This is a genomic window from Acinetobacter gyllenbergii CIP 110306 = MTCC 11365, from assembly GCF_000413855.1.
Lineage (GTDB): Bacteria > Pseudomonadota > Gammaproteobacteria > Pseudomonadales > Moraxellaceae > Acinetobacter > Acinetobacter gyllenbergii.
Genome location: NZ_ATGG01000017.1, coordinates 115,343 through 173,013, shown reverse-complemented (window position 1 = coordinate 173,013; position 57,671 = coordinate 115,343). Strand labels below are relative to the sequence as shown.

The following is a 57,671-nucleotide window of genomic DNA, read 5'->3' as shown; positions in this document are numbered from 1 at the left end:
AACAGGAATTCCATTTGTCGATAAAATGGCAATTATGGAAATCATCTGGTATGCGGCACAGTTCAAAGCCATTGGACAGGGTAAAAAGCCAAATCCAAAATTATCGCCGTTGTTGGTATTTTTGAATTATGCGAAGGGGAATATCAAGGCGGTTGTGAAAGGTCGAGTCAATTCAAGGAAGTCTGCATAAGATATATTAGGACTCTTCGGAGTCCTTTTTATTATTCAAAGCAAATAAAAAAGCCACTGTCTTAGAATGCAGTGGCTTTTTCAAATTTGGCGTCCCTACGGGGATTCGAACCCCGGTTACCGCCGTGAAAGGGCGATGTCCTAGGCCTCTAGACGATAGGGACTTCTTGAGGTGGGTGTATATTAGGGTTCTGTCACCAAACTGTCAAGAAGGTGAGGAGACAGTTTGTTCAAAATATAGCAAAACAGTTCGGCCGTCTTCTGCGTATCGTACAACGCAGAATGGGCTTCTTTGCCATCAAACTCAATACCAGCCTGAATACAGGCACGTGCCAATACCGTTTGTCCAAACATGACGGCACTTAAAGTCACGGTATCAAAGACAGAGAAACTGTGAAACGGGTTTTGATTTTTGGTACCCGAACGTGCAATCGCTGCTTGCAGGAAACCTAAGTCAAAGTGCGCGTTATGACCCACTAAGACAGCATGGGTACAATGCTGGGCTTTACGCACTTCATTCAATGATTTGAAAATACGACGCAAAGCGCTGCGCTCATCTTCTGCCATTGCAACACGCATTGGATTGAATGGATCAATACCAATGAAGTCTAATGAGCGGCGGTCAAGATTTGCACCTTCAAAAGGATTGATATGTGCTTGAAAAGATGGGCCTGGGACAAATTGCCCATTTTCATCATAGACAATTGGGATACAGGCGATTTCAAGTAGTGCATCGGTTTGAGAATTAAAGCCTGCTGTTTCCACATCGACAACAACAGGTAAAAATCCACGAAAACGCTGACCAATGACAGGCGCTTTGTTTTCTTCTTGGGTCACACTTTTCTCCATTGCAGGGTTTTACCAGCATGAAGTGGAATAATTTTCTGATCTTCAAGATAATCAAAAGATTCAGCGACGGTAATGTCTTCTTTCACTAAGGTAATGGTTGAGGTATTGCGTGGTAGGCCATAGAAATCAGCACCAAACATACTCGCAAAGCCTTCTAGACGCTCTAACTTACCAACCTGATCAAAGGCTTGTGCATAAAGTTCAATTGCATTTGGTGCACTATAGCAACCAGCACAACCACAGGCATTCTCTTTGGCATTTTGTGCATGTGGTGCACTGTCAGTACCTAAGAAAAATTTAGGATTACCACTGGTTGCGACTTCTAATAAGGTCGTTTGATGAGTCTGACGTTTTAAAATCGGTAAGCAATAGAAATGTGGTTTGACACCACCGACTAACATATCATTCCGGTTGAATAATAAATGTTGTGGGGTAATGGTTGCTGCCACATTACGATCTTGTTCCAACACAAAATTCGCCGCATCACTTGTTGTAATGTGTTCTAACACGACTTTTAATTTTGGGAACTGTTTCAATAAAGGCGACAGCACTTCATCTAAGAATTTTTTTTCACGATCAAAAATATCAACGTGATTATGCGTCACTTCTCCATGTAGTAACAATGGAACCTGATGTTCTTCCAGTTGTTCAATCACGGCATACACTTTGCGAATATCACTAACACCATTATCTGAGTTAGTGGTCGCACCCGCTGGATAAAGTTTGATGGCATTAACGAATTCAGATTCTTTAATTTTACGAACTTCGTCTGGAGACGTATGATCGGTAAAATAAAGCACCATGCGTGGGTCAAAATTCAACCCTTCAGGCACATGGGCAAGGATACGCTCGCGATAGGCTAAAGCTTCTTCTACCGTTTTAACAGGTGGAACAAGATTGGGCATACAAATTGCGCGTGCAAATTGCTTGGCTAAATCAGGGACAGTACGTTTTAAAGCTAAACCATCACGCAGGTGTGCGTGCCAATCATCGGGTTGCAAAAGTGTAAGAGTATTCAAGGTCTACTTCAAACTTAAAAATAATACAAATAATAATGCATAAAGTGTGAAAATGGTAACTACAATTACGGATAAGTGGTTAAGCAAAGCACATGACAAAATGAGAAATTATGTTATTTTTTATGCGGCACAATAATAGTGCAGTATAAAAAGAGTAGATGGGATGGACAACAGCTATGATCTTGATCAATTAAGGAGGTCAAAAGAAGACCTAGAGCAGCTTGTTGCCCAACATTCTAAATCTAAAAAGACCCATCAGACTTTACCGCAAAAATTAGAAAATGAATTCTGGAGATTTAATGTTGATCGAACTCGTCTCAATGCGATTCAGTTTTTCGGTCAGGGCGTCATTACCTATACCATATTTGTACTGTTGATCTTGCCCTCTAATTTTCTCGTCATTCGTGGAAGTGCATATTTTGTTCTCGATTTTATCTATAGTATTCTCAGTCTGATTGTTGTTGGTATCGCGCTGTTCTTTTTCTGGGCTTTTTCTCGGTTTAAACAACTCAATACATTGTTTTATCCTGCTGCTTGTCTGATCGTGTTCCTGACCATTGTATTAACCTCAGTCTTGATGATGAGTGTTTCAAATCTGGTACTGCAAAATCAAGCCATGGTGCTCATTGCATTCCTGTATATGTTGGGATTTATTCTCAGTGGTATTCGTCCTGTACATATGTTGTGGATTGGTTCGCTTGCTGCAATCACGATCTTGTTTGTTTCGTATTGGTTGGATAACTCAAGTGATTTTCTCATGGTTGGGCGGACATTGATTGGAAGCTTACTGCTTGGTTTTTCGATCAGTGTTATGCTGACTTCCAAAGAAAGAAAAATATTTATAAAGTCCAAAATTTCAGAAATTGATGAGCAGATTTTACGTATCCAAGCCTCTGAGTTATTACACTTGAGTCAGCATGATGAACTGACTGATGTGTCAAATCGGCGTACATTTGAAGAGATGTGCACTTATTATTATGAATTAGCTTGTAAAGAACGGAAATCGCTGTCGGTACTGTTTATCGATATTGATTATTTTAAAAACTACAATGATTTTTATGGGCATCAAATGGGGGATCAAGTGATCTCGTCCATTGCAAAAACCATTAAAAGCTCGATTCGGCATATGGATTTTATTGCACGTTATGGTGGGGAGGAGTTTGTGGTGTTATTACCTGAAACCTCTGCACAAGGCGCATATGCAGTCGCAACCAATATTTATCGTGCGATTGACCGCTTAATGATTCCGCATGATAAATCTTTGGTGTCTAACCATGTCACCATTAGTTTGGGGATCACAGTCTTTAATGGTAACCCTAAAATTAGCCAAGAGATGTTGATACACACTGCGGATAAGGCGCTATATCGGGCCAAGCAACTTGGACGTAATCAAATTTATTATCAGCCTTTACCCAATTTAGAGCAGCATATTTGAAATTAAAAAAACCGAATATCAACATGGATATTCGGTTTTTTTATCGAAAATACTCAGATTATTCCAAGAATTTTACCGTTACACCTGAACGTACTTTAGCACCCAAGTCATTGGCATCCCAGTTGGTTAAACGAATACAACCATGCGATGCAGTCTTAGAAATTAAAGATGGGTTTGGCGTACCATGAATACCAAATGATTTTTTACTTAAACCGATCCAGATATTACCGACGGGTGCATTTGGACCTGGTGGTAAAGAAAGAGGTTTAAGGTTTTTACCTTGGACAAAGTTAGAAGGTGAATAGCTATACCAAGGATTTTTTGCCACACCCACTACTTTATAAGTACCTGTTGGAGAAGGTGTATCAGTACTGCCAATTGTTGCAGGAAATGAGGCAATCATTTGATTACGGCTGTTGAATAAATACAACTGTCTTGCGCCTTTGTGTGCAACAATCAAATGAATATCTTCAGGTAAGTCATTGCGGACATTGGCCACAATAATTTTTTCACCTGCTTTTTTGAACGTCGCTGTTGGATTTAATTTCTTTAAGAAATTTTCATCCATATGGAATTTTTCACCCAACATTTCAGTTACACGGGTGTAATACAAACCTTTCATTTTGGCTTGTAAAGCATAGTCAGAAGGGATTGAATCCGCATATGGGCCTTTGAGGTCAGCATCAGTAATGGTGTATTCGACATAGGCTGGTTTGGTTTGTTTTGCAACCAAAGCATCCCAAGTTTCTTTGCTTAACTGACCTGTAGGCGTTAAACCATTCATTTGCTGGAATGATGCGATCGCTTTTAAAGTGTTTTTACCGTTTGAGCCATCAATCGCTCCTGGTGATGCATGGGCATTGTTCAACATGACATGCGCACGTGCGTAGGCAGGAAGCTGTCCTTTTGGTAAAGCTTCAGGATATTCAGCATTATTCATGCTATCGAGTGTCCACGAAATTTTAGTCGTTGGAGCAGCTGTCGTCGTTGTGGTATCAGGTGTGCTTTCTAATTTTTGCGATACAACTGATGCAGCACCAGTATTAATTTGTGGCTCAGATGCGGCTGGTGCGGCAACACTTGAAGCTGGATTAGCAACAACACTTGAAGCTGTACGTTCAATCGCTAATGGGTCAATAGGATCTTGTACTGAACCCGAAATTTGTTTTGGATTTAATGGTTGCTCAGTTGTTGGAGCAGCAAAAGCAACATTAGCAAGAATACAACTTAAACTCATAGCGAGTAATGAGCGAACAAACATGTAATTCAACCTTAAGAATTATTCATATTGGGATATAAGATGTTGCAAGTATTACAGAAAATAATGTCACTTGCAGTAGCAGTTTTGTGTAAAAGCGAAATTTATTTGAGTGCATAAATTTGAATACGATTGAAATTATAAATTCCAAGCTAACTTTGTTATGATGCGCGCTACATGAAAAAATTTAGAGATTGGTAATGACAACGTTGAAAAATGATCGTTTTTTACGAGCTTTATTACGTGAACCTGTAGACACCACACCTGTATGGATGATGCGTCAAGCAGGACGTTATTTACCAGAATATCGTGAAACTCGTGCGCAGGCAGGGGACTTCTTATCTCTATGTAAAAATACTGACTTTGCTTGCGAAGTGACGTTACAGCCATTACGCCGTTATGAGCTCGATGCGGCAATTTTATTTTCAGATATTTTAACGGTTCCTGATGCTCTAGGTTTGGGGTTGTATTTTGAGACAGGTGAAGGGCCAAAGTTTCATAAAACAGTTCGTACTGCACAAGATGTGGCGAATTTACCTAAATTAAATGCCAAGTCTGATCTGGCCTATGTCATGAATGCCGTTTCGACCATCCGTTCTGCTTTAAATGGACAGGTTCCGTTGATTGGTTTCTCTGGAAGTCCGTGGACTTTAGCAACGTATATGGTTGAAGGTGGTTCAAGTAAAGAGTTTCGCTTCATTAAAAATATGATGTACGCGCAGCCAGAAGTGTTACATGCTTTGCTCGATCATTTAGCTGATTCAGTGATTGATTATCTCAATGCGCAAATTGATGCAGGCGCACAAGCGATCCAGATTTTTGATAGCTGGGGTGGTGCGCTTGCGCATAGGGAATATGTTGAATTCTCATTGAACTATATGACCAAGATTATTGCAGGGCTTCAACGTGAAAAAGATGGTCAACGTATTCCGATCATTCTGTTTACCAAAGGTGGCGGGCAATGGTTGGAAACCATGCTAACGACAGGAGCAGATGCATTTGGTCTAGATTGGACTACACCGCTTTATACTGCACGTGATGTGGTTGCGGGACGAGCTGCGTTACAAGGTAATTTAGATCCTGCTGTGCTTTATGGTTCAGCTGCTTCAATTGAAAAATCAGTGAAAGCCATGTTGGATGATGCTTATGCTAGTGGTGAAAAAACAGGCTATATCGCGAATTTAGGTCACGGTATCACGCAATGGGTGGATCCAGCACAACCGAAGATTTTTGTTGATACTGTGCATGAGTACAGTGCTAAGTATTTAGGTTGATATTTTTTAAGTCTTTTAAAATAAACACGCTAGGATTCGTTTTGTGCAGTTGATTGTATTACCGCTCAACTTTATCACTAAGGCAGCTTCGGCTGCCTTATTTGGATTGTTGCTTTTGATTGCATTTGCAGTCACCGCCCCGATGGGGAGTCATGAGTATTATGGTTTCTTTCGTTATGACTATTTATTGTTTTACGCACTGATTATTCAAGTTTGCCTGATCTATTTAAAGCTCGAGTCATGGGCAGAAGCGAAAGTGATTGCCTTATTTCATATTATGGCCATGGGGATGGAGATTTTTCTCACTCATCCTGCCATTGCATCATGGCAATATCCGCAGCCTGCGGTTTTAAAACTGTTCACTGTGCCGTTGTTTGCTGGTTTTATGTATTCAGCCGTAGGCAGTTTTTTTGCTCGTTCTCTGAGGCTTTATCAGGTTTCTTTCGAAAACTTACCCAATTTTGGCAATATGCTGTGCTTGGCGGTATTGTCTTATCTCAACTTTATGACTAAGTTTTTTATTCCAGATATTCGGATTGCATTATTTATCTGGAGCGGTTTGATTTTCTGGAAAACAAAACTGTATTTTCAATTGCAACAACATCGTTTTAGTGTACCGATGTTACCGATTTTATTGTTACTTGCATTTTTGATTTGGATTGCGGAAAACATCAGTACCTTTTATAAAATATGGCTTTATCCAAGCCAAGTCGATGCTTGGCATATGGTGGGTTGGGGGAAGCTTGGGTCATGGTATCTTTTATTATTACTGAGCTTGGTGTTGGTATTAAAAATCTTGGGAACCAGAGATAAAAATGGGGCGTGGCAGTTAAATTAGATGGCCTAAAGTTCTTTTAACAGACTTTTCTAATTCCCCTTTGTTATGAGTATTTCAGATATATTTCAAAATTTATTTGCTAAAACACGCTAAGCTGGTTATTTTAACTTCTGTGTAAGATTGATTACACACACAATAGTGATAACAAATATTGAAGAATAATTGATACTGGAGTTCGTTCCTATGTTAAAAAAAATTGCATTAGCCGCTCTATTAGCCGCTGGTTCAACTGTTGCAATGGCTGACAATGATGTTGGTTGTGGTGTGGGTACACAAGTATGGGCAGGTAAAAAAGGTGTTGCACCTAAAATTCTTGCTGCAACAACCAATGGTATTTTTACTAACCAATTATTAGGTATTACTTTTGGTACTCTAGGATGCCGTCAAGGTGGTACGGTAACAGCTCAAGTGGTGACCTTCACCAATGAAAATGCTGAATCTTTGGCACGTGATATGGCTGTTGGCCAAGGTGAAAGCTTAAATGTGCTTGCTGAATTAATGCAAATTAAAGCCAATGACAAAGCACGTTTCTTTGCTGTGTCTAAAGCAAATTTTGCTGAAATTTATTCAAGCAAAAATACCAACTCACTTCAAGTTCTCGATGCATTACAAGGCGTGATGGCAAAAGATGCGGTGCTTAAAGCATACGTTTAATTGCTGCATGCAAAAACCCTGTCTTGATGGCAGGGTTTTCTTATACCGATTCCTATTATTTTAAAAATTGCGATTGAATGAAATTAGCTACTTTTGCGCTGGCGTTTTTAACGTGCCACTTTGCACATGCTGCGGTTGAATCAGATATTCAGACTTATTTGGATCTAGCCAACAAGAAAAAATTAGATCAGCACGTCACGTGGCAACGCTTGATGTATGCTGACCATAAACAAAATAGCGAAGTCAGTTATGCGGGTTATTTTTACGCAAAAGATGGTCAAACCAATTTAAATAATGAGCTACAGGCGGATATTAAAGCCTTATTTGTTGAAGCTTCAGATAATCAATCCTTCCGTTGTAAATTTCCTGCACGTAGCCGTTGGCTGATGCAACAGCTCAATATCAATGATCAACAGCTTCCAAAAGTAACTTGTAATGAGTTTGAGGACTGGATTAATCAAATCAAGCCGTATAAGGTCACCTTGATTTATGCAACCGATTTTATGGGTAATCCAAGTTCAATGTTTGGACATACTTTGCTACGTCTAGACCCTAAAGATCAGAAGCAACTCAATTTAGTGTCCTATGCGGTGAACTATGCCGCAACGGTAAGAGGTGAGGACAATTGGTCTTATGCATGGAAGGGCTTAACAGGGCAGTATCCTGGCGAATATTCTTTAATGCCCTATTATCGTAAAGTCAAAGAATATGGTGATTTTGAAAGTCGTGATTTATGGGAATATGAACTCAATCTCACACCAGAGGAAACCCGATTTCTGGTTGAGCATATTTGGGAAATGCAGCATGTGAGTTTCCCTTATTATTTTGTTAGTGATAATTGTGCTTATCGTTTATTGGGTCTAATTGACTTGGTTCGTCCTAATTTAAAACTAAAACAGCAGTTCAATTATGCCGCCATTCCAATTGAAACCCTGAAGGCGGTCGATCAGCAAGATCTGGTTAAAGAAGTGATCTATCGTCCTGCCTTGGAAACGCAGTTACTCGCACAAGCCAAACAACATGGTACTGCTTTAGCCAAAGTTGCCCATCAAGTCGCTTTTACCGAAATGGATAAAGCTCAATCCATTTTAAACACCTATCAGCAACAGGATCAGGCCAAAATTCTAGAAATGGCCTATGATGATTTATATCTGCAATATATTAGCCATAAAGTGGATGCCGATTTTGCCCAACCTCAATTACGTCAGTTACTTGCACAGCGCAGTCAAATTGAAGTTGATAAACAACGGCAAGAGCCTATACGCCCGAAAAAACAGCCTGTAGAAGGACATCATGCGCGAAATCTTTCTATGAATATTGGAGAGGTGCAAGGACAAAAGTTTGTTGAACTTGGGCATCGTCAGGCTTATCACGATTTGATTGATCCACAAGCGGGTTATCGTACAGGTACGCAACTCTTGTTTTTAGATGGTAGTCTGCAATACCGTGACGACAAGCTTAAGTTAGAACATTTAGATCTACTGTCGGTGAATTCCTACAACCCCATTCAACCATTTAAATCACCACTCAGTTGGGGTTTTAATTTGGGTTGGAAACAGGAGTCTGTCGAGAAAGGGCAGTTTAGTGAAGATCGGCAACATGGTGTCATGAATCTAAATATGCAAGTTGGGTATAGCGTGGCAGATTATGATCGTCGAAATTTGTGTTATGCCCAGTTGCAAAGTCATATTCAAGGTGGCAAAAATTTAGATAAAGGCTGGCGTGTTGGAGTAGGGCCAACGGTAGGTTGTATGAATCTGTGGACAGACAATATTAACAGCGTGGTACAGATTGAGTTACCGTATTGGCAAGATCAGAGTCAGTGGAATTTAAGAGTTGGTACGCAATTGCAATATAGTTTGAACTCAAATCACGCTGTAAGAGTAAACTGGGATTATGAACAGCAGGATCATAAAGACTGGAATAAAATTGGCGTGGGCTATGTACGGTTTTTTTAATAATGAATAATATTGATCAAGCACAAGAGTTTGAAAAATTACTACAACAATTGGATGAGGTCCAAGCAAGTATCTCTGACCCAACAAAATGGAGAATTTCTCAACCGGGATCTTTAAGCCATTGGAATGATATTAAAGCGCAAGTCTCGGAGTATAGAGAAAATGAAAGTTTATACTTTGATCCTTATGCAGTTGATGATCTGGATGTCTATCAGTTATTAGAGCAGGAAATATATTTTAAAAATTTCTGTTTGGAGCTGACCTATCTGATTCGTCTTGCTTATGATCTGGGTTTGGTTTCAACACAAATCCGAGAAATTTATTTGTCTGTTTATCAGTTCTGGTTGGCCTATGCTGACTTACTGTCACTCATTCAGTCGCATGGACAACAGCTTGGTGTTGCTGCAATAGAACTCACGACAGATTATAGCCATGCATTGTTATTGCTTTGCTGCGCAATATGTTATGGCGATGAGGCTGATATTATAAAAACAATCGATGGATTATTGCTTTACCCTTCGGATCGGCTCATTGATTTGATTAGCTATCCCTATCTTGAGGTTGAAACGATTAGTGAAAGCTATGCTGTTGATTATCCATTTAGACAGTTAGATGGCTTGTTGAATACAACAGTCGATGCGTCTACGATGAGTTTGTATTTACAACAGCTTGAACATGATCAGCAGCAAGGTAAATATTGGGAAAAGAAATTTTTCCACAAAATTGCGTTGTTGGGGAAGTGGCGTTTTGAAGCGTTGATTATCTGTAAATTATATGCAATTGAACTGAATGAAATGAAAAATTTCGAGAGTTTTCCAGATGAGTTTGAAATTTAAAGAGGATTGATTAAACCTCAACAATCACATAGTATTTTTTTACTGCTTCTATCACTTCAAAAGTACCGACAAATGCAGCTGGGATAATGCCTGCATTTCCCGCTGTGACTTCAATAAAAGTATTGGTCTTTGCATCATGAATGCGAACAATACCTTCAATGATTTGAAAGAACTCTTGTTTATTGTCAGCAAATACAATATTCCATGCACCGACTTCACACTGCCAGATGCCACAGTCCATATGTGGATGTTCATATAGACTATACGTGAGCCGCTCAGGATTACCCTGAACCAGACGATCTGGTCGAGGGTAATCAACGCTGGCTTCATTTTTTAAATGACCGAAACCTGCTAACTGAATGGATGACATATGCAGTACTCGTATTAATAGCTTTCAGGCACAGCACTCAAGAACTCGCGACGCGTATCTTTATCTGTTTTAAAGTCACCGATAAAAGAAACCGTACGAGTGGTTGATTCTTGCTTACCCACACCACGCATCATCATGCACATATGTGCAGAGTCAATTACAACTGCAACACCACGTGCCTGAGTTACCTGTGCAACTGCTTCCGCAATCTGCTGGGTTAAATTTTCCTGAACCTGTAAGCGACGCGCAAACATTTCAGTAATACGAGCAAATTTTGATAGGCCTAGTACCTGACCCTCAGGTAAATAAGCGATATGCACGCGGCCATAAAATGGCAATAAATGGTGTTCGCAAAGCGAATAAAATTCGATGTTTTTAACCAATACCATTTCATGGTTATCGGAAGGGAAGAGTGCGCTATTCGTAACTTCTTCAAGCGTTTTGCTATAACCAGAAGTTAAAAAAGAAAAAGCTTTAGCCGCACGCATTGGCGTATCTTTTAAGCCTGGGCGATTAAGGTCTTCACCAACGGCAGTTAAGATATTTGCGTACGATTGCTGCATAGACATAACAATGTTCACTTAGGTGGGTTGAACAAAAACGGCAATTGTACCAGAAAACGATTAGAAATCTTAGTTTTGATAAAAATGCCGATTACTGTTTGTACTTAGGGTTCTTTTCGGCACGTTTGAGTAAGACTAAAACAGCACCTGTACCGCCTTGATTTTCAGGGGCACTGACGAAAGCAAGTACATCACGATGCTGTCTGAGCCAACCATTGACATAGGTTTTCAAGATTGCTTCAGGGCCTTTGCCATGCACAATTTTAACGACATTTTGATTTTCATCTTTTGCCATTTGAATCACTTGTAAAACAGCAGCCCTTGCTTGTTCAACGGTACAGCCATGTAGATCGACCGCTTCAAACCAGCGAATTTTGCCTGCTTTTAAATCTTCAAATACTTTGTGCTGCAAGGTTGCAATGCGATAGCTTAAAGCCGCTTGGCTGGCAACAGGGTTTAAGATCGCTTGGGTATCTGAAATTTCTGTAAGCTCTTGCTCTGCACCACCTTCTGCTGCAGCACGTTTTGCCAAAGTTTGGGCATCGACTTTTTTGCTACGCGCAACTTTAGTATCGGCAATATTCTGATTGTCGATGGGTTTTACCCCAAGTAGGGCTTTTTTAAAAAGTTCAGTATCTTCCAACTCTTCAGCAGCGGCTGGAGTCTTTTGTGACTCTGCTTGTTTGGCAATCGCACTCGCTTGCGGATTGGAAATTTGCTTTTTAAAGGCTTTCAGTAAGTTAAACTGATCTTTAGAAAGCGATGAATCGTGTTTACTCATAAGTTTAGAAAAATAGGCAGATACCAGAGATGTAAAATTATAGTCCGAAACCGTGATGATTTGAACTGAATTGCATTTATAGAGTATGTATGGGGGTGATCAAGCCTTATCTAATTAATAAAATTGACATTCTTATGCAAGACAATCTATATATTTTATTAATTCTTGTAAGGCAGATTCTACAGAAGTAATTGGTACATATTCAGCATATACAGTATTTTCTTTCAAATTTTGATAAGTGAAAAAAGGATTTGTATTTAAAAGAAATATGAAAAAAACAGATTTCTTGTTCCTTACCGCAAGTTTTGTAAAATCATCAAATGTTTCTTCTAATGTTAAATGATAATAGTTTATAAATTGATTATTGGGGTACAAGTTTTCAAAAAAGTTTTCGCTTGTTAGATTATTATTAAAATATGAAGGGCTTGTGAGTAGATATTTGAACGCTGCAATGAAGCTAGGCATATATGTTGGGGAGTCTAGAGTTCCAAAGGAAACGCCATTGATGTTGACGGTAAGATTGAGTAAATCTTTATGACCACTCATATTAAGGATAGAAAATGAAAAATCGTCCTTACCGATATGAATCAAATGAACTCCTAAGCTTTGAATTTGAAACGTCTAATTACTTTGAAAGGCTTATTAAACTTTTTATGTCTTAAAGAAAAAGCCCAATGACAAAGAATTGGGCTTTCATGTTATTTAAAATTAAACTTGCTCAGGCTGCCCAAACAATGCATTAAATGCTTGATCAGGGCGAGGTTGTTTCATAAAGCTTTCACCTACAAGGAAAGTATGAATATCATTGGCTTGCATCATGTCTACATCAGCAGGCGTAGCGATACCACTTTCTGTGACCAAAATACGAGATGCAGGCAATAATTTCTTTAAACGCAATGAGGTATTTAAATCGACATCAAAGGTTTTAAGGTTGCGATTGTTCACACCCAAAATGCATTGTTCAGAAAGTTTTAACGCACGCTCTAATTCATATTCATCATGCACTTCAACTAATACATCCAATTGCTGTTCAAATGCCGTTTTCGACATTTCTTCGAGTTGTTGGTCAGATAAACATGCCACGATCAATAAAATACAATCGGCATGCAGCGCACGTGCTTCAACCACATTATAAGGATCAATCAAGAAGTCTTTACGCAAAGCAGGTAGGGCACAATGCTGACGTGCAATCGCGATATTTTCGTCTGCACCTTGGAAGAAATCCACATCGGTTAATACCGATAAGCAAGCAGCACCTGCCTGTTCATATTGTTGAGCAATCTCTGCAGGATTAAAGTCTGCACGGATTACACCTTTAGAAGGTGATGCTTTTTTAATTTCAGCAATCACAGCAGGACGCTTGTGCTGTAAAGCATTAGCAAAACCACGCACAGGCGTTGCTGCATTTGCCCACTGCTCAACATCATGCAAGCTACGTTGTTTTAAACGTGCTGCAAGTTCCTCATGTTTGCGGTCAACAATTTTACCTAAAATGGTATTTTGAATATCGATCATGAGAAGTCCTTAATCTGCCTGATATTGTTTCAATGTCTTGGTAAATTCAGCCAAGATACTCATTTTTTCTAAGGCCTGTCCGCCGTAGAGAATATCTTGAGCCAGCTCAACGGCTTGTTTATAGGTTTTGGTAATGCCAGCGACGTAAATGCCAGCACCTGCATTCAATGCAATCATATTTGCGGCTTTTTCGCCAACGTCTGATTTGTCACGACTTAAAGCATCTTTGATCAGTTTTAAGCTTTCTTCTGAACTATTCACCACTAAACCAGTGAGGGTTTGAGAGGCGATACCAACGTCTTCTGGGTTCAGCGTCCATTCGGTCACTTCGCCATCTTTAAGCTCAGCCACAGCGGTTGGTGCAGCTAGGCTAATTTCATCTAGGCCATCTTTAGAATGTACAACCAGTACATGCACTGCACCGAGCTGTTTTAATACTTCGGCAATGGGACGACACAATTCATCTGAGAATACGCCAATCACAAAACGATTTACGCCAGCAGGGTTGGTGAGTGGGCCAAGTAAGTTGAAAATGCTGCGAATGCCCAATTCACGCCGTGGCGCCACGGCATATTTCATAGCTTTATGATGATTTGGCGCAAACAGAAAACCTACGCCCATTTCACGGATACAACGTTCCGTTTGCTGCATGTCTAAATCAAGTTGAATGCCAATCTGTTCAAGCACGTCAGAAGAACCCGATTTGCTGGATACACCGCGGTTACCATGTTTGGCAATCGTTGCTCCCGCAGCAGCGATCACAAAACTTGAAGCGGTTGAAACATTAAATAAGTTTTGACCATCACCACCTGTACCCACGATATCGACCAGATGAGGAATATCACTGACATCAATTTTAATCGCAAACTCACGCATGATCCGTGCAGCTGCTGTAATTTCATCAATACTTTCACCCTTCATGCGTAAACCCATCATTAGCGCACCGATTTGAGCATCAGTGGCTTCACCTTGCATGATACTGCGCATGACATCTTCCATTTGTGGCTGGGTCAGATGGATGTTCTTGGTAATGTTATTGAGTGCCTGTTGGATATTCATAGTCATGAGTTACAGCATTTAATGATTAAAAAATTAGGATAAAAGTGATTGATGATGAAGGATAGCTCAGCTTTTTGTGGGATGTACGCCATCCGCTAAAGGGCTATGTTAGCAGAAAATAACGCAAGATTTAGGTTGTGGCTAGAGAGTTTTTAAAATTTAACCCGTTTAAGTGGGTTGATAAATTTGTGGTTGGGAGTGATTGAATGAAAAAGGTATTATTTTATGAAAGGTTTATCTGAGTTTTTGTGATAAATAATTAACCATTTGGTATATCTTATTCACGCATATTCCTATAAAAAATGTGTATAAATCAAATAAATAAAAGTGGATATATTAGGTCGGTCATAATTTTATTCATTCATAAATATGTACCTAAATTACTTGAAATATCTTGGGGCTGTTAAAAACAAAGGTTGTTTTGTTTTTGTGTTTATTGCATGTCTTCACCCATTAGAGAGCTATGCTGAGACAAGTATAGAAAAGCCACAAATCGATGCGACATCGGATAAAGTGGTGCGTGTTGCTGTCACAGGCTCACGTATCTCCAAAGCGCAAAAAGATGGCCCAACCAGTGTAACGGTCATTAGCGCAGCCGATATCGAAAAACATGGTTTTAGTAATGCCTTTGATGCTTTGAATAACCTGACCCAAAACACAGGTTTTGTACAAGGAGCTGATTATGGCAATACCTTTACGCCAGCGGCCAACGCGATTAGTTTACGAGGTTTGGGGCCGAACCATACCTTAACCTTAATTAACGGTCATCGAGTTGCAGATTATCCTGTGCCGTATGATGGTGCTGTGAATTTTGTCAATTTAGCCAACATTCCGACTGCGATTATTGACCGCATTGAAATCTTAAACGGGGGAGCTTCCGCGATCTATGGTTCAGATGCGATTGCAGGTGTGGTGAATATCATATTGAAAAAGAAAACCGATGGCACTCAATTCAATATCAAGGCAGGTGGTACTAAAGAAGGTGGTGAAAATTTACGCCTACAATTGAGTGGCAGTAAAACACTGGACAAGCTCAATCTGGTTTATGGCGTTGAACTGAGTGGGCGTGAACCGATTTGGGCAGCTGACCGAGATTTTATGTCGAGCCGAACGCGTCGAGGAGAAAAGCCAGACACGATCGTTGGGCGTAAAAATGCCAAGACAGGCCAGTATCTTTCAATTGGCGGTTGTGATGCATTTGACGGTTTATTTAAGGGGTCTGTTCAGAATGTCGGAAAAGTGGGGGCAGATAATTGTGCCAGTGGTTTGGCACGACCGACTTATTGGACAGTGCAGACCAAAAATCGAAGCCAGAATGGTTATCTCGGTTTGGATTATGAACTGAATGAAAAAACACAATTATTTGCGGATGTGTTGATTGGTGCCAATCAAATTGAAAACAATACTCGTGGCCCGATATGGACTTCTTTAGGCGCGAGTAGTGGTTATTTCCTCAATCAAGACACAGGAAATTATGAAATCTGGACACGACGTTTTGCACCAGAAGAACTCGGTGGTGTTGAACAAGCCAATAAAAAATGGAAAGAACTCTCCTCCAATTTGAACTTTGGTATCCGTGGCGATATTGGGGACAGTAGTTGGCGCTATGAAGCCGCCTATAATGGCTCGATTTATACCAGTCAATTACGTAAACAAGGGCTGGTTCGTTCGAATGTTGATGAATATTTCCTAGGTCAACAACTGGGTGTAGACCAAGATGGTATTCCAATTTATTCCCCGCATTTAGACCGTATCAGTCGGCCACTGACTGCCAGTGAGTTTAGAAGCATTTCAGGCACAACGGAGGAAAACGACAAGTCATGGGCACAGGGCCTAACTTTAAGTGCCAATGGTGATGTATTTGAATTGCCTGCAGGAACGGCCAAGCTTGCAGCAGTGGCAGAAATTGGACGTCAAGGTTTTAAAATCAAACCCGACAAGGCGGTGGAAAATGGGGACTTCTATAATGCTACTTCCAGTGGTGAATATGGTGGGGCGCGTACCCGCCAAGCGTTGGGTACGGAATTATTCTTACCTTTAGCCAAGCCACTCAATTTAACCTTATCTGGACGCTATGACCGTTATGCTTTGTCAGATAATAGTATTGATAAATTTACCTTTGGTTCAGGCTTAGAATTTAGGCCACATCCAACCTTATTGGTGCGAGGCAACTACGCCACCAGTTTCCGTGCACCAGATATGAATTATCTGTTTTTAAATAAACAAAGAGGGTATTTCCCAAGTACCACCGATTATTTACGCTGCAGCCAAACGGGACAAGCATTAGATAAATGTAGCTTTAAAGATTATTCGCCTGGCGCGAACTACACCTTAACAGGCAACAAAGATTTAAAACCCGAAGAAGGTAAATCTTATGGTGTAGGGTTTGTGTGGTCTCCGAGTAATAAGTTTGATATCTCCGTCGACTACTGGGATATCAAAATTGATAATCTAGTGACCAATCTCAGTCCAGATAAAATTTTACGTCAAGAAGCTGCTTGTCGTTTAGGGGCGCAAGATATCAATTCAGCACAATGTGTTGATGCATTGGCACGTGTAGAGCGTAATCCAGCAAATGCAGTGGTTGATCCAAATGTCATCAACAATATCAATATTGTGCCGATCAATGCAGCCTCAGATCATACTCGTGGAATTGATTTCACCAGCAAATGGCGTTGGAAAACTGAAAATCTGGGTAACTTCCTATGGACGGTGAATTATAGCCGTGTGCTGGAACGTGAATATCAACAATCAAAAGATGGCGAGAAAGATAACTATTTAAAAGACTTAACCATTCCAGATTGGAGAGACCGCTTTAATACCAGTCTCAGTTGGAGTCTCGGTGATTGGGCATCAAGCGTATTAGTCAATCGCTATGGCAAAATTCCAAACGGTAATCAAACGGCTTACTTAAGCCCAACTTATTTGGTCAATTGGAGTGGAACTTATCAAATTTCACCTAAGGCATCTGCATCCATCATTGTGAATAACCTATTTGACAAAGTGAAACACGATGACACAGGCGGATGGCCATATTATCCAGTAGGATCATATTCACCAATCGGCCGTCAGGGTTGGTTGGAGTTTAATTATAAATTCTAACAATGATGTGTGGATGCAGCGACGTGGTACACCATTTGCTGCATCTCTTTATTTTAAAAACTACAGAGGACAGATCTCCTATGTTGGTCAAACCTTCATTTAAAAAACAATTGCTACTGACAACATTACTTTCATTTTCTGCAACACAGCTTTTTGCATCAAATAGCAATGAACAAATTCCAATCGGCAAATTACCTGAATGGGCCATTCCCGAATCTTATGATTTAGATTTTAAAATTGATCCTGCACAAAAAAGTTATACCGGTAAAACCACAATCCACTTAAAACTGACCCAAGCAACCGATCATGTGTGGATTCATGGTAAATCTTTATCGGTAAAAGACGTCAGCATCCTCTCCGCAACTGGGCAGAAAACCACGGCCAAATATGAGCAAGCTTCAGCAGTCGATGGGGTCAGTCTGATTAAATTTGCTAAGACATTAGCTGCTGGGCAATATCGTTTAGTACTGGATTTCAATGCAGATTATGATCAGCAACTGGATGGTATTTATAAAATTGAGTTTGAAGGTAAACCTTATGTCATGACTCAAATGGAGGCGATCAGCGCACGTCAATCTTTTCCATCATTTGATGAGCCGCGCTTTAAAACGCCATTTAATATTCGCTTAACCATCCCAAGCAAATATTCAGGTTTTGCCAATACCAATCAAGTCGCTGAACAGGCCGAAAAATCGGGCTGGAAAACGTTAAGCTTTGCACCGACCAAACCGCTACCAACTTATCTACTGGCATTGGCGGTTGGCCCTTGGCAAGCACAACAAGGTCCAGATATTAGTGCGACTGAGTGGCGTAAGCAGGCGATCAAATTACGTGGTCTTGCACCAGACGGTAAGGCTGAAAAAATGCAGCATGCCTTGTCTGAAACCCCAGCGATTTTAAAAACCCTAGAAGATTATTTTGCATTCGGATATCCATTCGACAAGCTGGATTTACTTGCTGCACCTGACTTTGCGGCGGGTGCGATGGAAAATCCTGGGCTGATCACATTTAGAGATTACTTAATGTTGCTGGATAAAGACTCTCCCGTATCTTTTGTACAGAGTTCATTTAATGTCAATGCACATGAATTAGCGCATCAATGGTTTGGGGATGTGGTGACGATGCCGTGGTGGGATGACCTGTGGTTGAATGAATCTTTTGCCACGTGGATGCAAAGTAAAATCACCCAACAATTACATCCTGAATTTAATGCTGATCTTGAACGTGTGGTCGATACAGCGGGCGCAATGAAAAGTGACAGCTTGGTCAGTGTACGCCGTATCCGCCAACCCATTTTAAGTAATGCCGATATTCAAACGGCTTTTGATGGCATTACCTATCAAAAAGGTGCAGCTGTTTTAAATATGTTTGAGAGCTATCTAGGCGAAGAAAAATTCAAACAAGGTGTGCGTAATTACATTCACAAGCATCAATATGGCAGTGCGACCGCTAATGATTTAATTAGCTCTCTCGCAGAACAATCTGGTCAAGCTGAGCGCTTTAGTAAAGCGGTAAAAAGTTTTATTGATCAACCAGGCGTACCTTTGCTGAGCACCTCGTTACAGCAACAAGGCAATAAAGTTTTTTTAAATGTAAAACAAACGCGTTATTTACCCGTAGGTTCTAAAGGCGATGCCAATAGTCTTTGGGGGGTACCATTATGTGTACGTTACGAAGTTCCGAATGCTGCAAGTAAAGTTCAGTGTGAGTTGATTGACCAAGCCAATACCCAAATTGAACTCAAAGGTGCACGTATTAACAGTTGGTATATTCCAAATGCAGATGCGGCAGGCTATTACCAATTTAGTTTGCCTGAACCAGAGCTTGCTCGTCTGACTGCGGCGACGGAGAAACTTTCTAATACTGAACAATTGGCTTATGCCTATGCGGTTTCGGCAGCATTTAATCATGGTGATATTAACCTTTTGGCGGTGGTGGATGTCGCCAAGAAGTTTGCGAACTCGGATAGCCGCCAAATTAGTACGGCATTGTTTCAGCAACTCAGCACAATCCAACGCCATGTGTTGAAGACGGAGGTAGAACGTGAGCATTTTAGAAAAGTGCTTGCGAATTTGTATCTACCTAAATTGAATCAATTGGGTTATGCGAGTAAAGCAGGTGAGTCTGCTGAGGATAGCTTGTGGCGGAGTGAGTTAGCCCAATTTCTTGCATTGGAAATTCAGGTGCCAGAAGTTCGCCAAAAACTGTTAAAGCAATCCGATGTTTTATTTGAACAGACGCAACTGAACTTTGCCCAGCTCACCCCAGAATTATTGCCAACGATTCTGGCAGTCCGTGTCCAAGAAAAAGGACAGCCTGCATTTGATCGTTTAGTGGGGGAGTTACAACACATCACGCAACCGACCCAACGTTTGGCGATTCTCACTGCCTTAGGTTCAGCAAATCAAGTGGAAACACGTCAGCAGGCACGTCAGTTAGTTTTAGATCCACGCGTGAAAGTCGGTGAAGTACGTACCGTGATTAACGCAATCAATAGCTATAGCGGTGAACAAGGTGGACTCTGGTCATGGTTTAAGACCAATCACGATGCTGTATTTGATCGTCTAGGTAAGTCTTCTGCAGGACGATTCCCTGCATTGTTTAGTGGAGCAGCCTGTTCACAACAGGAAGCGACGCAATTGAATGCCTTCTTTGCACCGAGAACCAAAGAGCTGGTTGGGGTTGAGCGTGGTTTAAATCAGACTAAGGAGCGAATCCAACTGTGTGAGTCCTTAGTGGCGAAGCAAGATGGTTCGCTTGTGCAACAGTTGAAGTTGTAATTTATTCAGTTATAAAAAAGCCAACGATCATGCGTTGGCTTTTTTATTTTCAGTGTGTTTTAAGCATCATTATCGGGTTGTGGATTTCTAACACAAAGTAATTGACTGGTTGCTGTGCCTGCAGTCATCGAACCGTTGACGTTTAAAGCAGTACGACCCATATCAATGAGTGGCTCAATTGAAATCAGTAAGGCAACTAAAGTAATCGGTAAGCCCATGGCCGGGAGGACGATTAAAGCAGCGAAGGTTGCACCGCCACCAACGCCTGCAACACCAATCGAACTCAGGGTCACCACGACAACCAACTGAGCAATCCACAATGGATCAAGCGGGTTGATACCCACTGTTGGCGCAACCATCACCGCCAGCATCGCAGGGTATAAGCCTGCACAACCATTTTGACCAATGGTTGCACCAAATGAAGCAGAGAAGCTGGCAATACCTTCAGGTACACCGAGTTGTTTGGTTTGCGCTTCAATATTCAGTGGAATACTGGCTGCACTTGAACGACTGGTAAAAGCAAAAGTTAAAACAGGGAAAACTTTCTTGAAAAAGTCGATTGGATTGACGCGTACAAACAGCAAAATCAGTGCATGTACGAGGAACATGATTGCAAGTCCAAGATAAGATGCAACGAGGAATTCACCTAATTTAACGATGTCAGCAACATTTGCTGTTGCCACCATTTTGGTCATGAGTGCCAATACACCATAAGGTGTGAATTGCATTACTAAACGGACAAGGCTAATCACTAAAGCTTGCAGTGCTTCAATTCCATGTCTGATTCTTTCGCCATTGACGGTGTCTTTATCCATCAGTTTAAGTGCTGCTACACCTAAAAATGCAGAGAAAATCACCACACTAATGATCGCTGTTGGACGAACACCAGTTAAATCAGCAAATGGGTTTTGAGGGAATAGTGAAAGCAAGAGTTTTGGAACATCTAAATCTGTCACTTGCCCAATGTATTGGCTTTGAATGGTCGCTAGACGTGCTGCTTCTTTGGTGCCTTGTACTAGTCCTTCAGCGCTTAAGCCAAATAAATTGGTGATACCTGCACCCACCAGTGCAGCAATTGCTGTGGTCGCTAACAAGATACCAATCACGAGTACACTGATTTTTCCAAGAGACGTGGTTTGGTGTAGTTTCACCACCGCACTTAGAATCGAGATGAAAATCAGTGGCATGATCACCATTTGTAATAGTTGTACATAACCATTACCCACAAGGTTGAACCATGCAACCGAGTGTTCAAGCACAGGGTTATCGCCGTAGATCGCTTTAAGGGCTAAACCGAAGAAGATACCAACCACCATACCGATCAGAACTTTTTTGGAGAGACTCCAGTCTTTTCGATAAGTAAAAAACAATCCTGCCATGAGCAGGACAAAAACAATAATATTCAATAAAACCAAGGTATTCACAATAGGTTATCCTGATAGATCATTCAGGGGGAATGCTAAGAACAATGACTTAGATTCTATCATCCAGCCGCCCTGAAACTTAATCATTCCTATGACTATAGTTAATCTAAAAAAGTAAAATGCAATCAGACAAAACAGAAATTGAGGATTGAACTTACTTTTTATAACGTGTGAAAAGTGGATTAATTATTGAAAAAGAATGACTTGTTTTTAAGTGTAAGTTTTCAGATTAAGTTTAATGCTGAAAATTTATACCGTATGTATGAGTTATATATTGTTTTTATATGTTCAAAATAAAAACAGCCCATTGATTAAAAATGGACTGTCAGGATATTTGATGTAATCAAATGCTCGTGTTTAAGCGTAAATATCCAAGAAGTTTTTGAAAATTTGATGACCATGTTCGCTCAAAATAGACTCAGGGTGGAATTGCACACCTTCCACAGGCAGAGTTTTATGTTTGACGCCCATAATTTCTTCAATCGTGCCATCTGCTTGATTGGTCCAACAGGTCACTTCTAAGCACTCTGGCAAAGTTTCTTGCTCAATCACCAATGAATGATAACGTGTTGCAGCAAAAGGTGATGGCAAGTTGCTAAAAATCCCTTTGTCACTATGGTGCATATCGGATAGGCGACCATGCATCACGGTTTTGGCGCGAATGATATGACCACCAAAGGCTTGTCCAATGGCTTGATGACCCAAGCAAACACCAAGCAAAGGAATTTTGCCAGCAAAGTGATTGATGGCTGGAATAGAAATGCCTGCTTCACTCGGAGAGCATGGACCAGGGCCAATCACCAGATATTTCGGCTGCCATCGCTCAATATCCTCTAATGTCACTTGATCATTACGAACAACTTTTACTTCTTGATTCAACTCGCCAAAGTATTGAACGATGTTGTAAGTAAATGAGTCATAATTGTCAATCATTAGAAGCATGATTATAACCTTTTGAAAGATATGCACTTAATTGTGCTATTGAATTCGATAAACCGATCAGAGCGCTTTATTTTTTCATCTATCTTGAATAGAGAAAAGATTATTCTAGCGATAACGGGAAATCATCATAACAAAACCGATCATTAATGTGGGAAATTTTGAAAGCATTGAAGGCTGAATGAAAGGCCAATTTTGTTTATTGAAATGAGCAGTTAATTGATCATAAATTTTTGTAATTGAAACACTTGAGAAAAAAAACTGAAAGTGAATCGAAAGTCTAAATGAATTGATTGGAATGATGTTGAAAAGAATGATATAAAAAGCCAATTTACGCGAATAATAAAAGCGTAATTGGCACTACATTGGTTCTTTGTTATATGTATTGCACCATTTTGGTTCATTATGTCTTTTTTAGGGACGAACTGAAATAGGAATGTTTAAATATGGTGCATTTTAAAATGCAGGCATTAAAGTAAGCATAGGACAGGGAGCTTAAAGCATTTTTTCTGCAAAGAATTTCAATGTTTTAGGTATGCTTTGAAATTGTTGGTATGATAATTGCTAATTATACACCAACAACTAACACGCACTTAACAAGTGCATAAAAACTTCATTGGAGCAAATGAGCATGGCGAACAAGGTCCTTCAACTCATCAAAGAAAGTGGCGCAAAATGGGTCGATTTTCGCTTTACTGATACTAAGGGTAAAGAGCAGCACGTAACTTACCCAGCTGATACCATTGATGAAGATACATTTGAAGACGGTAAAATGTTTGATGGTTCTTCAATTGCTGGTTGGAAAGGCATTGAAGCTTCTGACATGATCTTACGTCCAGATGCTGAAACAGGTTTTCTTGACCCGTTCTTTGCTGAGCCTACAGTTGTTGTAACTTGTGACGTTATCGAGCCTTCAACTGGTCAAGGTTACGAGCGTGACCCACGTTCAATTGCTCGTCGTGCTGAAGAATATTTAAAATCTACAGGTATTGGTGATACAGCATTCTTTGGTCCAGAACCAGAATTCTTTGTTTTTGACGAAGTAAAATGGGACATCGACATGTCTGGCGCGCGCCACACATTGATCGCTGAAGAAGCTGCTTGGTCTACAGGTAAAGACTACGAAGCAGGTAACTCAGGTCACCGTCCACGTGTTAAAGGCGGTTACTTCCCAGTTCCTCCAGTTGACTCTCATCAAGACATGCGTGCTGAAATGTGTGCACGTATCGAAGACATCATGGGCCCTGGTCGTGTAGAAGTACATCACCACGAAGTTGCATCTTGCCAATTAGAAATTGGTGTGAGCTTTAATACTTTAGTTCGTAAAGCGGACGAAGTTCAGCAGTTCAAATATGCAGTTTGGAACGTTGCGCATCAATATGGCAAAACAGCGACATTCATGCCTAAGCCAATGGTTGGTGATAACGGTTCTGGTATGCACGTTCATATGTCAATCTCTAAAGATGGCAAGAACTTGTTTGCTGGTGATGAATATGCTGGTTTATCAGAAATGGCATTGTTCTTCATCGGTGGTGTAATCAAACACGCGCGTGCGTTGAATGCGATTACTAACCCAGGTACAAACTCTTATAAGCGTTTGGTTCCACACTACGAAGCACCAATTATGCTTGCTTACTCAGCACGTAACCGTTCGGCTTCTATCCGTATTCCTTACGTTTCTAGCCCTAAAGGCAAACGTATCGAAGCACGTTTCCCTGATCCATTAATGAACCCGTACTTAGGTTTTGCGGCATTATTGATGGCTGGTCTTGACGGTATTCAAAACAAGATCCACCCAGGTGAAGCTGCTGACAAGAACTTATATGATCTTCCTCCTGAAGAAGAAGCAAAAATCCCAACAGTTGCGCACAACTTGGAAATGGCGATTGCTGCTCTTGAAGCGGATCATGAGTTCCTGTTGAAAGGTGGTGTATTCACTAAAGAAATGCTTGATGCATATATCGAACTTAAAACTGAAGATGTACGCCGTCTTAACACGACGACTCACCCAGTTGAATTTGATATGTACTACAGCCTGTAATACATACAGATTGAAAAAGCTCGCTTCGGCGAGCTTTTTTTATGTTTTTGATTGAATTGAAACTCATGCGCTTTTTCTAAAGAAATTCATGTACACTCATAGGGTCTGCTGGCACTTCACCTTGCGAGCTACAGCTCTCATTGCGACAGAGGACATTTTTTAGATGTTACAAGGCAGGTCGTATGAAATTTAGTGCTTCTAAATGAATACGGGCTAACGTTGTAACATCAAAAAATGACCCTGTCCCGAAGGGTTATGTCTAAAACCTCCCCAAACTTCGTTATGAAACTTGACAAGGGTATCGCCATTGTCTACGTTCCATGCCTTGTTTGTGTGGTTTTAGCCTATAACGCAATGCATGGCTGAAGTATCAGCAGACCCTAATGATGTTTTTAGTGAGCCAAGCATGCGAAATTTACGACCAAACAGAATTAAGGGACGAGAGATCCCAGCTGAATTAAAAAAATGGTTGTATGCATCTGGTTCCCTCACTCAGCAATTGACTGATTTGGGTGGGGGGGAGTTTCATGTTGAACGGACAAAAGAGCATTTTCAACGACTCACTTTCAACGATAGCCAATGGATGCAAATGCCAGCACACCATATTGCCTGGGTACGTGAAACCAATCTTTATGGCAGTGAAACAGAAGCTTGGGTTAAAGCAAAAAGTATCTTTCCAATTTTAAGCTTACATAAGAAAGCACGTTTATTTCGGCATATTCGTAATAAGCCTATTGGTTGGTTTTTATTTCAACGAACCAATCCTGCCTGTGAAAGAAGAGTGATTTATCTTGAAGAAGGGTGGACCAGACAAAGTTGTTATACTTGGCATGGTTGCAAATTTATCGTGCAGGAGACCTTTCTCCCTGCATTTGAACAGTTTATTCGACAGCATTGACTCTAAGGATTCATCATGGAAACAGTGCAACATACAACATGGCGGCAACGTTTAGAAGCCTATTATTATTTATGCCGCTTTGATAAACCGATTGGCACAGAACTGGTCTTTTGGCCAACCATGTGGGCGCTATGGATTGCTGCTGGTGGTTTACCACCCTTGCAGATTCTCATTGCGATGGTTTTGGGTACGATTTTTATGCGTGCAGCGGGTTGTGCGATCAATGACTTTGCTGATCGTAAAGTCGATGCCCATGTAGAGCGTACCAAAACACGTCCATTAGCGACAGGTGTGATTCGTCCACGCGAAGCGGTATATGTTTTTTTGGGTTTGGTTGCTGCTAGTGCTTGTACCTTATTTTTTCTACCTATTGCGACCTTTTATTGCGCTTTGGCAGGGTTGGTGCTGGCGTTTATTTATCCCTTTATGAAACGCTATACCCACTTACCACAAGTGGTTTTGGGCATGGCATTTTCATGGGGAATTCCAATGTCTTTTACGGCAATGGGGAAACCCTTGGATTTAACCTGCTGGCTTTTATATTTCGGCAATTTGGCATGGACAGTGGCTTATGATACCCAATATGCAATTACTGATCGTGAATATGATTTGAAGATTGGCGTGAAGTCGACAGCGATTTTATTTGGTCGTTACGATATCCAAATTATCGGTTTATTACAGCTTTTAAGCCTGATCTTGATTGGTGGGGCTTTATATCTGGAAAATCTGTTACTCCCATTTGGGTTGGCTGCACTTTTGATTGTTGCAGGAGATTTTATCTATCAAGCGGTTAAAACCAAAGATCGTGACCCACAAATCTGTTTTTGGGCATTCCGTCACAATCGCTGGGTGGGACTGATTATTTTTATTGGAATTTTTTTAGAATTCATATTTTAAATTGACTGAATAGTTGAAAAGTGTCCTATGCAGGGCACTTTTTTTATGCCTTAATAATGTGGCATGTAGTTTCATGCTTAAAATAAAACAAGGACTAAAAGGATATTTTATGAAACGGTCTAAAATTGCATTAGCAATAACATTCTCTATTTCGGCATTATTTTTAACCGCATGTAATGACAATGATGATGATTATACTGGGGTAGATTCGAATAAAACCTATCTGTCTGAAACGACTTATTCTAAGGATAAAGTGGATAATGCCTCATCACTCAAGGTAATGACTTATAACATGGAGAATGTTCAAGGTCGCACTGCCAAAGCAACCGCACTGGTGATGTTCCCTAAAGTCGCTCAGCCTACTGATGGTTATAGAGTAGTGGTCTGGGAGCATGGTACGGTTGGGGTGGGTGATAGTTGTGCACCAAGTAATAATACTGTGAATCCTCGCTTTAAAATCCTCGCTGATACTTTATTGGCGGCGGGTTATGTGGTGATTGCGCCAGATTATGAAGGTTTGGGGACTCCTGGAATTCATCCATATCTAAACTTGAGTAGTGAAGCTAAATCTGCGATTGCAGCTGTAAAAGCAGCAAAAGATCATTATGGGGCGAAACTCAACGGACAATGGATGTCTATTGGTCAGTCTCAAGGTGGTCATGCTTCATTGGGTACTGCTGAATTTGCAAATAATGATGCAAATTATAAAGGTGCGGTTGCGGGCGCGCCTGCGTCTAGTCTTGGCTATATCATCTCTGTTGTTGCACCACAGGCAATTGCGAATATTCTTAAGCAAGAACAGGCTGGTCTTGCACCGGTAGGTACAGCAGTTGAAGTCTATGCAGAGCTGCTTGCTTATGCTGCATATACGACTGTGGGTATTACTGCTTATGATCCTAAATTTAATTATCGAGAAATTTTTCAGGAACGTTCTCGCTCAATTGCTGAATTCGCCGAAGGTACGACAGGTGAAAATGGCGTATGTTTAGATGATTTGCATAATAAGTTTGCAGCAGATATTCGTGACTTTATCAGCAAAGATACCACTAAAACTGTTTTGGACTATCCAGGCTTAGCGGGTAACTTCCAAGGAAATCCAACAGTGAAAAAATTCTTAACAGATAATCAACCTGCGACCAAGAAAATCAATACACCTGTCATGATTATTCAGGGGACATTAGATATGGCCGTGCCTTATCCTGTAACAGACTCCTTGCAAAAAGGATTGATTGCATTGGGTACTAAAGTAACTTTCTTGCCTGTTGTTGGGGCGAGTCATACTCAAGCAATTGTATGTAAGAATGCGGATGCTTATGGCTTTATCCAAGCCAATATGTCAGCAGGTACAGGTATCGTATTGACCGATGCGCAGAAAGATGCGAGTCAAAGCCCCCACTGTACGGGTAAATTCTAAGATTTCTTTGCTTATTTAGAAGAAATTTTCTTTTAAAAAAGAGCCTCTTTATAGAGGCTCTTTTTTGTTATATTGTTACGCATCTTAAAATTGATGCCGTTTGAGTTTGAAGTCGTTATGAGCCAGCAACCTGTTGAAAAAAGATCTGTTCCTTGGTTATTGATGGGGCTTGGATTGTTAATTCCAATTTTTATTGTGGGTATGGCTTTTCTTGCGGCAAGAAGTGATGCGCAAACCAAGAAAAAATATGATCAGCAACATGCTGAAATTGCAAAAAAGTTTGAACAACAAAAACAAGCTGAACCAAGCACTCAGGCTGAGTAATTTATCTGAGAGCGATTTATTATCGAATATCCATCTGTAATTGTTTTACAGATGGAATTTGCGTATAGCGCTGTACCAAATAGCCTGCTTCTTGCAGCATCTGATCACGTTTTTTATCTTCTAATTCCTTACCGACATGGCTTGGGTCATCTAACTCAATAATCGCCAGTACATTCATCTCTTGATCTAAAACCACAAAGTCGGTCACTTTGCGATTAAATTTACTGCGGATCTTGTAATGATCACTGGTAATCAACGCACTAAAGGCAACTTGTGCAAGCACGTGGTGTTGTGGGAAGGCTTGTTGCAATCGTACAAACATTCGTGATTCGAATGAAGTAATGACGGGGCGAGCAAAGAACTTTTGCTTTGGAAAGAAAGGGCGTAGGCAGCTAAACAGCAATATCGCTGTACTAACGAAGCCAATCGTTAGAAATAAGAAGTGATTCGATTCAAACATGTATTTATCAAAGAGCAAATAAAAAACCCACTCAATTAAGAGTGGGCTTTTTAGAATCTTGGCTCTCCCACCTGGGCTCGAACCAGGGACCTGCGGATTAACAGTCCGTCGCTCTACCGACTGAGCTATGGGAGAATCTGGAGCGAATTTTAGGGCTTAAATGCAAGTACGTCAAGCAAAATGAGTATAAATAATAATCGCTTAACTAAAATATTGAGTATTAGCGTGAAACTTGATTACATTGCGCTAATTCTGCTGAGTGCGCATTCCAAATTTCACCCGCTGAGTTTTTATAATAACTAATCTTGCCGATACGTAATACTAGGCTTTGACAGGAGTCTAAGGAGAGGGAATTGCCCCAAGGACCAGACATGCTACATACATGACCATTACATTTCCAAACGACATTGGGCCCATTTTCAATGGGCACCGTTACGGTACCTTTATAAGTTGAACCTGCATACCAAGTGGTTTGGGCTGCCATTGCTGGACTGCATAGGAATATTAAACAGAATAGAAGTTTTTTCATTATGTGTTTTCCTTAACATCATCGTTAAGTTTTATTTTATAGTTAAAATAAGAGGGGAGGTTTAAATTTATACGATACTCAACATGAAATGAACAAAATAATCGTAGTGATCGTTTTAATTATATTTTATGCATTTAAAATAAAAAACCCAGATCAATGATCTGGGTTTTTTAGAATCTTGGCTCTCCCACCTGGGCTCGAACCAGGGACCTGCGGATTAACAGTCCGTCGCTCTACCGACTGAGCTATGGGAGAATCTGAGTGCCATTATAGGCAGCTTTTAAAATTGGTCAAGATAAAAGTGTCATGTTTTCTTCATTTTTGTGTCGTATGCTTTTTATTTGCACAATTGCGATAAAGTCAGAAAAATAACTTGAACTTTAGGTTGGCTATTGCTAGATTCAAATGAGAAAGAGCGTTTAGATATTGATCTAAACAGTGTGGATTTAACCCTACTTGCCAGCACTAAAATGGCTAAACCGGAGGTCGAAATGACTATTCTCAATATTCAATCTATTTTTTCAAATTTTTCTTTTTATCAAGAGCATTATCTCGAAATTATTCAAGACCCTGTGCAGTATTACACGCCAGTTGAACATGCTTTTCTCAATACTTTTCCGTTTAAACAGCAAGCTTTGTATTTGGGTGATTTGTTGCAATTATGGTTTGGTAATAAATGGAAAATTCAAACGGCTAAAAATTTATTAATACAGAAGAATAGCTCGACTATTAATGAACGATCGCCTTTATATTTATTTCAGTTAGGTGGTGAGCTGTTTTTAGGTGCGAATACGGCTTTGGCTTGGTCTGTCGCAGAGCAAAAGGTTGTTTCAGTGCAAGTGAAAAGTATTTGGCAATATGCAGTATTTAGCCATTTATGCATTCGTCCAAAAAATTTTCAAAGCAATAAAGCCATCGCATAGGGCTATAAAGAAATAGCCCATGTGTTTTGATTTAGGCTTATGGGCGAATGACCATGCAGGTAGCCGTGGCATGGGCATAGAGTTTGCCATCAGCATCGACAATCTTGCCTTCGGAAATGCCGAGGTTCTTACTCATATTAATGATATTACCAATTGCAATCAGCTTTTGGTTTTTAGGAATAGGGCGGCACATTTTAATATTTAGATCAATGGTGCCATAACCGACACCAGCTTCTAACAATGTATGCACAGCGCAGCCTGTCACTGAGTCCAACACGGTGGCAGCAAAACCACCATGAACGCCGCCTAGCGGGTTAAGATGGCGCTGATCTGCTTGTACTTCAAATTTGATAAAGCCTTCCGCAACTTCAACAGGTTGCATTGGAATCGTTTCACTAATACTGGCTGCTGGAATGTGTCCTTCACACATTGCCGTTAAAAACTCAAGTCCATTCATTTCTTTCGGGTGTTTCATCTTTTTTCCTATATAGTTCTAAAAAGGAACTTGTGTATAACGTAGTCTTTCCAATAAAAACTGTCAATACAGTTCATCGCTGAATCCTAAGTTTTACAAATTATTGATTGCAGCATGCTTGCTTTGTTTTATGCTAACCATAATTCATCAATAACAATTTTGAATAAAAGGTAAATTTATAATGAAAGGACAATGTGTTTGTGGTGAAACCACATTTGAAGTTGAATTAAGTAATCATGATGTACATGCCTGTCATTGCTCAATTTGTCGTCGACAGACCAGTGGCGTGATTATGACAATTGATGTGAAACAGGGCAGCTTAAAATTTTTAAAACAAGATCATCTCTCTGTTTATAACTCATCGGCTTGGGGTGAGCGAGGTTTTTGCAATGCTTGCGGTACCAATTTATTTTGGCGAACTAAAGATCAGAATTATTGCAATATCAACGCCTTTGCATTAAATGAATCACCGCATGATTTGAACCTTGATTTGGAAATCTATATTGATTGCAAACCTGAGTTTTATGCTTTTCAAAATGTGACCAAGAAAATGACTGAAGCTGAGGTGGTCGCGCTATTTAGCGGAGAATCTTCAGAATAGGGTGAATCATTTTTTAATTTAAAAATAAAGATAAAAAAGAAGCTTCATAGAGAAGCTTCTTTTTTATTGCGGCAAAAATTATTTTGCAGCTTTTTCTGCTTGGATAGATGCAATTGCGGCATCAACGCCTTCAATTGAATCAGCAGCTTTTTTAATACGCGCTAAAGCATCAACTAAAACTTCGTCAGCAGTTGCATAAGAGATACGCATAAATCCGCCTAAGCCAAACGCATCACCAGGAACAACAGCAACACCAGTTTCTTCCAGTAACCATTCAGAGAATTCTGTGCAAGATTTTAAACCTTTGGCACGAATTAATGGGCGAATGTTTGCATACGCATAGAACGCCCCATCAGCAGGTAAGCAAGAGATACCATTGATATCATTTAAACCATTCACAACTAAATCATGACGGCGTTTGAATGCTTCAATCATTGGCTGTAATACGTCTTGTGGGCCATTCAATGCTGCTTCAGCTGCAACTTGTGAAATCGAAGTTGGGTTCGAAGTCGATTGAGACTGGATTTTTTTCATTGCACCGATGATTTTAGCTGGACCAGCCGCATAACCAATACGCCAGCCTGTCATTGCATAGGCTTTAGAAACACCATTTAACACGATAGTGCGGTCATATAAGTCTGGTGCAACTGTCGCGATGTTGTAGAACTCATCTTCCCAACGGATTGGCTCATACATATCATCAGAAGCAACGAACACTTGTGGATGACGACGTAACACTTCAGCCAACGCTTCGAGTTCTGCTTTGGTATAGATCATGCCTGTTGGGTTTGATGGGCTGTTCAATACCACCAAACGTGTATTTGGGGTGATTGCTGCTTCTAATTGTTCAGGTGTAATTTTGAAACGCTGTTCTTCACCACATTTCACGATCACTGGTGTGCCTTCAGCAATGATCACCATATCTGGATAGCTGACCCAGAAAGGCGCAGGGATAATCACTTCATCGCCTTTGTTTAACAAAGCAAGCGCTAAGTTAAAGAAGCTTTGTTTACCACCGCAAGACACCAAAATCTGGTTGGCTTGATAATCTAAATTATTATCGCGTTTGAGTTTTGCAATAATTGCTTTTTTTAAGCTTGGAGTGCCGTCTACTGCTGTATATTTGGTAAAGCCTTTATTAATCGCTTCAATTGCAGCATCTTTGATGTGTTGAGGGGTATCAAAGTCTGGTTCGCCTGCACCTAAACCAATCACGTTTTTACCAGCAGCTTTAAGCTCGGCAGCTTTGTTGGTGACTGCTAGTGTAGGGGACGGTTTGATGGCATTGACACGATCAGAGAGACGTACGTCCACGGCATTATTCCTTCTTATGGGATTAAAAAATAAAAAGCAGCTTATCTTAGCTTAAATCGACTTCTTTGTGGCTGAAACTTGCCTGAATCGTATAAAAAGTTACTAAATTTTAAGCATTAGAAGGATTCTGTTTTTTTACATATTTTATTTTTATAAAAATGGCAAAAATCTATTACAATATGCGGCTAGAAATCTAGATTTCGAGAGAATTCCAATGACTACCCAACAACCTAAAGCCAAAAAAGCTTTGGTGAAATTGCCTTTTCCAATGCCGTCTGCTCAGGATGATGCTGAGGATGCAACCCATAATCAGGTTCGTCCAAAACCTGAGCAATATGCCGATCGTACTTGGATGCCTCCACGCGGCACACGTCGTTCGATGGGTAAGCGTTAATAAAAAAGCCAATCTGTTGATTGGCTTTTTTTGATTAAGGGCGGCGGTTTAAAGGATGTTGTATTTGTAACTCGCCGCGCCAAAGTTTGAGAAAATCGTACTCATCAATATCATACAATTCCATTAATGCAATAATTACACTGACAAAGGTCATGGCACCTTCTGCATTGTTATGGAAATTGAAAATTTTGCCGTTTAATTTGCCTAAAATATCGTTAATCTCATGTTCTCGACCACGACCATAACGGTCACGTGGGTAGAGTTCTTCATTCAAAACAATCAAAGCAATGGCTTTTTCTGCGGGGCTTAAATTGGTTTGATCAAGTGCTTCTTCGAAGGACTCATAGCCATGATCGAAGTAGAAAATCACCTCATCTGAAATAAAGGCATGAACCGCATCAGCAGTTAAGTCTGGAAATTGGGAAACAGCATCTTCTTCAATATAAGGGCGAAATGATTCGGGGAAAATCACATTGGAATGAATCCCTTTGAATAAAGGGGCAATTTCAGACACTTTATAACCTGCAATCCCGCAACCCAAAGCGGTTAAAAAATATTTCATTTTGGGATGGTGCTTTGCATAGACTTTAAAGTCTTCTACATAATGCTCAATTTGAGCCAATGGCATTTGTTGTAGGTGTTCATTCAGTGTCGGGATCGCAAAAGTCTGCCCAGCCCATCCACGCCCAACGCCTTTGACTGCAGCAAAGTGTTGTGCTGCGACACGAGCTGCACCACTGTCATGGATACCTGCTAAATTACTGCCGAAAACAAAGACAGTATCTTCAGGGAGTTCGGTTACTATTGTTTCGTCATGGTATTGGTAAGCCATATTTTTATCATTGCAATAGAGTATAAGTTCATGTTGCAGTTGATTATGCAAAGGGTCAAGCGCTGTTTGTACTTTTCTTTTATATTTTATTTTGAAGCCTTGTTTCGTATCGACTGATTCATTTCAAGGCAGTTAAAATCCTAAAGTGTTTGTTTAGGTCATTAGATCGAACGAAATTTGATTACGTCCATTCTCTTTTGCTTGATAAAGTAAATCATCTGCGCGCTGCAATCCTTGTTCAATTTCATCAAAGCTATGTATTTGCGTGAGGCCATAACTGGCCGTCATTTTAATTTTATGGTTGGTAAATGTACTTTGTTCAAGCCGTATTTTGAGCTGTTTTGTTCGTGACAGTGCCTCAGTCGCATCTTTGGCAGAGATTAAGCAAATAAACTCTTCACCACCAAAACGTGCCATTAGATCATTTGGTTTTTTGTGCTGTAACATGACTCGGCTGACTTTTTGTAAGACCTGATCACCCACATAATGTCCCCATGTATCATTAATTGATTTAAAGTGATCAAGATCTAAGCAAACTAAGAAATAACAGTGATTGCCGAACGCGAGCTTTTCGCTTTTTTCGAAAAAACCTCGCCGATTAAGCAATTGTGTTAATGGGTCTTCTAGGCGCTCATTGTTGAGATGCTGAATGACATCCTTGACCGCGCCGCCACTGATGACGATTGCGAATAGAATATTTAAAATAATATTGACTGACATCCCCAATAACCACCATGTTGAAGAGGTGAGGATGATATGGTCTCGATCAATGCTATCTAAGAAGATAAAATTAATGATGGCACGACAAAAAGAATAGGAAACATTCAGCAGATAAAAAATCAAAATCCAGCGATTAAATGATTTGCTGCTAGGTAGAAATTTTAATACCGCAGGAATGCTAATAAAGCCAATCAATCCTAAGCTGGCGTTCAAAATAATCAACCTTAGCCATATCTGCGGATTTATATAGGAAAAGTAGGCCAGTGTAATAATGGCAAAGACTGAGAGCGTTAAAGCGATGTAATGATTGAAAGACGTATTTAATTTAATGCTGATGGCATATGCACCGAGCCAACTACCTAATAAATAAAGAATTGCAGTGAATGGGGCAGCAATCGTCAGTTGCGGGTTGCTCATTAAACATTGTATAAAAAGTGCTATGGAGGGAATCGCGTAAGCCAAACCAATCCATAATAAAAAAATCTCAGCTTTAAAAATTAAGCGGCAAAATGTAAATGCTAAGCCTATGAAAAATAGGCAGCTGGGAACGATTAATATAAAATATTGTGTATTAACTGAATTCACAAAAAAAAATAAAGTTCTTGATATTTTTGAAGCGCATAGATTAATGTGCTTTTGTATAAAAATTCAATCTTTTTAGTTGGAAATATAAAATTAGCCGTACTTTTTAAGTAAATAAATATGTGAATTTGAAAATAATCATTGAAATTTAAGCGTTACATCTAAAAACGTATTAAAGTCGCTAAAATAGATTGTAAATTCTATCCAATGACGCCATTAATAGCACATATTCAGCAAAGAGAAGTCTCGTGAGCGAAAACCAACCTTTTGAGTTAGTCACCAACTTTCAACCTGCGGGGGATCAACCGCAGGCGATTCAGAAATTGGTCAATGGTATTGATCAAGGTTTTCGTAATCAATTACTGCTTGGTGTAACAGGGTCAGGTAAGACCTATACCATGGCCAATGTGATTGCCCAAACGCAACGGCCAACCATTATTATGGCCCATAACAAGACACTTGCAGCGCAACTCTATGGAGAGTTTAAAGCCTTTTTCCCGAATAATGCGGTGGAGTATTTCGTCAGTTATTACGATTACTATCAGCCTGAGGCATACGTCCCATCTTCAGACACCTTTATTGAAAAAGATTCGGCGATCAACGATCACATTGACCAAATGCGTCTTTCGGCAACACGTGCTTTATTAGAACGTCGTGACGCCATTATTGTCGCTTCGGTTTCTGCAATTTATGGTTTAGGTGATCCAAATGCCTATATGCAAATGCTATTGCATATCGTGCAAGGTGATCGCGTCAGTCGTGATGAGATCATCCGCCGTTTGGTGGAAATGCAATATACCCGTAATGAACTGGAATTTTTACGAGGTACTTATCGCATTCGGGGAGAAATCATTGATATTTTCCCTGCTGAGTCGGATAAAGATGCGATTCGGGTGGAGTTGTTTGATGATGAGGTCGATTCGATTCGCTGGTTTGACCCACTGACAGGAAAGTTGGTGCGTAAAGTTCCTCGCGTGACCATTTATCCAAAAAGTCATTATGTGACCCCGAAAGATCATTTAACACGTGCGATTGATACCATCAAAGATGAGTTGAAAGATCAGCTTAAATTCTTCAAAGAGCATGACAAATTATTAGAGGCTCAGCGGATTGAACAGCGTACACGTTATGATTTAGAGATGATGCAACAGTTGGGTTATACCAATGGGATTGAAAACTACTCGCGCCATCTTTCTGGTCGAGGAGCAGGTGAAGCACCACCCACACTGTTTGATTATATCCCTGAAGATGCGTTGTTGATTATTGATGAGTCACATGTCACTGTTCCACAAATTGGTGCGATGTACAAAGGTGACCGTTCGCGTAAGGAAAACTTGGTCAATTATGGTTTCCGCTTGCCGAGTGCATTGGATAACCGTCCAATGAAATTTGAGGAGTGGGAGCGGATTGTTCCAACCACGGTCTTTGTTAGTGCCACGCCTGCAAATTATGAATTGGAAAAGTCAGAGCAAATTGTTGAACAGGTGGTTCGTCCAACAGGCTTGATTGATCCTGAAATTGAAGTCCGCCCAGTGCTGACCCAAGTGGATGATGTGCTTTCTGAAATCAATATTCGTAAACAGTTGAATGAACGTGTGCTGGTCACGACTTTAACCAAACGTATGGCTGAGGATTTAACATCATATCTGAAAGAATATGGCGTTAAAGTCGCTTATCTGCATTCGGATATCGATACCGTTGAGCGTGTGAAAATTATTCACGAATTACGTACTGGTGTGCATGATGTATTGGTCGGGATTAACTTGCTGCGTGAAGGTCTGGATATGCCCGAAGTGTCATTGGTTGCAATCCTAGATGCGGATAAAGAAGGCTTCTTGCGTTCAGAGCGTTCATTGATTCAAACCATTGGTCGTGCGGCGCGTAATGTCAAAGGTAAAGCAATCTTATATGCCGATCGTATGACTGACTCGATGCGTAAAGCAATTGATGAAACAGACCGTCGTCGCAATAAACAAATTGAATTTAATGAATTACATGGGATTACCCCACGTAGTGCGGTACGCCAAGCAATCAAGGAAATCGATACAGGCGAAGTGCTAACTGATGATGAAATTGATGAAAAAGTGCTTGAGCAAGCGCAGGCGATCAGTGCGGATGAGCAACATTTGTTATCAGATCCAAAACTGTTTGCAAAGCATATTGGCAAACTGGAAAAGGAAATGTTAAAAGCCTCGAAAGAGCTCCAGTTTGAGCAGGCGGCAAGATTACGCGATGAGATTGTCCGTCTCAAAGCGCATATGTTGCAATCTTAATCTGGGAGAGAAATCCTCAAGAGGGATACATATCGCAACAGTTTTTGTTCACAAAGTAAGCTATTTTAAATTGCTAACTATATGACTATTGATAACAAATTACTGTTTTGAGGATTTCTCATGCCTTTTATTAAAAATTTCCCGAAAGCGAGTTGGCGCCTTGCAAAGATTGCGATTGGTGGGGCTGTCTTAACAGGATTGGCAGTTGGAACGATTGCTTATGCACAAGCAAAACCGTTGCCAACAGTAGATAAGGTCGAACTCGATAAATATTTGGGTGTATGGTATGAAGTGGCTCGAAAACCGATGTTTTTTGAGCGTAAGTGCGCCTATAACGTGACCGCAACTTATACCTTAAATGAAAATGGCAATATTGTTGTCGATAATAAATGCTATGACAGTGATGGAAATCTTCAGCAAAGTCTAGGTGAGGCATTTGTCGCCAATGCGCCCTTTAACAGTAAATTGCGTGTCAGTTTTTTACCCGAAGTGGTGCGTTGGGTACCTGTAATCCGTGGTGATTACTGGATTTTAAAACTCGATGCTGATTATCAAACTGTACTGGTGGGGGAGCCGCGTCGTAAATATTTATGGGTGCTTTCACGTATTCCAAACCCGAAAAAAGAAGTGATTAATGAATATTTAAATTATGCGAAATCATTAGGTTATGATATTGGTGATGTTATTTATCCTGAACATCATTAAATCAGCTATACTTGTTGAAAAACCATGCATGCATGGTTTTTTTTATTTTATATAGTGGATAAATCACGTACTTTTTAAAATATTCTTCAAGTAGAGGCTGAAAATGATTAAAGGAATTGCTTATTCAATTTTGGCTTCTGTCACTTTTGGTGTTCTCTATTTTTATAGTCAATTCCTCGGTTCTTTGGATAGTGAGCAAACCTTTGGTTGGCGAATTATTGCTACCATTCCATTTCTGACACTATTTATGTGGTTGAGTGGTGATTTATCCCTGATCAAAACCGTGTTTAAGCGAATTCTTGCCAATCCCAGCTTATTATTGCTTTTATTGACCACCTCGGTGCTCACTTCTGCTCAGCTCTGGCTATTTCTCTGGGCTCCTATGCATGGCAGAGGGTTGCAAGTTTCCCTGGGTTATTTTCTTTTACCTTTGGTTTTGGTGCTGGCTGGAAGTTTTTTATACGGAGAGAAACTTTCTAAGTTCCAATATGTCGCTGTATTGCTCGCCGTATTTGGGGTTGGGCATGAAATATGGCGTTTAGGCAGTATTGCTTGGGAAACTGCTTTTGTTGCATTGGGTTATGCTGCTTACTTTGTGTTGCGTAAAAAAATTCAAACTGATCACTTGGGTGGTTTTTGGTGGGATCTCATGTTGATTTTACCGATTGCGATTTTCTTTATTCAAACCGGCGAGATGTCATATCTCAAATTCTTGGAGCATCCAAGTCTCATTGTGGTGGTGATTGGACTAGGGCTATTAAGTGCGATTGGTTTGGGGAGTTATATTCTTGCCAGCCGCTACTTGCCTTTGATTATTTTTGGTTTACTGGGCTATCTAGAGCCTGTTTTATTGGCATTGGTTTCTTTATTGATCGGTGAAAAAATCGGTGCAGATGAATGGCTGACTTATATCCCGATTTGGTTGGCTGTGTTGGTATTGGTGATTGAAGGGGCAGTGCATCTATATCAGCAGAAGTTGCGTAAACAACATTTAGAATTAAATCTAAAACAGTATTCACAACGTGTAAATCTAGACGATAAAGAGCAAAAAAGCTGATTTGAGCATCAGAATGATCAGTAAAATTGTTATTGCTGTGAGCGAAACCAGCGCTATTATGATGATAGGAAAAGATTTTTACCAAAATTCACAAAAATAATTATAGGTATTTTATGAATTTATAGTCAATTAGGACAAAATCTTAGCCCGTTTAACAGCTTTTGATTCAATCTTGATGATAATTCTATTACAATAATGGCGTTTTAAAAATTCACGCCCAGTATATATAAATTAGAGGACGTAACTGTGAGCAAAGAAACAATCGTTGCCCTACACGCTGAACACCAAGGTCGTTGGAAAAACCGTGAAGAAATCGCGGAACGTATGATTACCTTAATCGGTCAATTATACCGTGAGAAAAATATTGTTGTTTCTGTTTATGGACGCTCTTTAATTAACCGTTCGGTTATTCAAATTCTTAAAACGCATCGTCGCACACGTATGCTTGATGTTGAACTTTCAGTGGTAAATACCTTCCCAATTTTGGAAGCGTTAATGAAAGTTGACAATATCGGTTCGGCTGAAGTTGATATCGGTAAACTTGCTGTTGAATATAAAAACCAAGGTGGCGATGTAGACGCTTTTGTTGCACAAGCGGTTGCTTCAATTCAAGGCAATGCTGCAACTGCTGCACCTAAAGATGTTGTCCTTTACGGTTTTGGTCGTATCGGTCGTATCTTGGCGCGCTTAATCATCAGCCAATCAGGTTTAGGCCGTGGTTTAAGCTTAAAAGCAATTGTAGTCCGTAAATCTTCTGACGGTGACTTGGCGAAACGTGCTTCTTTATTACGTCGCGACTCGATTCACGGTACTTTCGACGGTACGATTTCTGTTGATGAAGAAAACGAAGCAATCATTGCAAATGGACAATTCATTAAAGTGATTTATGCATCAAGCCCAAGCGAAGTAGATTACACCGCTTATGGTATTGATAACGCACTTCTGATCGACAATACAGGTAAATGGCGTGATGCTGAAGGCTTAAGCCAACACTTGAAATGTGCTGGTATTGCACGTGTCGTCTTAACTGCACCAAGTAAAGGCGAAATGAAAAACGTTGTATTTGGTGTGAACAACGGTGATATCTTAGATGAAGACAAGATTATCTCTGCTGCAAGCTGTACAACTAACGCAATTACACCTGTGTTAAAAGTTTTAGACGACAAATACAAAGTATTAAATGGTCATGTTGAAACAGTTCACTCGTTCACAAACGACCAAAACTTAATTGATAACTACCATAAAGCAGACCGTCGTGGTCGTGCTGCAACATTGAACATGGTGATTACTGAAACTGGTGCTGCAAAAGCCGTTGCAAAAGCATTGCCAGGTCTTAAAGGCAAGTTAACAGGTAACTCGGTCCGTGTACCGACTCCAAACGTTTCACTTGCAATCCTGAACTTGAATTTAGAGAAAGAAATTGATCGTGAAGAAGTGAACGAATACATTCGTCAAATCTCGATCAACTCGAAGTTACAAGGTCAAATCGGCTATACCAACTCCACTGAAGTTGTATCAAGCGACTTTATTGGTTCGCGTACAGCGGGTGTTTTTGATGCGCAAGCAACAATCGCTTCTGGTACACGTTTAACTGCTTATGTTTGGTACGATAACGAAGTGGGTTATAGCTGCCAAGTATTACGTATTGCTGAACAAATGTGTGGCGTGAGCTATGCGAAAGTTCCTGCTGAAACAAATGCATAATTTGTTCGCAAAGCGATAACAAAAAGCCCAGTTTTTAACTGGGCTTTTTTATTGACTGTACAGAATATATGCTGAATTAAACATAAAAATCGATAAGAATAGGGGAAAAGGGAAATAATTAATCGAAGGATAGATCATTGTTGCAGTTCAGACGTTTGTTCGTGGTATTTGCTTTAATTGTGGTTGCCAACTTGTGTGGCGTATACATCGCAATGTGGGTGTTTAAGCATTTTAATATTTATATTCCATTGAAGAATCAAGATGTCGCAATCGACTTGCAAGAACCGTTACAGGTTCGGGTCAAAGTTAAAGATGCGCTCAATGTGGATGTGAATGGACGTGTCGATGCCAAGATCCCAATTAATGAACAACTCAATGTTCCACTGACTCAAACACTGACGCCACGGGTTTATTTCGATAATGTTGTCCCGATCAGTACCACGATTCCTGTGAAAGAAACCATTAAGGTCAATCAAAGCCTACCGATTGATACCAAGGTTCAGGTTAAAATTCTGGGTAAAGATGTGACTTTGCCCTTAAAAGGTTCGATTCCATTGCAATTGGACGTGCCGATTGATATTCAAGTGCCTTTACAGCAAAAAGTCCATTTAAAGTTTGATGCGCCTGTGCGTACCGAACTCAAGGAAAACTTGAATATTCCGTTGAAAGCGCAACTGAATGCCAATATTCCAATTCAAGGCAATTTGAATGTTCCGATTACCTCTGAGCTGAATGCCTCGGTGGATGTTAAAAATACCTTACCTGTTAAAATTGCACAGGGAGAATTAAAAATTCCGCTCTCGACCATGTATTTGGATCGTGTCAAAGCACCACCTGTCGAAGTGCCAGCCGCTCAACATGATTTAAAAGCAGGTGAGTAATGGATATCACCAAATCGCTTAAAAGCTTATTGATCAGTTTTGTGATCGTGACCACTTTGGTGGCGATTTTATTTTGGTTCTATTTGAATATTCAGGCGTCCTTGATTGTTTCCGCCCAGCAAGCGGATATTCGTTTGCCTGAGTCTTTGGGAACTAAGATTCAAGTCGGTGATCATTTAAGAGTGAAATCGGAAGGTCAGCTCAATACGGTTTTGAATATTGATCGAACCTTACACTTGCCATTAAAAGGGAAGTATTTGGCCGATCTGAGTTTTGAGGTAGAAACGCCAATTACCGTGGATATCAACTACGAAACCATGTTGAAAGTCGATGAAGTGGTACCGATTGAAACCAGTACAGATTTGATCTATCAAAATAAATTATTACCCAAGTTTCCTTTGAGCCTGGATATTCCTGTCAAATTGGATATTCCATTTCAATTGAAACGCACGTATACCGTTCCTGTGAAAATTGTGTTTGATGGGCCGGTTTATTTTGCTTTTGATGAGTCAGTTGATTTACCTGTGAAGCATCAATTTAAGCCAAGCTTTTATATGAATGATGCGATTAACATGAGCAATATTTCTTCTTTCGATGCGATCATGTATAACTCGGTACAGCAAACCAAAGCCAATTTGGATATGCAGATGGAATTACCGTTAAAGAATGTCAGGCCATAGACGCTATATTGTTAATCATTTTTTATCATTTAAAAGAGACAAATAAAATGAAAAAATCTTTTGGGGCTTTGTTAATCAGTTTGGTTGTGGTTCCAACTTATACAAAAGCAGCGGTATATGATTTGAAGCTATTTATGCAGGATCGTTATGAAAAAGATTGTGCTATCCGTGATGATTATGATCTATATGAATTTCCTAGCGTTGCTAAAGTGATAAAGCCTTATGTTATTAAAAATAAATTTGTTGAGGAGCGAGCTTACGTCAGCAATACCTTCTTCTTAAAGAATGTTGAGTATCTTGGTGTTCCAGTGAAGAAAATTGAGTTTTCTTATGGAAATATGGCGAAGCAAATGAATCAAACACTTTACTTTGATTTATCGACGCTTAAAGCGCAAAAGAACTTTGCCAAGCTCAAATTTAATTTTCAGCAAAACAAAGAATATGCTGGACTCGATGTTGAGAAAAAAGGGACTTTAGTCTCAGTGCATTGTTATTGGCCAGACGTTAATTTTGCGATGAATTAAGTTCTCACTGTCTTTTGTAAGTATTAAAAATAGTAAAAATACAGATTGAACAAAGAATAAGTTTAAAAAAATCAATTTGCTGATTTTTCTATTCGAGAATTTTCTTAAAATGTGGCAAAATAGTCCGCTTTTAAGAGTTTGAGGATTGGCACATGCGCTTTGTTGATGAAGCAGTCATTATCGTAGAGGCTGGCGACGGTGGCAATGGCGTAGCCAGTTTTCGCCGTGAAAAATTTGTCCCTTTTGGTGGTCCAGATGGCGGAGATGGGGGACGTGGCGGAAGTATTTACATCCAAGCAGATGATGATACCAGCACACTTGTAGATTACCGTTATACACGTCGTTATCGTGCAGAACGCGGTAAAAATGGTTCGGGTGCGAATTGTTCTGGCCGTGGCGGTGAAGACGTTATTTTAAAAGTACCTGTTGGTACAACCATCGTTGATACTGAATCTGGCGACATCATTGGTGACTTGATTGCTGATGGTCAGCGTGTAAAAGTTGCCCATGGTGGTGATGGTGGTTTAGGAAATACTCACTTTAAATCATCAACCAACCGTTCGCCACGTAAGTGTACGCATGGGATTAAAGGTGAATACCGCGAAGTTCGTTTAGAGTTGAAAGTATTGGCAGATGTCGGCTTACTGGGTATGCCGAATGCGGGTAAATCAACATTTATTCGTGCAGTCAGCGCGGCAAAACCAAAAGTTGCTGATTATCCGTTTACCACGATGGTTCCAAATCTTGGCGTGGTTGATGCGGATCGTCATCGTTCATTTGTGATGGCAGATATTCCAGGATTGATCGAAGGTGCTGCTGAAGGTGCTGGTCTAGGGATTCGCTTCCTGAAGCATTTGGCGCGTACGCGTATCTTGTTGCATATTGTGGATGTTCAACCCATTGACGGTTCAGATCCTGCACACAATGCACGCGCAATTTTAGGTGAATTAGAGAAGTTCTCTCCAACACTGGCAAAACTTCCAGTGGTATTGGTGTTGAACAAACTTGACCAATTGCCTGAAGAGTCTAAAGAAGAATGGTGTCAGCACATTCTTGATGAATTGCAGTGGAAGGGTCCTGTATTTAAGACATCTGGTTTGATGTCAGAAGGAACCAAAGATGTTGTGTATTACTTAATGGATCAGATCGAGCAGCAACGTGAGCGTGAACTTGAAGATCCTGAATATGCAGCAGAAGTGAAAGCATTCCGTGAGCAGCTTGAAGCTGAAACACGTGAACAAACCATCGCAGCAAAAGAAGCCTATCGTGCCCTGCGTAAAGCTCAGCGTGAAGCAGGCTTGGACGATGATGAAGACTTTGATGATGATGAGGATGAAGGCGATGTAGAAAGTATCTACATTCGTGACTAGTAAACCGAGGGAAAAATGATAGAAGTGGTCGATGGGCAACGTCAGCTCAATGCGTGTAAACGAATCGTTGTTAAAATCGGATCATCTTTACTGACTGCAAATGGGCAAGGTTTAGATTTAAATGCAATTTCGCATTGGGCGAAACAAATTGCAGATCTACACAATGCTGGACATGAGATTATTCTCGTGTCTTCAGGTGCAGTGGCAGAAGGGATGGTACGCATGAAACTTGCGAGTCGACCCACTGATCTACCCAGTTTGCAAGCTTGTGCTGCCATTGGTCAAATGGGCTTGATCCATACTTGGTCTAGCGTATTGGATCAACATGGTATTCAAACGGCACAAGTGTTACTTACACATGATGATCTTGCTGATCGTCGTCGTTATCTCAACTCTTGTGATGCTTTGCAAAACCTGATTGATTGGCATGTCATTCCTGTCATCAATGAAAATGACACCGTATCAACTGATGAAATTCGCTTTGGTGATAATGATACTTTGGCGGCGATGGTTGCAGGACAAGTACAAGCGGAATTATTGATTATTCTGACCGACCAACAAGGCATGTTTGACTCAGATCCGCGTAGCAATCCAAATGCTAAATTGTTCTCTGCTGTTCGTGCATTGGATGATAGCCTGTTTGAAATGGCAGGCGGTGGCGGTGTGCTAGGTCGTGGAGGCATGGTTACCAAAGTCCGTGCAGCACGTCTTGCAGCACGATCAGGTTGTCCAACTTTGATTGCCAGTGGTGAAAGCGACAACGTGTTGGCACGCTTAATGGCGGGTGAGATGTTGGGTACCTTATTCACCACTGACAATGACCGTGTGACTGCACATCAGCAATGGCTGGCTGCGCATTTGCAAACTGCGGGTCGTTTGGTGATTGATGATGGTGCGGTTGAAGCGATTAAGCTGAAACATCGTAGTCTGTTACCCGTTGGCGTTAAAGCAATTGAAGGGCATTTTGATCGTGGTGATGTGGTTGAATGCGTCGATAAAAACGGTGGTCGTATTGCCGTGGGACGTGTGAATTTTAGTTCACGTTCAGCCGAAATGATTAAAGGTTTGTCATCAGAAAAAGTCTATCAGGTACTGGGTGAAGCACGTTCGCTAGAAATGATTCATCGAGATCATATGGCCATTTATTAATATTGCTATAATCTCATGGCATTAAAAAAGACCTCAAATATTTGAGGTCTTTTTTTGTGATGCAACGAAGGATTTTATTTTTGTTGGATGGATTGACCTATACGTGCCAATAAGATGACTGGAATGAGTCCAACCACTACAATCAATAAAGCGGCAATTGCACCATCTTCATAAGTTCCTCTGGATGCTTCTGCATAGAGTTGTGTGGCCAGTGTCTCCAGATTCAGTGGTCGAAGTAAGAGAGTTGCGGGTAATTCCTTCATACAATCGACAAAGATCAGTAATGCAGCAGAAATCATTGCAGGGCGTAATAAAGGTAAATGTACTCGCCATAGTGTTGCGGATCGGTTGTGCCCCAAGTTTTTTGCTGCATCATCAAAAACAGGATGGATACGATTGTATCCGGACTCAATGCCACCAATCGCAATCGCGAGAAAGCGAACACAATAGGCATAAATTAAAGTAAAAGTAGTGCCTAGAAATAATAATCCGGTATGGATACCCAGTTGAAACTCAAGAAAGTCCGCAACAGCATGGTCAATTGCACCCAGAGAAAGCATCAATCCAATGGCTAAGACGGTTCCAGGAATGGCATAACCTAAGCTGGAAATACGGCTGAACCATGTGTTCTGATTAAAACGTGCGGCACTGACAATCAAAAAAGCGATGAGAACTGTAATGAAGGTTGCAATACTTGCCAAGCTTAAAGTGTTGATTGAAGCTTGTAATAATTCAGGAGAAAAGCCTGCATATTGTAGGCGTTTATACGATTCAGCGACTAAATAACTGGTTGGAATGAGAAAACCAATAGCAACGGGAATAAAACCAAGTCCAAACAAAAGCAATGCCTTCATACCAGTGATCGGTTGAGCAGGCATGAGTTTGCTACGTTGTGCTGAATTCATATAGCGCTGTTTACGGCGCCCAAACCGTTCAATAATCACCAAGAATGTAATAATCATGAGCATAAAAATGGCAATTTGAGCGGCGCTGGCTAAATCGGACTGATTGGTCCATGTGGAATAAATGGATAAGGTCAGCGTTTTTACACCCAAAAACTCAGTTGCACCAATATCATTAATGGTCTCCATTAGCGCTAAACTGGCACCTACCGCAATGGCTGGTCGAGCCAGTGGAATGGCGACGCGAGTGAAAACTTGATTCGGTTTGAGGCCAAGACTACGTGCTACTTCAATCAAACTGGCAGATTGCATGAGAAACATGGCACGGGTACTTAAATAAACGTAGGGATACAGGACAAAGCTTAATAAGAAAATACATCCCCATACGGTACGAATATTGGGAAACCAATCCGGTTGTCTATCCCATCCGAACCAAGTGCCGAGCATACTTTGTATCGGGCCAATGGGATGTAACAGGTCAATATAGCTATAGGCAATGATATAGGTGGGGACAGCCAATGGTAGTAATAGCGCCCAATTTAAAAAAGCACGTCCTCTAAACTGATAAGCCGTGACCAGCCATGCACTTCCTGTTCCAATCAAGATCGTGAGTAGACCTACCCCCAATAATAATAAAGTGGTATCCACTAATGTAGGAGGCAGTATATATCGAATCAAATGCTCCCAAATCTCACTATTGCCTTGTAATGCGGACCAAATCAGCGCCAATATAGGTAAGCAGGCAAGTATCGTGAAAAGTCCACTGAGCGAAAATAATGATGGGAATACAGATTTATTACTTATCATCAAGAGTGTCAATTTACAGAATATGAAGCTGAGTGAAGCAAGGTGGCAAGTTAATGCCGCCTTGCTGATGCGATTTAATGATTAAACTGTACTTTATCGACCAAAAGATTGGCTGTTTTACGGTATCGAGCGATATCACTCAAGCGTATTGTATCGACATTCAATTTACCAAAGCTGGCAATTACAGGGTCTATTTTGACTCCAGGTTTAACTGGATATTCGAAGCCACTTTGTGCGTAGATGGCTTGCGCGTGGTCAGAAGCTAAGAACTCAAGTAACTGGATCGCTTGTTGAGCATTCGGTGCATTCTTGGCGACAGCCGCACCAGAGACATTGACATGGGTTCCGCCATTGCTAAAACGAGGGAGAACGACGTTGATGGCATTGCCCCAGCGTTGCTGTTCAACATCATTTCCTGTACGCATACGACCCACATAGTAAGTGTTTGCAACACCAATATCGCAGATTTTACCCAAGATATCGCGTGCCACGTCACGATCACCACCACTAGCTGGTCGTGCCAAATTGGCTTTGACCCCACGTAGCCATTGTTCAGTGGCTTTTTCACCATGATGCGCAATATAAGCCGCAATTAGGCTGGTGTTATAGACATGACTGCCAGAACGAATACAGATTTTACCTTTCCATTTCGGGTTGGCCAGTTCTTCATAATTGATTGCAGTCAATGGGGCGCGTTCTTTTGATGCATAGACCGCACGAGCCCGCATGGATAGGGCATACCAATGTCCATTGGCAGCACGTAAATTACCTGGAATCGCTTGATTTAAAATTTTTGATTGAATGGGTTGGGTCACACCACCTTCGACTAAATCGACTAGATTGCCAAAATCAACGGTGAGTAGAACATCTGCAGGAGAGCGACGGCCTTCGGCTTTTACACGCTCAAGTAAACCATCTTTGATAAAAACCGTATTGACCTTAACACCTGTCTTGCTACTAAATTCTTGTAGTAGGGGTTGAATCAAGGCTGGTTCGCGGGTGGTGTACAGATTGACTTGGGCGGCATGTAACCAACTGCTCCCGAGTGCAAGTAGACCCGTTAAAACTAGACGATGCTTAAACCGTAACTTCATTTTGTCTCACTCATATTTAGGATATTGAATAGCAAGCTGCTGATCTAGCAAATTAAGGCTTAAATGCTAAGAGGCATAGTAAAAACATGTATTTAAATCAACAGAAACATAGACATTTTCTTGTTCTGAAAAATGTTGTAGGTGATCAACCTGAGCAATTAAGGTAACTGCTTCAGTATTCAGTTGTAAATGTAATTGCTGCATATGTCCCATAAAGGTAGTTGAAATGACTTTTGCTGCTAAAAAGCCTTCAGATTGCTGATGCTGAATGCGTAGTTGATGCGGTCGAAAATAGCAGTGAATGGACTGCTGAGTTTGGCTTAAGTGCTGCGGGAGTTTGATAGAACCAAATAATGTGCTCAGTTGCTGATTATTTTGCTGAGTGGGTATTTCATTAAGAGTCGAAAAATAACGGGCAGCGAATTGTGTTTCAGGTTGTAAATAAAGTTGTTTTGGGCTGCCAATTTGAATGATTTTGCCTTCATGCATCAAAATAATCTGATCTGCAATTTGCAGGGCTTCTTCTGGATCATGGGTGACAATAACAGTGGTGGTGGCGGTTTTTTTTAACAGGCTGATCGTGTTTTTGCGGATTTGGTCTCGTAGACGATGATCTAGATTTGAAAATGGCTCATCCATTAATAAAACATGCGGTTTAGGTGCGAGCGCACGTGCCAATGCGACACGTTGCTGTTCTCCACCAGACAAGGTGTATGGGTAGCTCTGTGCATGATGATGCATCGAGACATGTGTTAAAGCTTGTTCGGCAATCTCTTGTTGTTGCGATTTCGGGAATTTACCTAAGCCAAACATGACATTTTCCAGCACACTCAGATGTGGGAACAGCGCATAGTCCTGAAAGACTAAGCCGATATTTCGCTGTTCAGCTGCAATGTGTTGTTGGCTATCCCAAAGCGTATCTTTTTCAAGCTGAATAGAACCTGAACTCGGTGTTTCTAAGCCAGCAATGAGGCGCAGCATGGTGGTTTTTCCGCAGCCCGAATGCCCAAGTAAGCAAATGATCTGACCGCTTGTGGCAGACCAAGTTGCTTGATCAACTGCAAATCGGTTGCCGAATTTTTTGCTCAGTTGTTGAATGGTTAAAATATTGGCCTGAGGTGCAGCAGAAGCGGTCATGGTCAATTCACAACATTGTTAAAATCGTTAAATATTAATTTAATAATAGCTTAATAAATTTGCTTGTATAGTCTTTTTTCTAGGCGTTACCAAACTATCGATTTTCAACAATCGACTATTGAACAGTAACAGTCGTATCGCGCCCAACCATATAGGGATAGTCTGCCAAAGAAAGCATATCGAGATCTTCTTCACTATTGCCATAGGCATAAATTGCTTGATAATCAGCTAAATTATACTGCTGTAAAATGCGTAATTTCTTTTGTTCGCGACTACAGTCTTCTGAGCGATAACGACCCGTTAAAAGCCCATCTTTAATTTCAGTTTGTGTGCAGATGAGTTCAATATTCAGAAATTCGCAAATGGGTGCCAAGTAAATGTCTACTGAAGCAGACACCAGCACGATATGGTCACCGCGTTGTTGGTGCTGTTGAAGTTGTTGTAATAAATCCTGATCAAGTCGTTTAATCAACTTTAGTGCATATTCTTGGGCGAGCTGCTCGACAACATCAGCAGAAATGTCTTTAAACATGCTCTGAAATAATCGTGGGCGCATAGCATGCGCAGGGTAGAGGCGTAAATAGTAGGCTTGAATCCATGGCAGGATTTTCAAGCCTCTTTTGACAATATGACGTTTTGATAAAGCGAAGAAAATAAACCCTGTGAAACTGTCTCTTGGATAGAGTGTTCCATCAAAATCAAATAAAGCAAGATTTAGAGTTTTATGCGTTTCGCTCTTTGCATGCATGTTTCATATCGTCCATTAACGCGACTGGCGAACCAATTGGTGTTGTAGTCGCGGCTCAGTTTGGGGCCTGAAATAACGACTTCAGGCATCATTGCATAAATCGGTTCTTTGTTGGTTTTACTTTGATAAAGTTTTTGAACAGCTAAATAGGTTTGCGTATCTTCAAACTTTTGTTCTTTTTCTTTCTTTAAATCGGCACGAATCTGACGAGGGGTCACCAGAATTTTATTATTGGTAAACGCTGAGATCACTTCTTTTTCAGATTGGCTCAGTGCAGATTGAGGATTGCCATCTTTATTGTAAAGTAACAGGTCGCCATCCAAATCAAGGTCTTTTTCTTGTATAACCTCAAGCATTTTCTGGAAAGCTGCGTTGCGGCTAGAATACATACCTGAATTATAATCGGCAAAACGATAGATGGCTTTGTCATAACCAGCAGAGTATTCCATCAAGCGGTGGATACCGTAATATAAGCCGCCGTACTGGGTATAGAGATCATTACGAAGTTCAGCAATATTGCCACTTTGCCGTTTATGTTCTTTGGCATAGTTAATATGCACTTGCATTGAACCCAAGGTTGTAATTGGATTCATTTTCTCGCCGATATCTTGTCCAACTAATTTGGCTGCACCCGTCAGTGCACTGACATGGTAATGCTTCGACATATAGTCAAAAATTTCTCGATAGAGTAAATCAAGTTCGCGCTCGGTTCTGACTTTGCGCATTTGGCTCATGTAGTTGTTTTCTGGTGAGGGTTGGTTTTTGAGTACATCCTCAAAATAGCCTGCAACAGTTCCACCAATGGTTTCCCCAAGCTTGGCTTCAAACTTTTCTTTGAGTCGGGTGTTGATTTCTTTGACCGCTTTCTCACCCAATCCAGGCACAGCAGGGTCGGCAACAAAATTTGATTCCTGATCGACAACAGCGACAATGCTGCAGACATTCTGCTTGGTCTTAGGAATACTGAGTTGTTGCATGATATCAAAGATATCTTGTGACCATGATTGGCGATCATTGACACGTGGCGGAAGAACGCTGGTAATTTGTTCTGCCTTCATTTCAGGTTCTTTACTATTTGACCACCAAGCATTATCGCCACAAGCCGTTAAGCTTATGCTGATTGCCAAAAGGCTAAATGTTTTGAGTAGAGGACGAGTCGAAAACGATTGGTTCATAATGAAGACAACACCGCACAAAAAGATGAGCCGAACGGGCGAATGAAGTATACTATGTTGATTAGAAATTGTAAGAAAATATATGTATATTGGTTCATATCAACTGTCAAATAATTTGATTGTTGCTCCGATGGCAGGCGTGACGGATCGACCCTTTCGGACGCTATGTAAATACTTTGGTGCAGGACATGCAGTCAGTGAAATGATGACTGCTGACAAGACACTACGTATGAGTAAGAAGAGCTTGTATCGGGCTAATTTTGATGGCGAGCTTGCGCCAATTTCAGCACAAATCGCGGGTTCTGATCCTGAACAACTTGCTGAAGCGGCACGTTACCAAGTTGCGAATGGCGCACAAATTGTGGATATCAATATGGGGTGTCCAGCCAAAAAGGTTTGTAACAAGCTGGCGGGTTCCGCATTGCTACAAGATGAAGATCTCGTCGCACGGATTTTAGATGCTGTGGTTGCGGCCGTGGATGTGCCAGTCACTTTAAAAACTCGATTGGGTTTTTTAAATGGCCATGAAAATATTTTACGGGTGGCAAAGCGTGCCGAAGAGTCTGGAATTGCGGCATTGGCCTTACATGGCCGTACCCGTGAAGATATGTATTTAAATACCGCACGTTATGAACTGATTAAGCAGGTCAAAGCACTGATTGATATCCCATTGATTGCCAATGGTGATATTGATAGCCCTGAAAAAGCCAAATATGTACTGGATTATACGGGGGCAGATGCGATTATGATTGGGCGTGCAGCCCAAGGCCGACCTTGGATATTTCGAGAAATTGCCCATTACTTAAAAACCGGTGAGCATCTTGCTGCACCAGATATTGCTGAAGTTAAGACGGTATTACTTGGGCATTTGGCAGAACTGTATCAGTTCTATGGTGAATATTCAGGCTGTCGTATCGCCCGTAAGCATATTGCTTGGTATACCAAAGGTCTACGTTCAAGTAATGAGTTTCGTCAGAATATGTATAAAGTTGAAAATACGGCTGATCAAGCCAAAGTGGTTGAATCGTATTTTGATGAATTACTTGATCAAGGTCTACGTATGAGCGATGTGCAAGTTGAACACGTTAATTTATTAGATATTTAATCATTATTATTTTAAGTCGAAAAAAAGCCTGTAATTTAATTACAGGCTTTTTTGTTTTATTAAGTTAAATGAGCGGTGATTTTCTGCAGAATCTGCAAGATCACATCAAATTCGCTTTGCAATGGCGTACTTTTACGCGTCACTAAAGCGAGCGTGCGGCTTGGTGCGGCTTCAATTGATTTCACTGCAATATCTTCATTGAAATGAATCATACTGTTTTTCAGTGCAATCTCAGGTAACAGGGTAAAACCTAAATCTGAAGAGACCATCTCCACCAAGGTTGGCAATGAACTCGCTTTTAAGCGGTGATCATTTTTACGTTCGCCAACAGGGCAGGCACTGAGTGCGTGATCACGTAGACAATGTCCTTCTTCAAGTAACATCAAACGTGATAAATCCAAATCATCTAAAGAGTTTGCATTGGCTGCATTGGTATCTTGCTTGTTATATACAAGGAACAGGTGTTCTTTGGCAATTTCAGCGACTTTTAAACTACGCGTGTCAAATGGAAGCGCAAGCACGATCATATCTAAATTACCGTGTTCCAGTTTCTCTACAATCTTCTCGCTTTGCGCTTCGTGTAGATGCAGTTGGATTTTGGGTAGTTGTTGATGAACTTCATCGAGCAATTGCGTCAAGATAAACGGTGCAATGGTTGGAATAATACCGAGATGTAAATCACCTGTTAGTGGTTCACTCATTTCTCGACTTAAACGCATCAGGTCTTGAGCATCGGCCAGTAGTACCCGTGCACGAGCCACAACCTGTTCACCTAAGGGGGTTAAACGGACGTTTTGACGATCACGCTCAACTAAGACGCCACCTAATAAACGCTCTAACTCCATGATGCCGCCCGATAACGTTGACTGGGTGACAAAGGAACGACGCGCTGCTTCAGTAAAATGTAAAGTTTCTGACAACGTAACTAAATATGATAGCTGTCTTAATGAGGGTAATGCAGCCATAGTGTCCTAGTGTGATGATCTAAAGTGGTGAGCAAATAAACCACTAAGTTGTGGAATGAAATGTGCAGGAATATCATGCCCCATTCCTTGGATTAATTCAAACTTAGCACCAGAAATTGCTTTTGCAACAGCTTTCCCGTGACTCGGTGGTAATAGGCGATCTTTTGAGCCATGTACAACCAGAGTTGGCTGAGTAATCGTCTTGTTCAATGGTAACAAAGAACCCGTACATAATATTGCTAAAAATTGTTGAAGTACACCCGCTGGATAGAAACTACGTCGATATAATTTACGAATGGTTTGAATTGACTCAACTGGATTGACATAACCAGGAGAACCAATAATACGAAAAACATTCAAACTGTGATTAATAATGGTTTCTTCATCATGCCCTTCAGGCTTTCCTAATAAGCTAAAAAGTTGCTTTGGAAAAGGGGGAGGGAGAAAAGGCTGATTATTACTGGTAAATAATAAACCGATTTTTTCTACTTTTTCTGGATATTTTGCTGCAACAATCTGTGAAATCATCCCGCCCATAGAGGCGCCAATAATATAAGTTTTCTCAATACCTAACTGATCAATCAGCATGGATACATCATCCGCCATATCATACAGGGTATATGGTGCGCCTTCATTGCCAAGGCCAAACATGAAGCGACTCATCAGTTTCATGGTGTTGAGTCGTTTTCCTTTATTACGAATTTTAGAAGATAAACCGATATCACGGTTATCGAAACGGACGACACGGAAACCTTGATCAATTAAGGCCTTACAAAAGAAATCTGGCCAGAACAGCATTTGAGCGCCTAAGCCCATGATCAATAAGATGGTTGGGTGCTCAGGATTACCCCCCATTTCAACATGCAACTCGATCCCATTGCCCAAAGTGACTTTGGTTTCTTGCATAAATGAAGCATAAGGCGACACATTAAATTGAAGGGCACTGTTCATGGTATTTGTTCCGAGTTGAATTCTTCTTATTGGTTGAGCGTTTGCTGGATGTTCTTTTCCAGCAAACTCCCGTATTTAAACCTTAAACCTGTGCAGGAATCAAGTCTGGAACCAACTTGGTTAAGGTTAAACGCTGTTTCGCTGCGGTTGCACCGAGTAGGACAAATCCTCTCAAAGTGCCTTCGCCGTCGGCCGCTTTTGCCAACATACCATCATCAAACTCTTCAGTTTCCCAGTTCACATCAACATCAAGCGGAGCGGGTAAAACGGTCAATGGGGCAGCAGGTGTTTTTACCGCAACTGGCATAGCAGGGTAGTGTACGGCTGTCGTTTGACCACTCAGTGTTTTTGCCAAAGCCCGTGCTTGTTGCATGATCGGCATGACAAATGGCAACAAGGTACCATTCACTTCAGCACAGTCACCCACAGCATAAACATCAGCCTGATTGGTTTCTAATAAAGTATTGGTAATAATGCCACGACTAGTTTGGATGTCTGCTGCTTTAGCCAAAGCAATGTTTGGCTGTAAACCAATTGCAGAAAGAACAATGTCCGCAACCAAAGTTTGGCCATTGGCTAAGGTGACTGCGTAGTCTTCACCATCGTTGATCTTCGATACTTTTTCAACGGTCGTAGAAAGGGCGAACTTGATACCCGCTTGTTCCAGGTTGGTTTTGAAGGCTTCAGCAACGTGGTTTGGTAATAAACGACCCAAAGGTTGTGCTGCAAGGTCAATCACGGTGACATCATAATTGCTATGCAAAAGATCGTTGGCAAATTCACAACCAATAAGACCCGCACCGAGAATCACCACGCGTTTGTCTTTACGTTTTGCGAGATTTTCACGGAAAGTACGATAGTCGATGAGTGAATTCACCACATGAATATCATCACTGCCATCGCCAGCAATGGCTAAGCGTATTGGGTTTGCACCGACTGCAAGCACCAGTTTTGAATAAGGTTGAGTAACCGTTTCACCATTTTTTTCTAATGTGAGTTCGTGGTTTGCTGCATTGATTTCTTTCACCCAGGTTTCTGCTTCAATGCGCATATTCAGTTGAGTTGCCATTTTGTTGGCATCGCCTAAAGCAATTTGTTCAGGTGCTTTATTGCCTGCGAAGGCATTGGATAATGTTGGTTTTGCATAATTTACCGCATCATCCGCGCAGATCATAACGAGTTCTTGTTCAGGACTCAGTTTACGAAACTCTCGAGCAAGGGTATAACCCGCCATACCTGATCCGATGATAACGATAGGATGCATTCTCTTCTCCAATATTTTCTTATTTAAAAACAAACAATAGCAAAAAAAAGACCATGATCATTGTCACGGCCTTCTCGATCTATTTAGATTTCAATCATTTCAAAATCAGCTTTTGAAACGCCGCAATCTGGGCAAGTCCAATCATCTGGGATATCTTCCCATTTGGTTCCTGCTGCAATGCCGTCTTGTGGCCAACCTTCTGCTTCGTCGTAAATCCAACCACAAACGATACATTGATATTTTTTCATGTGACTCTCCAAACTGATAGGTATGCTCAAATTGCCTTTCAGTAAAACTATTCCATAATGTCGCTACGATCGCTGCAATAGAACTAACTTGTGTTGATCGGGAGTTAGATTTTTACGCAGAACGCCATTTAAGTAAAGTAAATGCAAGAGTTTAATCATTTATTCAAAAAGCGATATGGCAATTTTATCTGAAAGTCTTGTTATTTGAGCAATTACTCTAATTTTTTACAGCAATATAAATGCTTATGTAATTAAAAATGAATAATCGTATGAATATAGTGTGTATAAAAAACAAACATTCAGAATCAAGTTATGATGAATCACAACAATGAAAATGGAGAATAGAGCATGGAAACTCTGTCATATAATATAAAAATTTATGCAACGCCAGAGAAAGTTTGGGAGGTTTTGTGGACACCTGAGAGTTATCAGGCATGGACAAAATTCTTTGCCTGCGATTCAACCATGAAAACCGATTGGAAAGTAGGTGGTAAGACTTTTTTTGGTGATGGTAAAGGCAACGGCATGGTGTCTACCATTGAAAGCATAGAAGAACCTAAAGAGATTGTGTTTAAACATCTTGGAATGATTCAAGATGGCAAGGAAGATCTTGACAGTGAGGAGGTGAAAGCTTGGGCGGGTGCTTTAGAGAAATATATGCTGTTTGATTTTAATGGTGAAACCCAACTGCATGTTGAAGTGGAAATTCAACCTGAACATGCGGAATTTATGAATAAAGGCTTTGATCAAGGGCTTGCCATGGTGAAACATTTGGCTGAAAAATAATACATTCGTAAGCGCTTTCTGACAGTGAATTGCTGCGTTATCTAGATTCAAAAAACGATCAATCTTGATTTTTTTGAATTGTCTGGTTGAAACAATACGAAAATGGGTTGTGATCTGCTATTCTATGTCACTTCATTTTTTACTTAATCGAGGCAGAGATGACGCAACAAAACGCTCAATCGACTTCTGAACAAACACTTTCCGAAAACGATTTAATCGCACAGCGTCATGCCAAATTAAAGCAAATCCAAGAGACTGCAAAACAAACGGGTAAGAGCCCGTGGCCAAACACGTTTAAACGTGAGCACTACACTGCTGATTTGCAAGAACAATTTAAAGACCAAGACAAAGCGCAAATTGAAGGCGCTGAAAAAGTTTATGTAAAAGTTGCGGGCCGTGTCATGCTCAACCGTGGATCATTCATCGTGATCCAAGACATGACAGGTCGTATCCAACTGTATGTTGACCGTAAAGGTTTACCGACAGACATTTTAGAAACCATTAAAAGCTTAGACCTTGGCGATATTATTGCGGCTGAAGGCTATATTGGGCGTTCTGGTAAAGGTGACTTATATGTTCACCTTGAAGGCTTTGAATTACTCACTAAATCACTTCGACCACTTCCAGATAAATTCCATGGTTTAACAGATACTGAAGCGAAATATCGTAAACGTTATTTAGATTTAATCGTAAACGAAGAAACGCGTAAAACCTTTGAAATTCGTGCCAAAGTGGTGGCAGGTATTCGTGCATTTTTGACCAATGAACGTTTCATGGAAGTTGAAACGCCGATGATGCATGTGATTCCTGGTGGCGCATCTGCAAAACCATTCGTAACGCATCATAATGCCTTGGATATGGAGCTTTACCTCCGTATTGCGCCAGAACTGTATTTAAAA

Annotated in this window: 54 protein-coding genes, 3 tRNA genes and 1 pseudogene (2 of these 58 running past the window's edge); 29 read left to right on the top strand and 29 right to left on the bottom strand. The window is 40.7% G+C overall.

All coding sequences use genetic code 11. The annotated features are described in order from the left end of the window. A protein-coding gene (locus F957_RS08780; RefSeq protein ID WP_016540472.1) for an NADH:flavin oxidoreductase/NADH oxidase family protein crosses the window boundary here: on the top strand, positions 1-190 show its 3' end. It extends 1,055 nt beyond the left edge of the window; only the last 190 of its 1,245 coding nucleotides appear in the window; its start codon lies beyond the left edge, outside the window; its stop codon occupies positions 188-190. A gap of 87 nt (positions 191-277) precedes the next feature. Here F957_RS08780 and F957_RS08785 read toward each other — a convergent pair. The 3 genes from F957_RS08785 to pyrC form a co-directional block, all read right to left on the bottom strand. Further along, positions 278-353, bottom strand: a tRNA-Glu gene (locus F957_RS08785). Positions 354-372: 19 nt separating this feature from the next. Next, on the bottom strand, positions 373-1,038 hold the full coding sequence (gene rnt, locus F957_RS08790) for a ribonuclease T (protein WP_016540473.1): 666 nt from the start codon (positions 1,036-1,038) through the stop codon (positions 373-375). Beyond that, the gene (gene pyrC / locus F957_RS08795) at positions 1,023-2,057 is read right to left on the bottom strand and encodes a dihydroorotase (protein WP_016660390.1); all 1,035 of its coding nucleotides are present in this window, start codon (positions 2,055-2,057) and stop codon (positions 1,023-1,025) included. The genes rnt and pyrC overlap by 16 nt, the downstream gene beginning before the upstream one ends. A 163-nt stretch (positions 2,058-2,220) precedes the next feature. Here pyrC and F957_RS08800 point away from each other — a divergent pair, with 163 nt between their 5' ends. Continuing rightward, the gene (locus tag F957_RS08800) at positions 2,221-3,492 is read left to right on the top strand and encodes a diguanylate cyclase (RefSeq protein ID WP_016540475.1); all 1,272 of its coding nucleotides are present in this window, start codon (positions 2,221-2,223) and stop codon (positions 3,490-3,492) included. Positions 3,493-3,550: 58 nt separating this feature from the next. On the opposite strand, the gene F957_RS08805 is transcribed toward F957_RS08800, so the two are convergent. Next, a complete protein-coding gene (locus F957_RS08805) occupies positions 3,551-4,753 on the bottom strand; it encodes a L,D-transpeptidase family protein (protein ID WP_016540476.1) in 1,203 nt (400 codons plus the stop codon). A gap of 197 nt (positions 4,754-4,950) precedes the next feature. Between F957_RS08805 and hemE the strand changes: the two genes are divergently transcribed. From hemE to F957_RS08830, 5 genes are all read left to right on the top strand, one after another. Beyond that, the gene (gene hemE / locus F957_RS08810; protein ID WP_016540477.1) at positions 4,951-6,024 is read left to right on the top strand and encodes a uroporphyrinogen decarboxylase; all 1,074 of its coding nucleotides are present in this window, start codon (positions 4,951-4,953) and stop codon (positions 6,022-6,024) included. A 43-nt stretch (positions 6,025-6,067) separates the two neighbouring features. Beyond that, on the top strand, positions 6,068-6,862 hold the full coding sequence (locus tag F957_RS08815; protein WP_016540478.1) for a DUF817 family protein: 795 nt from the start codon (positions 6,068-6,070) through the stop codon (positions 6,860-6,862). Positions 6,863-7,045: 183 nt separating this feature from the next. Beyond that, positions 7,046-7,516: a DUF3015 family protein gene (locus tag F957_RS08820; protein WP_016540479.1), complete on the top strand. Its 471-nt coding sequence runs from the start codon at positions 7,046-7,048 to the stop codon at positions 7,514-7,516. A 77-nt stretch (positions 7,517-7,593) separates the two neighbouring features. Further along, the gene (locus F957_RS08825; protein WP_016540480.1) at positions 7,594-9,474 is read left to right on the top strand and encodes an Lnb N-terminal periplasmic domain-containing protein; all 1,881 of its coding nucleotides are present in this window, start codon (positions 7,594-7,596) and stop codon (positions 9,472-9,474) included. A 2-nt stretch (positions 9,475-9,476) separates the two neighbouring features. Continuing rightward, positions 9,477-10,310 (top strand): hypothetical protein, encoded by an 834-nt coding sequence (locus F957_RS08830; protein ID WP_016540481.1) that lies wholly within the window; start codon positions 9,477-9,479, stop codon positions 10,308-10,310. Between the two features lie 10 nt (positions 10,311-10,320). On the opposite strand, the gene F957_RS08835 is transcribed toward F957_RS08830, so the two are convergent. The 6 genes from F957_RS08835 to trpD all read right to left on the bottom strand — a co-directional run bounded on the left by F957_RS08835 (position 10,321) and on the right by trpD (position 14,598). Then, on the bottom strand, positions 10,321-10,680 hold the full coding sequence (locus F957_RS08835; protein WP_016540482.1) for a cupin domain-containing protein: 360 nt from the start codon (positions 10,678-10,680) through the stop codon (positions 10,321-10,323). Positions 10,681-10,694: 14 nt separating this feature from the next. Next, on the bottom strand, positions 10,695-11,243 hold the full coding sequence (folE, locus tag F957_RS08840) for a GTP cyclohydrolase I FolE (protein ID WP_016660389.1): 549 nt from the start codon (positions 11,241-11,243) through the stop codon (positions 10,695-10,697). Between the two features lie 91 nt (positions 11,244-11,334). Further along, positions 11,335-12,024, bottom strand: a complete 690-nt coding sequence (locus F957_RS08845) for a Smr/MutS family protein (RefSeq protein WP_016540484.1) — start codon at positions 12,022-12,024, stop codon at positions 11,335-11,337. A gap of 132 nt (positions 12,025-12,156) precedes the next feature. Beyond that, entirely contained in the window at positions 12,157-12,615 is a 459-nt protein-coding gene (locus F957_RS08850; protein ID WP_016660388.1) for a hypothetical protein, read from the bottom strand. Between the two features lie 117 nt (positions 12,616-12,732). Then, positions 12,733-13,539: an indole-3-glycerol phosphate synthase TrpC gene (gene trpC / locus F957_RS08855; RefSeq protein WP_016540485.1), complete on the bottom strand. Its 807-nt coding sequence runs from the start codon at positions 13,537-13,539 to the stop codon at positions 12,733-12,735. A 9-nt stretch (positions 13,540-13,548) separates the two neighbouring features. Then, entirely contained in the window at positions 13,549-14,598 is a 1,050-nt protein-coding gene (gene trpD, locus F957_RS08860) for an anthranilate phosphoribosyltransferase (protein WP_016540486.1), read from the bottom strand. Positions 14,599-14,967: 369 nt separating this feature from the next. On the opposite strand from trpD, the gene F957_RS08865 reads away from it, so the two are divergent. Continuing rightward, positions 14,968-17,700 carry a TonB-dependent receptor plug domain-containing protein gene (locus tag F957_RS08865; protein ID WP_016660386.1) on the top strand — a complete coding sequence of 911 codons (2,733 nt, stop codon included), beginning with the start codon at positions 14,968-14,970 and terminating at the stop codon, positions 17,698-17,700. Between the two features lie 7 nt (positions 17,701-17,707). Then, a pseudogene (locus tag F957_RS08870) lies at positions 17,708-20,480 on the top strand (M1 family metallopeptidase). Positions 20,481-20,539: 59 nt separating this feature from the next. On the opposite strand, the gene F957_RS08875 reads toward F957_RS08870, so the two are convergent. Together F957_RS08875 and F957_RS08880 are read right to left on the bottom strand one after the other, a co-directional pair. Beyond that, complete coding sequence (locus F957_RS08875) at positions 20,540-21,904, bottom strand: L-cystine transporter (protein WP_016540489.1); 1,365 nt, start codon at positions 21,902-21,904, stop codon at positions 20,540-20,542. A 357-nt stretch (positions 21,905-22,261) separates the two neighbouring features. After that, positions 22,262-22,846: an anthranilate synthase component II gene (locus F957_RS08880; protein WP_016540490.1), complete on the bottom strand. Its 585-nt coding sequence runs from the start codon at positions 22,844-22,846 to the stop codon at positions 22,262-22,264. 622 nt (positions 22,847-23,468) lie between these two features. On the opposite strand from F957_RS08880, the gene glnA reads away from it, so the two are divergent. The 5 genes from glnA to F957_RS08905 all read left to right on the top strand — a co-directional run bounded on the left by glnA (position 23,469) and on the right by F957_RS08905 (position 28,417). After that, the gene (gene glnA, locus F957_RS08885) at positions 23,469-24,884 is read left to right on the top strand and encodes a type I glutamate--ammonia ligase (RefSeq protein WP_171057879.1); all 1,416 of its coding nucleotides are present in this window, start codon (positions 23,469-23,471) and stop codon (positions 24,882-24,884) included. A 406-nt stretch (positions 24,885-25,290) separates the two neighbouring features. Beyond that, the gene (locus F957_RS08890) at positions 25,291-25,782 is read left to right on the top strand and encodes a chorismate--pyruvate lyase family protein (RefSeq protein ID WP_016660385.1); all 492 of its coding nucleotides are present in this window, start codon (positions 25,291-25,293) and stop codon (positions 25,780-25,782) included. Between the two features lie 15 nt (positions 25,783-25,797). Next, the gene (gene ubiA / locus F957_RS08895) at positions 25,798-26,679 is read left to right on the top strand and encodes a 4-hydroxybenzoate octaprenyltransferase (protein WP_016540492.1); all 882 of its coding nucleotides are present in this window, start codon (positions 25,798-25,800) and stop codon (positions 26,677-26,679) included. A 109-nt stretch (positions 26,680-26,788) separates the two neighbouring features. After that, complete coding sequence (locus F957_RS08900) at positions 26,789-28,093, top strand: alpha/beta hydrolase family protein (RefSeq protein WP_016540493.1); 1,305 nt, start codon at positions 26,789-26,791, stop codon at positions 28,091-28,093. Positions 28,094-28,210: 117 nt separating this feature from the next. After that, positions 28,211-28,417, top strand: a complete 207-nt coding sequence (locus F957_RS08905) for a hypothetical protein (protein WP_016540494.1) — start codon at positions 28,211-28,213, stop codon at positions 28,415-28,417. Positions 28,418-28,436: 19 nt separating this feature from the next. Here F957_RS08905 and F957_RS08910 read toward each other — a convergent pair whose 3' ends face one another. The 4 genes from F957_RS08910 to F957_RS08925 all read right to left on the bottom strand — a co-directional run bounded on the left by F957_RS08910 (position 28,437) and on the right by F957_RS08925 (position 29,661). Next, positions 28,437-28,877: a DUF2726 domain-containing protein gene (locus F957_RS08910; protein ID WP_016540495.1), complete on the bottom strand. Its 441-nt coding sequence runs from the start codon at positions 28,875-28,877 to the stop codon at positions 28,437-28,439. Between the two features lie 59 nt (positions 28,878-28,936). Beyond that, positions 28,937-29,012, bottom strand: a tRNA-Asn gene (locus tag F957_RS08915). Positions 29,013-29,097: 85 nt separating this feature from the next. Continuing rightward, a complete protein-coding gene (locus F957_RS08920; RefSeq protein ID WP_016660382.1) occupies positions 29,098-29,406 on the bottom strand; it encodes a hypothetical protein in 309 nt (102 codons plus the stop codon). Positions 29,407-29,585: 179 nt separating this feature from the next. Next, positions 29,586-29,661 (bottom strand) — tRNA-Asn (locus F957_RS08925). Positions 29,662-29,897: 236 nt separating this feature from the next. On the opposite strand from F957_RS08925, the gene F957_RS08930 reads away from it, so the two are divergent. After that, positions 29,898-30,329, top strand: coding sequence for a hypothetical protein (locus F957_RS08930; protein ID WP_032860520.1), 432 nt, complete (start codon positions 29,898-29,900; stop codon positions 30,327-30,329). A 37-nt stretch (positions 30,330-30,366) separates the two neighbouring features. Here F957_RS08930 and F957_RS08935 read toward each other — a convergent pair whose 3' ends face one another. Continuing rightward, positions 30,367-30,804, bottom strand: coding sequence for a PaaI family thioesterase (locus F957_RS08935; RefSeq protein WP_016540498.1), 438 nt, complete (start codon positions 30,802-30,804; stop codon positions 30,367-30,369). 181 nt (positions 30,805-30,985) lie between these two features. Between F957_RS08935 and F957_RS08940 the strand changes: the two genes are divergently transcribed. Next, positions 30,986-31,405 carry a GFA family protein gene (locus F957_RS08940; protein WP_016540499.1) on the top strand — a complete coding sequence of 140 codons (420 nt, stop codon included), beginning with the start codon at positions 30,986-30,988 and terminating at the stop codon, positions 31,403-31,405. A 78-nt stretch (positions 31,406-31,483) separates the two neighbouring features. Here F957_RS08940 and F957_RS08945 read toward each other — a convergent pair whose 3' ends face one another. Beyond that, complete coding sequence (locus F957_RS08945; protein ID WP_004652675.1) at positions 31,484-32,719, bottom strand: pyridoxal phosphate-dependent aminotransferase; 1,236 nt, start codon at positions 32,717-32,719, stop codon at positions 31,484-31,486. Positions 32,720-32,933: 214 nt separating this feature from the next. On the opposite strand from F957_RS08945, the gene F957_RS08950 reads away from it, so the two are divergent. Beyond that, positions 32,934-33,113: a hypothetical protein gene (locus F957_RS08950; RefSeq protein ID WP_016540500.1), complete on the top strand. Its 180-nt coding sequence runs from the start codon at positions 32,934-32,936 to the stop codon at positions 33,111-33,113. 34 nt (positions 33,114-33,147) lie between these two features. Here F957_RS08950 and F957_RS08955 read toward each other — a convergent pair whose 3' ends face one another. Together F957_RS08955 and F957_RS08960 are read right to left on the bottom strand one after the other, a co-directional pair. Beyond that, positions 33,148-33,945 carry an A1S_2505 family phage non-structural protein gene (locus F957_RS08955; protein ID WP_016540501.1) on the bottom strand — a complete coding sequence of 266 codons (798 nt, stop codon included), beginning with the start codon at positions 33,943-33,945 and terminating at the stop codon, positions 33,148-33,150. A gap of 153 nt (positions 33,946-34,098) precedes the next feature. Continuing rightward, positions 34,099-35,082, bottom strand: coding sequence for a GGDEF domain-containing protein (locus F957_RS08960; RefSeq protein WP_016540502.1), 984 nt, complete (start codon positions 35,080-35,082; stop codon positions 34,099-34,101). Positions 35,083-35,495: 413 nt separating this feature from the next. On the opposite strand from F957_RS08960, the gene uvrB reads away from it, so the two are divergent. The 9 genes from uvrB (at position 35,496) to proB (ending at position 45,590) form a co-directional block, all read left to right on the top strand. Beyond that, positions 35,496-37,520, top strand: coding sequence for an excinuclease ABC subunit UvrB (gene uvrB / locus F957_RS08965; protein WP_016540503.1), 2,025 nt, complete (start codon positions 35,496-35,498; stop codon positions 37,518-37,520). Between the two features lie 120 nt (positions 37,521-37,640). Further along, positions 37,641-38,225, top strand: coding sequence for a lipocalin family protein (locus F957_RS08970; RefSeq protein WP_016540504.1), 585 nt, complete (start codon positions 37,641-37,643; stop codon positions 38,223-38,225). A gap of 103 nt (positions 38,226-38,328) precedes the next feature. Beyond that, positions 38,329-39,282, top strand: a complete 954-nt coding sequence (rarD, locus tag F957_RS08975; RefSeq protein WP_016540505.1) for an EamA family transporter RarD — start codon at positions 38,329-38,331, stop codon at positions 39,280-39,282. 246 nt (positions 39,283-39,528) lie between these two features. After that, entirely contained in the window at positions 39,529-40,986 is a 1,458-nt protein-coding gene (locus F957_RS08980; protein WP_016540506.1) for a glyceraldehyde-3-phosphate dehydrogenase, read from the top strand. Positions 40,987-41,123: 137 nt separating this feature from the next. Further along, on the top strand, positions 41,124-41,867 hold the full coding sequence (locus tag F957_RS08985) for a hypothetical protein (RefSeq protein ID WP_016660381.1): 744 nt from the start codon (positions 41,124-41,126) through the stop codon (positions 41,865-41,867). Beyond that, positions 41,867-42,547, top strand: coding sequence for a hypothetical protein (locus F957_RS08990; RefSeq protein ID WP_016540508.1), 681 nt, complete (start codon positions 41,867-41,869; stop codon positions 42,545-42,547). Before F957_RS08985 ends, F957_RS08990 begins: the two co-directional genes overlap by 1 nt. A 47-nt stretch (positions 42,548-42,594) precedes the next feature. After that, positions 42,595-43,071, top strand: a complete 477-nt coding sequence (locus F957_RS08995) for a hypothetical protein (RefSeq protein WP_016540509.1) — start codon at positions 42,595-42,597, stop codon at positions 43,069-43,071. Positions 43,072-43,223: 152 nt separating this feature from the next. Continuing rightward, a complete protein-coding gene (cgtA, locus tag F957_RS09000) occupies positions 43,224-44,441 on the top strand; it encodes an Obg family GTPase CgtA (protein WP_016540510.1) in 1,218 nt (405 codons plus the stop codon). A gap of 15 nt (positions 44,442-44,456) precedes the next feature. Beyond that, a complete protein-coding gene (proB, locus tag F957_RS09005) occupies positions 44,457-45,590 on the top strand; it encodes a glutamate 5-kinase (RefSeq protein ID WP_016540511.1) in 1,134 nt (377 codons plus the stop codon). 74 nt (positions 45,591-45,664) lie between these two features. Here the strand turns inward: proB and F957_RS09010 are convergent, their stop codons facing one another. From F957_RS09010 to F957_RS09030, 5 genes are all read right to left on the bottom strand, one after another. Next, positions 45,665-47,299 carry an ABC transporter permease gene (locus F957_RS09010; protein WP_016660380.1) on the bottom strand — a complete coding sequence of 545 codons (1,635 nt, stop codon included), beginning with the start codon at positions 47,297-47,299 and terminating at the stop codon, positions 45,665-45,667. A 74-nt stretch (positions 47,300-47,373) separates the two neighbouring features. After that, a complete protein-coding gene (locus F957_RS09015; protein ID WP_016540513.1) occupies positions 47,374-48,393 on the bottom strand; it encodes a Fe(3+) ABC transporter substrate-binding protein in 1,020 nt (339 codons plus the stop codon). Between the two features lie 66 nt (positions 48,394-48,459). Further along, positions 48,460-49,530, bottom strand: coding sequence for an ABC transporter ATP-binding protein (locus F957_RS09020; RefSeq protein WP_016540514.1), 1,071 nt, complete (start codon positions 49,528-49,530; stop codon positions 48,460-48,462). 115 nt (positions 49,531-49,645) lie between these two features. Then, the gene (locus F957_RS09025) at positions 49,646-50,278 is read right to left on the bottom strand and encodes an HAD-IB family hydrolase (protein ID WP_016540515.1); all 633 of its coding nucleotides are present in this window, start codon (positions 50,276-50,278) and stop codon (positions 49,646-49,648) included. After that, positions 50,245-51,453, bottom strand: a complete 1,209-nt coding sequence (locus tag F957_RS09030; RefSeq protein WP_016540516.1) for a DUF1615 family protein — start codon at positions 51,451-51,453, stop codon at positions 50,245-50,247. The genes F957_RS09025 and F957_RS09030 overlap by 34 nt, the downstream gene beginning before the upstream one ends. Before the next feature lie 82 nt (positions 51,454-51,535). Here F957_RS09030 and dusB point away from each other — a divergent pair, with 82 nt between their 5' ends. Next, positions 51,536-52,558, top strand: a complete 1,023-nt coding sequence (dusB, locus tag F957_RS09035) for a tRNA dihydrouridine synthase DusB (RefSeq protein ID WP_016540517.1) — start codon at positions 51,536-51,538, stop codon at positions 52,556-52,558. 59 nt (positions 52,559-52,617) lie between these two features. Here dusB and oxyR read toward each other — a convergent pair whose 3' ends face one another. The 4 genes from oxyR to rubA form a co-directional block, all read right to left on the bottom strand. Next, complete coding sequence (gene oxyR, locus F957_RS09040; RefSeq protein WP_004652692.1) at positions 52,618-53,523, bottom strand: LysR family transcriptional regulator OxyR; 906 nt, start codon at positions 53,521-53,523, stop codon at positions 52,618-52,620. A gap of 6 nt (positions 53,524-53,529) precedes the next feature. Next, positions 53,530-54,474 (bottom strand): esterase EstB, encoded by a 945-nt coding sequence (gene estB, locus F957_RS09045; protein ID WP_016540518.1) that lies wholly within the window; start codon positions 54,472-54,474, stop codon positions 53,530-53,532. An 82-nt stretch (positions 54,475-54,556) separates the two neighbouring features. Further along, positions 54,557-55,738, bottom strand: coding sequence for a rubredoxin reductase RubB (gene rubB / locus F957_RS09050; protein WP_016540519.1), 1,182 nt, complete (start codon positions 55,736-55,738; stop codon positions 54,557-54,559). An 83-nt stretch (positions 55,739-55,821) separates the two neighbouring features. Then, positions 55,822-55,986, bottom strand: a complete 165-nt coding sequence (gene rubA, locus F957_RS09055) for a rubredoxin RubA (protein ID WP_000760495.1) — start codon at positions 55,984-55,986, stop codon at positions 55,822-55,824. 348 nt (positions 55,987-56,334) lie between these two features. Between rubA and F957_RS09060 the strand changes: the two genes are divergently transcribed. Both F957_RS09060 and lysS read left to right on the top strand, forming a co-directional pair. Next, entirely contained in the window at positions 56,335-56,772 is a 438-nt protein-coding gene (locus tag F957_RS09060) for an SRPBCC family protein (RefSeq protein ID WP_016540520.1), read from the top strand. A 158-nt stretch (positions 56,773-56,930) separates the two neighbouring features. Beyond that, positions 56,931-57,671: the beginning of a lysine--tRNA ligase gene (gene lysS, locus F957_RS09065; protein ID WP_016540521.1), read on the top strand. 786 nt of this gene lie beyond the right edge of the window; 741 of the gene's 1,527 nt are visible here — the first part of the coding sequence; it begins with the start codon at positions 56,931-56,933; the stop codon falls past the right edge of the window.

What these genes read in the sequence shown, in the direction of transcription:
- rnt (WP_016540473.1), bottom strand. Translation starts at nt 1,038, where the DNA reads ATGGAGAAAAGTGTGACCCAAGAAGAAAACAAAGCGCCTGTCATTGGT.
- F957_RS08800 (WP_016540475.1), top strand. Translation starts at nt 2,221, where the DNA reads ATGGACAACAGCTATGATCTTGATCAATTAAGGAGGTCAAAAGAAGAC.
- F957_RS08805 (WP_016540476.1), bottom strand. Translation starts at nt 4,753, where the DNA reads ATGTTTGTTCGCTCATTACTCGCTATGAGTTTAAGTTGTATTCTTGCT.
- hemE (WP_016540477.1), top strand. Translation starts at nt 4,951, where the DNA reads ATGACAACGTTGAAAAATGATCGTTTTTTACGAGCTTTATTACGTGAA.
- F957_RS08820 (WP_016540479.1), top strand. Translation starts at nt 7,046, where the DNA reads ATGTTAAAAAAAATTGCATTAGCCGCTCTATTAGCCGCTGGTTCAACT.
- F957_RS08825 (WP_016540480.1), top strand. Translation starts at nt 7,594, where the DNA reads ATGAAATTAGCTACTTTTGCGCTGGCGTTTTTAACGTGCCACTTTGCA.
- F957_RS08830 (WP_016540481.1), top strand. Translation starts at nt 9,477, where the DNA reads ATGAATAATATTGATCAAGCACAAGAGTTTGAAAAATTACTACAACAA.
- F957_RS08835 (WP_016540482.1), bottom strand. Translation starts at nt 10,680, where the DNA reads ATGTCATCCATTCAGTTAGCAGGTTTCGGTCATTTAAAAAATGAAGCC.
- folE (WP_016660389.1), bottom strand. Translation starts at nt 11,243, where the DNA reads ATGCAGCAATCGTACGCAAATATCTTAACTGCCGTTGGTGAAGACCTT.
- F957_RS08845 (WP_016540484.1), bottom strand. Translation starts at nt 12,024, where the DNA reads ATGAGTAAACACGATTCATCGCTTTCTAAAGATCAGTTTAACTTACTG.
- trpC (WP_016540485.1), bottom strand. Translation starts at nt 13,539, where the DNA reads ATGATCGATATTCAAAATACCATTTTAGGTAAAATTGTTGACCGCAAA.
- trpD (WP_016540486.1), bottom strand. Translation starts at nt 14,598, where the DNA reads ATGAATATCCAACAGGCACTCAATAACATTACCAAGAACATCCATCTG.
- F957_RS08865 (WP_016660386.1), top strand. Translation starts at nt 14,968, where the DNA reads ATGTACCTAAATTACTTGAAATATCTTGGGGCTGTTAAAAACAAAGGT.
- F957_RS08880 (WP_016540490.1), bottom strand. Translation starts at nt 22,846, where the DNA reads ATGCTTCTAATGATTGACAATTATGACTCATTTACTTACAACATCGTT.
- glnA (WP_171057879.1), top strand. Translation starts at nt 23,469, where the DNA reads ATGAGCATGGCGAACAAGGTCCTTCAACTCATCAAAGAAAGTGGCGCA.
- F957_RS08890 (WP_016660385.1), top strand. Translation starts at nt 25,291, where the DNA reads ATGCGAAATTTACGACCAAACAGAATTAAGGGACGAGAGATCCCAGCT.
- ubiA (WP_016540492.1), top strand. Translation starts at nt 25,798, where the DNA reads ATGGAAACAGTGCAACATACAACATGGCGGCAACGTTTAGAAGCCTAT.
- F957_RS08900 (WP_016540493.1), top strand. Translation starts at nt 26,789, where the DNA reads ATGAAACGGTCTAAAATTGCATTAGCAATAACATTCTCTATTTCGGCA.
- F957_RS08905 (WP_016540494.1), top strand. Translation starts at nt 28,211, where the DNA reads ATGAGCCAGCAACCTGTTGAAAAAAGATCTGTTCCTTGGTTATTGATG.
- F957_RS08910 (WP_016540495.1), bottom strand. Translation starts at nt 28,877, where the DNA reads ATGTTTGAATCGAATCACTTCTTATTTCTAACGATTGGCTTCGTTAGT.
- F957_RS08920 (WP_016660382.1), bottom strand. Translation starts at nt 29,406, where the DNA reads ATGAAAAAACTTCTATTCTGTTTAATATTCCTATGCAGTCCAGCAATG.
- F957_RS08930 (WP_032860520.1), top strand. Translation starts at nt 29,898, where the DNA reads ATGACTATTCTCAATATTCAATCTATTTTTTCAAATTTTTCTTTTTAT.
- F957_RS08935 (WP_016540498.1), bottom strand. Translation starts at nt 30,804, where the DNA reads ATGAAACACCCGAAAGAAATGAATGGACTTGAGTTTTTAACGGCAATG.
- F957_RS08940 (WP_016540499.1), top strand. Translation starts at nt 30,986, where the DNA reads ATGAAAGGACAATGTGTTTGTGGTGAAACCACATTTGAAGTTGAATTA.
- F957_RS08950 (WP_016540500.1), top strand. Translation starts at nt 32,934, where the DNA reads ATGACTACCCAACAACCTAAAGCCAAAAAAGCTTTGGTGAAATTGCCT.
- F957_RS08955 (WP_016540501.1), bottom strand. Translation starts at nt 33,945, where the DNA reads ATGGCTTACCAATACCATGACGAAACAATAGTAACCGAACTCCCTGAA.
- F957_RS08960 (WP_016540502.1), bottom strand. Translation starts at nt 35,082, where the DNA reads ATGAGCAACCCGCAACTGACGATTGCTGCCCCATTCACTGCAATTCTT.
- F957_RS08970 (WP_016540504.1), top strand. Translation starts at nt 37,641, where the DNA reads ATGCCTTTTATTAAAAATTTCCCGAAAGCGAGTTGGCGCCTTGCAAAG.
- rarD (WP_016540505.1), top strand. Translation starts at nt 38,329, where the DNA reads ATGATTAAAGGAATTGCTTATTCAATTTTGGCTTCTGTCACTTTTGGT.
- F957_RS08990 (WP_016540508.1), top strand. Translation starts at nt 41,867, where the DNA reads ATGGATATCACCAAATCGCTTAAAAGCTTATTGATCAGTTTTGTGATC.
- F957_RS08995 (WP_016540509.1), top strand. Translation starts at nt 42,595, where the DNA reads ATGAAAAAATCTTTTGGGGCTTTGTTAATCAGTTTGGTTGTGGTTCCA.
- cgtA (WP_016540510.1), top strand. Translation starts at nt 43,224, where the DNA reads ATGCGCTTTGTTGATGAAGCAGTCATTATCGTAGAGGCTGGCGACGGT.
- proB (WP_016540511.1), top strand. Translation starts at nt 44,457, where the DNA reads ATGATAGAAGTGGTCGATGGGCAACGTCAGCTCAATGCGTGTAAACGA.
- F957_RS09010 (WP_016660380.1), bottom strand. Translation starts at nt 47,299, where the DNA reads ATGATAAGTAATAAATCTGTATTCCCATCATTATTTTCGCTCAGTGGA.
- F957_RS09015 (WP_016540513.1), bottom strand. Translation starts at nt 48,393, where the DNA reads ATGAAGTTACGGTTTAAGCATCGTCTAGTTTTAACGGGTCTACTTGCA.
- F957_RS09020 (WP_016540514.1), bottom strand. Translation starts at nt 49,530, where the DNA reads ATGACCGCTTCTGCTGCACCTCAGGCCAATATTTTAACCATTCAACAA.
- F957_RS09025 (WP_016540515.1), bottom strand. Translation starts at nt 50,278, where the DNA reads ATGCATGCAAAGAGCGAAACGCATAAAACTCTAAATCTTGCTTTATTT.
- F957_RS09030 (WP_016540516.1), bottom strand. Translation starts at nt 51,453, where the DNA reads ATGAACCAATCGTTTTCGACTCGTCCTCTACTCAAAACATTTAGCCTT.
- dusB (WP_016540517.1), top strand. Translation starts at nt 51,536, where the DNA reads ATGTATATTGGTTCATATCAACTGTCAAATAATTTGATTGTTGCTCCG.
- oxyR (WP_004652692.1), bottom strand. Translation starts at nt 53,523, where the DNA reads ATGGCTGCATTACCCTCATTAAGACAGCTATCATATTTAGTTACGTTG.
- estB (WP_016540518.1), bottom strand. Translation starts at nt 54,474, where the DNA reads ATGAACAGTGCCCTTCAATTTAATGTGTCGCCTTATGCTTCATTTATG.
- rubB (WP_016540519.1), bottom strand. Translation starts at nt 55,738, where the DNA reads ATGCATCCTATCGTTATCATCGGATCAGGTATGGCGGGTTATACCCTT.
- rubA (WP_000760495.1), bottom strand. Translation starts at nt 55,986, where the DNA reads ATGAAAAAATATCAATGTATCGTTTGTGGTTGGATTTACGACGAAGCA.
- F957_RS09060 (WP_016540520.1), top strand. Translation starts at nt 56,335, where the DNA reads ATGGAAACTCTGTCATATAATATAAAAATTTATGCAACGCCAGAGAAA.